This window comes from Ruegeria sp. O11, assembly GCF_056535285.1.
Window position 1 is genome coordinate 57,672 of sequence record NZ_JBQERS010000005.1, and the last position, 55,829, is coordinate 113,500.

The window sequence follows — 55,829 nt, forward strand, 5'->3', positions numbered from 1 at the left end:
CGTTGCCCAGAACGTATCGAAAGAACACCTGAATCAGGATTGCGATCACCATAACTGCAATCGCAACGACGCCAACCGCGCGGCCCAATCGCAGCACGGTTTCGTTCACGAATGCGATCGGCGCTAACGCCGATGCCAGTCCGCCCATGCGGGTCCTCCCTTGGTCAGCCGCGGGTTTGCCCCGCAATCGTCATATCACGCTTAGTTCTGCGCGAATTGGCCGAGTTTTCCGGCAAAGAAGGTCAGCGCGTCTCCATCCGCCATGCTGACCTTCAGAACTTTGCCCACCACGATCACATGATCGCCCGCATCGTGATAAGCGTGCTGCTCGCATTCGAACCGGGCAAGACTGCCCGGCAACAACGGGGTGCCGTTTTCACACCGGTCATGTTCGATATCACGCAGCGCATGGGCGTCTTTTGAACAGCCAAAGCACAGCTCGGCCTGTTCAGCAGACAGGACATGCACGCTAAAATGGCGTGCCGCGTAAAAATACCGGAACCGGCGCGAATTACGATCGCCCGCCCACATCACCAGTGGTGGGTCCAGCGACAGTGACGAAAAGCTGTTGGCCGTAATGCAGATCGGGCCATCCTCACTGTCGCAGGTCACGATCGTAACACCGGTGGCAAAGCGACCAAAGGCATCGCGCAGGGTGCGCGTGTCGTCTTTATGCGGGACGAATGTATGGTTCATATCGCGCGAGATTGCATTCATCATGGCACCTCATGTCCCAGCGCCGCCTCATACAGGCGGTACCAGCTTTCACGATCCAGCTTGACCTTCAAAGCATCCGAGACGCGCTTGATGCGGCCCAGATTATTTGTGCCCAGAACCGGCAGGATGTTTGCCGGATGCGCGAGCAGGAAGGCAACGGCCACTGCGGCTCGGTCCACACCGAATTCTGCGGCGATCTCATCCGCTACAACACCGACCGGAGGGTTCCCAGCCATCAAAAGGCCCCCGCCAAGCGGGGACCACGCCATCAGCGGATGTCCATGCTGTTGATGGAACGCCAGATCGCCATTGGTAAACGGGCTGATCTCCCCAAGCGAGATTTCAATCTGATTTGTGACCAACTGGGTTTTCATTGCCGACTGCAGCAGAGACCAATCCCATGGGCGGAAGTTTGACACGCCTACAGCCCCGACCTTGCCACTTGCAACCACCTCGTCCAGCACTGCACCGGTTTCAGTGTGGTCCATCATTGGATCAGGGCGGTGGATCAATAGCAGGTCGATGTGGTCAATCGCCATTTCCGACAGAGATGTATCCACCGATTTCAGAATATGCGCGCGCGACGTGTCGTAGTATTTGACCTTGGCCTCCGCATAGCGACCCATTGGCGCGACGATGTCACATTTGGTGACGATCTCCATCTTCTGACGCAGGTTGGGATTGGCGCGCAAAGCGTTGCCCAGAACAGCTTCGGCTGCGTACCCACCGTAGATATCTGCCTGGTCGAAGGTGGTGATCCCTTGATCCAGACAAGCCTGTATCTTGGCCTCGACATGCGCTGTCGAGGTGTCACTGTCATCACCCAAGCGCCACATGCCATAGACAAGGCGGCTCATTTCCAGCGTGTCAGATAGTTTCACACGTTGCATTAGCGACGAACTCCGTTGCCCAGCGGGGTCGCCGGGGTGGTTGCTGGCACGCGTCCGTAGGCTTCGGGAAGCGAGCAGGTTTTCAGGTTGGGCATCACGCGGGCGCCAAAATGCCTGGCCTCGTCCATGTGCGGATAGCCCGAGAAGATGAAGGCGCGGATGCCCATCTTCTGATACTCTTCAATCTTAGACATAACTTGATCGGTCGAACCGACCAGCGCAGCACCACAGCCCGAACGCGCGCGACCGACGCCGGTCCACAGGCCGGGTTCGACATAGCCATATTCATCCGCCAGATCACGGTTCTTGGATTGATGCGCCACACCCAACGATGTCGCGTCCAACGCCCTCTCGCGGATCGCGCGACCGTATTCGTCATCCAGTTTCGAAACGATGTAGTCGGCGTATTCCTGTGCCTCAGCCTCGGTATCGCGAACAATCATGTGGACGCGCAGACCGTAATCCAGAGTACGATTGTAATTCTCGGCAACCGCATGAACGGCTTTCATCCTCTCGGCCAACTGATCCTTGGTTTCTGGCCACATCAGATAGACATCGCAATGCTCGCCGCACAGGTCCAAAGCAGACGGGGAGTAGCCGCCAAAATACAGAAGTGGGCCACCAGCCTGGTAAGGCCGGGCCGGGTCCGTAGTCAGGCTCGAAAAATTGTAGACCTCGCCCGCATGGTTGATCTCATCCTGTGTCCAGGCTTGTTTCAGAATCTCGACCACTTCGCGCGAGCGTTGATAGCGGTACGCGCTGTCGGCTTTCTCACCCGGGAAATCGGATGAGATGATGTTGACCGTCAACCGCCCCTTTAGCATGTGGTCCAGCGTCGCGATGGTGCGGGCCAGCATGATGGGTTGCATCTCACCACAGCGCACGGCGGCCAGCAGGTTGATTTTTTCGGTGATCGGCGCGCACCCTGCGACAAAGCTCAGGGTGTCCTGTCCGACCTGATATGACGATGGGCAAAGGATGTTGCGGAAACCTTGCGCCTCGGCCTCTTTCACGATGCCCGAGCAATGCTCCCAACTGGATCGCAGATCACCATCGGGCACACCCAGAAACTGGTAGTCATCCGAGCAGAGCGCTGCAAACCACGAAACCTCGGCCGCATCCAGGTCGGGGGATGTGATGGGGACGATGGTCATTTGATTCACGCTCCGTACATCTTTGACTTTCCTCTTGCGTAGCAAGCGCATTGATGTAGATCAATAGTGTATCAATTTTTCCTGCGACCGAGTGAAGCGTCCTCAATGTCCTCCAACAGCCGCAACCCAAATGCCCTGCCGATCTATGTCCAGATCTCAGAGCTGCTGATCCGCGATATCGCGGCGGGTCGCCTGATTGATGGTGAGCGTCTTCCGCCCGAACGAGACATGGCTTCGAACCTGAATGTCTCGGTCGGGACCTTGCGAAAATCCCTCGCCGAGCTTGAGAAAAAAGGCATGTTGGAGCGTATTCAGGGTTCGGGCAACTACATCCGCGAGACTGGAACGCAGAACAGCGTCTATGCGATGTTCCGGCTGGAATTACCCGAAGGCGGCGGGTTGCCGCGCGCTGATATCCTATCGGTTGATCATCTGCAAAAGCCCGCAGTACTGCCGGAATTCGGCCTGTCTGATCACGGTTCGCGGGTGCGCCGGATGCGCTATTTGAATGACACAATCATCGCGGTCGAGGAAATCTGGCTGGACGAATCGGCTGGGACCATCGACCAGAACCTGCTGTCCGACTCACTTTATCGCTATTACCAGCAACAGCTTGGCTTCTGGATTACACGGGCTGAGGATCGCGTTTCCATCGGTTCATTGCCCGACTGGACACCTGAAGGCTTCACCAAATCTGCCGGACACACGGTCGGTTACATCGAACGGTTCAGCTGGTCTGAGAAAGCCGAACCTGTCGAGTTTTCAAAAACATGGTTCGATCCGGATCGGGCCAAATACGTTCAACGCCTGAAGTAAAAGGAACTGCGCATGACCCGGACCACCAACTACGGGCTGATCGGATGCGGCATGATGGGGCAGGAACACCTGCACAACATTGCTCTGCTTGAGGGCACACGCGTCGCCGCAATCTTCGAACCTGACCCGGAGATGGCACAAAAGACGCAGGCGATTGCGCCCAATGCGAAGATGGTGTCTTCCATTCAGGACCTTCTGGCGGTCAGTGATTTGGACTGTCTGGTCATCGCCAGCCCCAACCACCTGCATGTCGATCAACTGGCCGAGATTGCGGAAACCCGCCCTCTGCCCCTGTTGATCGAGAAACCGTTATTCACCGACCCCGCCGATCTTGCCCGGCTTGAGGAACTGGAACGCATTTACCCTCACCCGATCTGGGTAGCGATGGAATATCGCTATATGCCCCCTATCGCAGCGCTGATCGAGGAAGCAGCGACCGCCAGTGGTGGGATCAAAATGCTCTCGATCCGCGAACACCGTTTCCCGTTTCTTGAAAAGGTCGACAACTGGAACCGGTTCAACCGCAACACCGGCGGTACGTTCGTTGAAAAGTGTTGCCACTTCTTCGATCTCATGCGCCTGATCCTGCAATCGGACGCAGTTCGGGTTTCGGCGAGTGGCGGCCAAGCCGTCAATCATTTGGACGAGGACTATGACGGCAATACGCCGGATATTCTGGACCACGGCTATGTCATAGTCGATTTCGCCTCCGGCGCGCGCGCGATGCTCGAGCTTTGCATGTTCGCCGAGGGGTCGCGGTATCAGGAAGAAATCTCGGCCATTGGGCCCAATGCTAAGATCGAAGCGCTTGTGCCCGGCCCGGCCCGGTTCTGGCCCGAACATCTGGGCGACGCGCCGGTATCACAGCTGATCATCAGCCCCCGCGCACCTAAAGGTCCAATCCAGAGAGAGATCCCGGTTGATCCCGAGTTATTGGCGGCTGGCGACCACAATGGCTCCACTTATTATCAGCACAAAGGTTTTCTGGAGTTGATCCGGGGTGAGCGCGCCAAACCCGAGGTCTCTCTGGGTGATGGGATTTGGGCCGTACGCATCGGTCTTGCGGCGCAGCAAGCATCCGAACAAGGCCAAACAATCAACCTGTCTGGATAGTCATCAGGGTTAGAAGATCACGTTCAGCATCAACAGCGAGACGATCAGAAATATGATCGTCATGACGCCGCCGGAACGCACGAAATCCATAACCTTGTACCCTGCGGGCCCCATGATCAGCGCGTTGACCTGGTGGGTCGGGATAATGAAACTGTTCGAGGTCGAAATCGCGACGGTTAACGCAAAGACAGCGGGGTTGCCACCGGCGGCAACCGCGATTGAAACCGCGAGGGGCACCAGCAGAACTGTGGCCCCGACATTCGACATAACCAGCGAAAACGCTGTCGCCAGAATGGCAACTCCAGCCTGAAGCGCCCAGATTGGCCATCCGTCCAGGATGATCATGATCTGTTGCGCAATCCATGCCGCAGTTCCCGTATTCTGCACCGCTTGCCCCAATGGGATCAGGCAGGCCAAGAGAAAGACCGTGTTCCACCCGACCGCGCGGTAGGCCTCGTCCACGCTCAACACGCGGGTCAGCATCATACCCGCAGCACCCGTCAGCAGGCAAAGTGACAACCGGACATCTGTGAATAGAATTAGCGACAAAGAAATCACGAAAAACAAAAGCGCCCAGCCAACCTTTTGCGGGCGCAATTCGTCCTGCGGGAAGTCTGATGTGACCACAACAAAATCCGGGTCACGCTTGATCCGCATCAGGTTGTCCCAACGGGTATGGGCAACCAACATGTCACCGGCCTTGAACTTCTCAAGACCGATTTGCGTGGATTCGTGTGTCTCTGTTTCGACATGGCTTAGCGTTTCCTCCCCCCGATGGATGGCGAGCAGAGACATTCCGTAAGTTTTTCGAAACAGCAACTCCCTCGGGCATTTGCCGATCAGCTTGCTCTCGGGCGTCACGACCACCTCTGCGACTCCGGCGTTCGTGGGTGCAAACTCTTCGACAAACACATCCAGATCGGGCAGAACGGTCAGCCCGTACTTTTCAGCAAATTCTTCGACAACCCAACGCCGCCCCACAATCGCCAATCGGCATGGCGCGGCGATCTCGGCTGTCAGCACCTGAACCATCGAGGTCTTGCCGCGATAAAAGGTCGAGATGATATAGAGGTGATTTTCAAAGTTGATGTCGGCCAGAATTTGCCCAACCAGAGGGCTGTCGGCCGGTACAACAACCTCAAACACGTCGGCTTTCAGCCCATAAACCCGCTGAAGATATTCCTGCGTCCCGCGCCCGGTACCGGTGCTTTCAGAACCTGAATCACCCGGCAAAACCCATCGCCCAAGCAACAGGAAATACGCAATACCTGTCAAAATCAGCACCGCACCTATGGGCGTGACCGAGAACAACCCAAAAGGCTCCATACGCTGTGCTTCAGGCAAACCTTCATTCGCAGTTTGAATCAGATCATTCAGAAGGATCAGCGGAGAAGAGCCCACCATAGTCATTGTGCCACCCAATATGGCGCAAAACCCCATCGGCATTAGCAATCGCGACAGCGGGATCCCTGATCGAGATGAGATCCGGCTAACCACAGGAAGGAACAAAGCCGCGGCACCGACATTCTGCATGAATGACGAGATGACACCGACGGTGCCTGAAATGATGGGTAGAACCCGTCCTTCCGACTTGCCACCATATTTCAGGATAACAGAGGCGACTTTGTTCATCAGCCCTGTCTTGTCCAGCCCCGCACCAACGATCATTACTGCAATGATCGAAATGACCGCATTCGACGCAAATCCGTCAAACAGATGCGGTACATCTGCCAGATTCTCAAGGCCGGGCGCATAACTCAGCAGACCAACAATGACCAAAACGAGAATAGCGGAAAGATCGATCCGGACGATTTCAGACACAAACAGGAAAACCGTGAACGCCAAAAGCCCCGACACCACGGCCATCTCATAGGTAAATGCCAATTGCTCCACAGGGGTCACCGGGCTTCAATCGTAAACTTAATTAGCATTTCTAGGCAATTGCCCGGTGTCTGTCATGGTTTTTGTGATCGTGGTGCAAAATCAAAACCATTATCAGGTTGTACCCGCCTCCATATCGAAAGATCTGAACATAACAAACATCCCGCAATTAGCGCCAAAGACAGATCGCCATTTCGTAGAATAGCGTGGATGGTCGCTAATCGTTCCGTCAAACAGCTGGCTCCAGTATGTCGCGGGCGGCGCACTGTTGAACATTTGGATCAAGCTCGGCCAAAGCAGAGCGGAAATCTCGACCCCACAAATGGAACCCAAATGTGGTGGGTGTCACAAAATCTGAAAGCCGGGTTCCTGCTTGAAACAACGCAGGTATTTCTCGACTGGAAATATGGTAAAATGCGGTGCTGTCATGAGCGTATTTGCGTTCGCCAGACATATTCAATGCAGTTGTCAAAGCTCTTGGGCCAGTTGACCCCCAACGCAAGCGCCCAAAAGGTTTCTCGCGTTGCGCCTCAACCGCCGCGTTCAATCCCAAAAGTGCAGGCGAATCCTTCCAGGCCTCAGAGACCAACTGGTCCTCCTCAAACACCTCTCCCAATAGGGCGAGCGATTTACTATGCGCCGGAAGCCCTAAAACCGCATTATTCACGAGTGAATGATACGTTTGATGCCGTGGAAGATCCGGCAAAACACAGCCAACACAAAAACCTGCACGAGATTCAGCCGAAGCCATGAGCCTCTCGGCCGAAGCGACCATGTACATATCGGTATCTAGCCAGATCATGCCGGTCTTACTAATCAAATGATACCTGAATATGTCTGCGTGTATCGCCGGGCTTTTGTGCCTTACATGCCGAATGACCCTGCCTGGCTCATATATTTCTCTCGCATCAAAATACTCCACCCCTTCTGGCAGGTTTCGGATCGGCTCGTAAGAAAAGACAATAGGATTATAACCAAAGTCCTTCATGGAATTGAGGCAAGCACGTTCCAGTTTTCCCGGCTCTCCCCCCATCCAGAGTGTCCCAAATTTTTGGTCCTTCTTTTGCTCGCTTCGCTTCTTGGGCAACGCGGCATTCTTTGGTTCTCTCTTTGGCTTTAAGTGCAGCCAACGCATTGGGTATCTACGTCCCTCGGATGCAAGCACCCAAGTCAAATCGTCTGGCATTTGCAACTCATTCCGAAGCTGCAAAAGATCGCGTTTTGTATCGTCAACCAATTCGACATCAAATAAGACCTGTGCGTCGCGAATTAGCCTTTCTTCTTTTTCGTTGCCCAACCAAACGCCACTGGAGTGCAACTCGATCAGAAACTCTGAAGACTTGAATTCACTAAGAAATTCGAAGGATAAAAGTTCGAACTCACCGCCTTCGATATCAATCAAGAAAAACAAATCCTGAGGCTGATACCTAGTAGACACCAGCTCGCGAATTGAAGTGTCCGTAGCGGTGGCAGCAATCTCGACCCTGTCGCGAACACCATTCGCGTGCAGGGTCTTTCGGATGATCTGTCGAGCTTTGCGTCTTTGTTCGAAACATAGGCTTCGCTCGAAATGGCCCGCTTGCACCAAACCAACGCCCCAATAGCCATCTGCCGCCCCAAGATCGACGAGTATCGGCTTTGTGCTTTCCACGAAAATAGGTTGATTTTGTTGTTCGTAGATCCCCAGTAATTTCGTGAACAAATCTGCTTGCCCCCAACTGCTTTCTTCAAGCAACCGGAAATCGCGAAGGCAGCCGCCCATGACGTATCCACCACGTTCCTTAAATAGTTGGTTACCTATGTCCCTCCGATACTGGACGATCTGACGCTTTAACTGCCGCAATTCTTTTGGAGATTTGCTCGGACGCATGGAACGCTCTTGATAGAACCGAAATTTGGACCTTTTCTAGCGCAAATGTCTAATAGCGAAACCATCTCCCAACTTGTCGGCATTATTTGTGACATCAATGCAGCGGCAACGCGGAACAAAAAAACCCGACCAACACCTGTTGGCCGGGTTTTCTGAGAGTATTTCGAAGAACTTATTCGCCCGCAGCAGCCGACACGTCCAAAGTTACACCCGGGCCCATCGTCGAGCTCAGTGCGATTTTCTTCATGTATGTACCTTTAGCGCCCGACGGCTTGGCTTTGGCCACAGCCGAGATGAAGGCACGAACGTTTTCGACCAGCTTGGCTTCGTCGAACGACGCTTTGCCAACACCAGCATGCACAACGCCGCCTTTTTCCGCCTTGAACTGAACTTCACCACCTTTGGCTGCTTCCACTGCCGCTTTCACGTCCATGGTCACGGTGCCAACTTTGGGGTTGGGCATCAGGTTGCGGGGGCCCAGCACTTTACCCAGACGGCCGACGATCGGCATCATGTCCGGGGTTGCGATGCAGCGATCGAATTCGATGGTGCCGCCCTGAATGGTTTCCATTAGGTCCTCTGCGCCGACGATATCTGCGCCAGCTTCTTTTGCTTCGTCAGCCTTGGGGCCACGTGCAAATACAGCAACGCGCATCGCTTTGCCTGTGCCGTTCGGCAGGCCGACAACGCCGCGAACCATCTGGTCTGCGTGACGGGTGTCAACGCCCAGGTTCAGAGCGATTTCGATGGTTTCGTCGAATTTCGAGGTCGCGTTGCCTTTGACCAGGGAAACAGCTTCTTCGACCGACAGGTTTTCCTTGCCAGCGACAGCTTCGCGCGCAGCGCGGGTACGTTTACCGAGTTTTGCCATCTTACTTCACCTCGATGCCCATAGAGCGGGCCGAGCCCAGGATGATCTGCATTGCGCCTTCGACGTCGTTGGCGTTCAGATCTTTCATTTTGGCTTCGGCGATTTCGCGAACCTGCTTCGAGGTCACGGTTGCCACGGTCTCGCGACCTGGGTTTTCCGCACCACGAGGACGGTTGCGCTTACCAACCGGCTTCAGACCAGCCGCTTTTTTCAGGTAATAAGACGCAGGCGGCGTCTTGATGTCCATGGTGAAGGACTTGTCCTGATAGTAGGTGATCACGGTCGGGCACGGAGCGCCGGGCTCCATGTCTGCGGTCTTGGCGTTGAACGCCTTGCAGAATTCCATGATGTTGATGCCGCGCTGACCCAACGCCGGACCAACTGGCGGCGACGGGTTCGCCTGACCTGCAGGAACCTGCAGTTTCATTGTACCAGCAAGCTTCTTGGCCATTTGGTTTTCCTTTCAACTTAGGCAGGACGCGTCCCACCCAGATTATGTTGCGTGGTCCGGTCCAAGATCGCGATCTCAGTAACCTCCCACGAGAGAATCTCGCCCGAAGACGATAGTGGCGGCGTTTACAGTGGAACGAAGACGTTGGCAAGTGGCCGACGACCAATTGGGCCATATCGAATCGCGCTTCGCAACATCGAGAGTGAGTTCCATGGATGAGCGGCCTCGCCACCAACGTCGCGTGAACAGCTAACTATCCCATAGCTCGACAGAAATTCCAGATACTCCGCGCACAATCAGCCAATTGTCGCCGGTTTCACCCGCGCGTGCTTAGCTGTGATATACTCAGCGAAATTAGTGATTTTTGAGTGGAGGTTAATTATGATCGTTCGTTTTATTCTATCGTTGGGTATCGCTATATCTATTGCAGCAATAGCCCCTCAGAATGCGCGCGCTGACGCTGGGGATTTCATCGGCGGTGCTGTCGTCGGAGGGGTCGCTGGATATCTTATTGGCAAAGATCAGCAAAAAAAGAAGACACAGTCATCGACAGCGACCCGAACCTACCGGCAAGGTATCCCATCCACCACTCAAGGGGCGCAAACCCAAACGGCACTGAATTACTTTGGCTACAATGCCGGTCGTGTTGACGGTCAGGTCGGGCGTGGCACGCGCTCCGCCATCGAACGTTATCAGGCCTCAATGGGTTATCCCGTAAATGGGCATGACTTTCAGCCTTATCAATATGACTTCCTGCAGCAGGCTTATTACTGGGCGACAAGCGGTGGACAGGCGGCCACCCAGCTCTCGGGTCAACCGCTGTTGATGGAGTACCGTCGACAGGTTCAATCAGGATCTTCTCTGGCTGCGGCGCCTCAGTCTCCGGCTCAAGCTATTCCGGTTATCAAGCCCCAAGATACCGAACCCGCAGCGAACACCACTGAAACAACGTCTGCGAGCCTGCCGAGCCTGTTTTCGGGCGGCACCGGGGGTCCGTCGCTGGCAAATCGCTGCAGCGGAGTGATGCTGCAAACCTCGACCAATGGCGGCTATACGACCCTGTCGAACATGTCTGATCCTGATTTTGCGCTCAGCGAGCAATTTTGCCTTGCCCGCAGCTATGCGATGGCGCGCGGTGAGGATCTGATGCAGGATATCCAGGGTCTGACACCCGATCAGGTATCTGCCCAATGTGCCTCGTATGGTGAAATGTTGGCGCCACAAGTCGACGCCCTGTCCATCAGTTCGAAAACAGAATCTGAAACCCAGGTTCGCAAAATGGCGCTGGATTCTGGATTGAGCCCCGCAGATCTCGCTGCGACGAGCAAGGTCTGTCTGGCGATGGGCTACCGTCAGGACAACATGGATACTGCCGTTGGCTCTGCGCTCATGCTGGTTGCGATGGGTGAACCCGCCTATGGAGAGCTGGTGGGCCACCACTTGCGCGAAGGATTTGGCGTACAGGAGCGTCGCGATCTTGCGATGCAGTGGTATGATGCGAGCCTTTCGGCACTGGATGCCGGTTCACAAGCTGTATTCCTGCCCTCCCAGACCGACCGTCCACAGCTATTGCGGGCGGCTATGATCCAGTCGCAATAAGGCGAACGCAATTCGGTATCGGCCCCTTTAGGGTTCAAAACGCGCCGCATCGCTAGCTGCGTTGCGGCGTTTATTCCGTTCGCGTAGCATGGCTCATCCCGTGATCGCGCACCATTCAATCTGGGACGAAAGCCTCTCCCCAATTATTGTGACCGCAACTACGCTTAACGCGGAATACCTTGGGGCGGAGTTTTGATACGTTCACCCGCTTTTCAAATAGCCAAGCGTCTTTTGTGGAATATTGTGCTATCGATTGTCCATCCAAAGTGCTGAACCGACAACAGCCCGAAAAGGGGAAATCAATGATGAATACGACAGGCAGAGCAATGGCAATTGCCGTACTGGCAGCCTCGGTCGGCACCGCGCACGGAGAAACCGCCGAGATCAATGGGTCTGATATCTATTATGAAACCGTCGGAGACGGGCCGCCAATTCTGATGATGCACGGCGGCCTCGGTCTGAGCCATGATTACCTGAGACCCTATTTCGATACCTTGTCCGATACGCATACGGTTATTTACTATGACCATTTTGGCAATGGTCGCTCGGGCAGGCCCGACGATTATTCTGAAATGACCTTTGACCGCCTGGTATCAGATGCCGCTGGGCTGATGGATCACCTGGGGCATGATAAATTCACGCTGATCGGCCATTCCTACGGCGGCTTTATCGCCCAGGACTTTGCCACTCAAAATGCGGATCGGCTGGAGGGGCTTGTATTGATCGATACGGTCCCCGCGTTTGACTATGCGCCAACGATATCCGGGCCAGACGAGCAAATGGCGGCTTTTGGGAAGTTGTTCAGCCAGCCCATGGCCGACAACGACGATTGGCGGTCAACTTGGGGCGAAGTTGTGAAGCTCTACTTCAAGCAATACCCTGAAGATACTGGCGCGGATGTGGATGATCGAACCGTCTATGAATATCAGGCTTGGAATGCCGCTGGCCCTCTTCTGGGCACATTCAACATGCTGGATAAACTGCCTGATGTCGCTGTGCCTACTCTTGCGATGGCTGGTCAGCATGATGGCATTACGCCTCCCGGTCCTGGGGCCGAAAGAATTGGCGCATTGATGCCCAACGCCACTGTCGTGGTTTTCGAAGAATCTGCCCATTACCCATTCATAGAAGAGCAGGATGCCTTTTTTGCCAGTCTGAACGAATGGCTGAACCGATAGCAGATACAGGCGGCGCCCTCGGGCACCGCTTTTGATTTTCTCAGGCAGAGCCCGAACAGGCGCGGCAGCCTAAGGAGACCCCAATATGTTTGGGTTATTTGGTCAAAGATCGATTTTGAGACCCGTTCGATCACGCACCAGTCCCTGATAGTCGATTCCGTAAGTCACAGCGCAATTTTCGCGTGTTACTTGCGATCTCGGACTAAGACCGCCACAATTTTATCTAACGCGGAACGAACCTGACCCAGCATTCTATCGCGAGAGGCTTATGTCGCCCCCAGCATCCGAAGCGAACCAGCAACAGAACAAAGTTGATGCACTGATCGAGTGGATGGTTGACGGAGCCCGACCAGCTGGAAATGCGGTCGAGATTATTGAGGGTATCTGCACGCGTTTGCTGGACGCTGATGTGGCCATTGATCGGTTCGGTTTGTTCATTTGGACGCTGCACCCCAATCTGATGGGCCGGCGTTTCCTGTGGAAAGCGGGCGCTGGTGTCGACAGAGTCGATGCGCCGTCACAACTGTTTACTACGGCTATTTATACCGATAACCCCTTGCCGCACGTGATCGAGCGCCAGCAATCCATCCGTCGCCATCTGGAAGATCCAAACTGCCCCCAGGACTACATTATCGTCAGCGAACTGCGCGAGCAGGGATTCACGGACTACCTGGCGCAGCCGCTGATCTACCTCAATGGCGATACCCATGTCTGCACTTGGTCAAGTGCTACACCCGGAGGGTTTTCAGAGCGAGATCTGGCAGTCCTGAACCGGGTTCGCGGTCCGCTCGCGCGCCTGACCGAGACATATATGCTGCGGCTCGACGCGACTTACCTGCTGTCGACCTATGTTGGCCGTAACAGCGGCGCGCAGATACTCGATGGCAAGGTGCATCGCGGTGATGGCAGCACAATCGATGCCGTTATTCTGTTTGCTGACCTCAAGGGATTCACACATCTTTCAAATTCTGTATCGGGCGATGCACTGGTTAGGCTGCTGAATGACAGCTTTGACTGCCTTGTTCCTTCGGTAATGGATCACGGAGGAGAGATTCTGAAATTCATGGGCGACGGCTTTTTTGCCATCTTCCCAACCAACTCGGACCTTACCCCGAGCACACAGATCACAGCCGCCATTACAGCAGTCCGCGAGGGTTTGGCGTCGCTGACCAATGCCGACTTCCAGCACAAGCTTGGCGTACGGACTGCAATCCATCACGGTCGTTTCCACTATGGCAATATAGGTGGCGGTGATCGGCTGGACTTCACGGCCATCGGCCCCGATGTCAATTTAACAGCCAGACTTGTGTCGGCGGCGACAGAACTGAATTGTGATCACGTCCTATCCGAAACCGCCGCAGCGTTTTTGCCGAAACTCTGCGAACCGGTCGGGACCGTGTCACTTAAGGGGTTTGGCGAAGATCAAACCGTTTGGCAGGTGAGTGGCCTGTAAACGCAAAAAAGGGTGCCGATAAGGCACCCCATCCAGTGGTTCAAAGAAACCAATCAGCTCTGCTTGGTAACCTGTGTGAAGTCCAGCTCGACCGGGGTTTCGCGGCCAAAGATCGAGACCGAGACTTTCAGCTTTTGGGCTTCGTCGTCCACACCTTCGACCATGCCGTCGAAATCCTCGAACGGGCCGTCGTTGACCTTAACCTTCTCGCCAACCTCAAAGGTGATCATCAGCTTGGGCGCTTCTTCGCCTTCCTGAACGCGGTTGAGGATCTGGTTCACCTCGGCATCGCGCATCGGCATCGGGCGGCCCTGCGGGCCCAGGAATCCGGTGACACGGTTAATCGAGTTGACCAGATGATAGCCCTGATCCGACATTTCCATATGCACCAACACGTAGCCGGGCATGAACCGGCGTTCGGTGGTAACCTTCTTGCCCCGGCGCACTTCGATCACCTCTTCGGTGGGCACCAGAACTTCGTCGATATCGTCCTCAAGGCCCTGTTCAGCCACCGACGTGCGGATCTGCTCTGCGATCTTCTTTTCGAAATTCGAAAGAACGCTGACCGAGTACCACCGTTTCGCCATGAACCTGTCGTCCTTGTTTGCCTTTGGCGCGTTCGAACCAGGCGAAGCACCGTCATTGAAATTCTATCACGTCACCCGGAATAAAAAGCGGCGCGCAGCTCGAATCGCCGCACGCCCATTCCGAATAGTTCCGTGTCACCTACTCTGACACGGCGCGCTGTGCAAGGGGCAATGGCGTTTCCAACCGCCCCGAACGGGCTTAGCTGAACGCGCCCAGGACCAGTTGCAGACCACCACGAATGCCCAGATCGACCAGTGCGAAAAACACAGCAGTCAGCGCTGCCATGATGAACACCATGACCGTGGTCAACAGCACCTCTCGACGGGTCGGCCAGACGACCTTTGCAACTTCGGCTCGGACCTGCTGAATGAACTGGATCGGGTTTGTGGTTGCCATGAGGCTACAATCTCTCTGCTTGCGGATGGGCCGGACATAGCCGGGCATTGCGGCAATTTCAAGGGCTGTTGGCACCGCGTCAGGGCTTGGGCTTGTCATCCCATTCGTCGCTGAGGATGCGACGCGCATCACCTTCGGGATCTTCATACTGGTTCGAGCGCACGGTGTAGACAAAGGCGATAAGACCAACTGCGCCCAAAAGCAGCGAAATCGGGATCAGATAAGCAAGCACTTCCATCGGGGTTACCTCAGACGCAAGGCGTTCAGTGACACCGTAATCGACGAGGTCGACATCGCCAAGGCCGCGATCAGAGGGGTTGCCAATCCGGCGACGGCCAGCGGGACAGCGATCACGTTATAGACAGTGGCAATGCGAAAGTTCTCGCGAATCCGGCGCGTCGACTTGACGGCAGTTTCGCAGGCCTCGGCAATCGGGGACAGATCGTTGCCCAGAAGCACGATATCCGACGCCACCCGCGCGGCATCCAAGGCGCAGGCAGGAGAGATCGATACATGCGCTGCCGCCAGTGCGCCCGTATCGTTCAAACCGTCGCCGACCATCAGAACATGTCGACCCTGATCACTCAGTTCCTGCACCTTGGTGGCTTTGTCCTGAGGCAAGGCTTGGGCAATCCAGTTCTGGATGCCAAGCTTGTCAGCCAAGGCCTGAACTGCGGGGTGCGTGTCGCCGGATATCAGGATGACGTCTTTTCCCGCCTTCCGAAACGCGGCGATGGCTTCGGCGGCACCCGCGCGCAGGCTGTCCGTAAATGTAAATCGTGAGGGGGTTTGCGACCCTATCGCCAGCCAAGCTGCGGTCTGCTCACAATCTTTGCCTCCGACCCAGGCTGCACGACCCAGCCGGACGCGCTGTTCATGATACATGCCTTCGGTGCCATAGCCCGGCAGCTCAACCACATCACGCAATGTCGCAGGCTTTATCCCGGCCCCACGCGCCGCCTTTGCAAGAGCAATCGACAGCGGATGGGAAGAGGCCTCAGCCAATGCCAGCGCGACTTCCAGATCAGCGCGGGAATGATCGCCGAGATTGGTCAGCTCGGGCGCCCCTGAAGTGAGCGTACCGGTCTTGTCGAACACCACCGTGTCCACCTCGGCAAGGCGTTCAAGGGCGGTGGCGTGTTTGATCAGCATCCCGTTGCGAAATAACCGGCCCGAGGCCGCTGTGGTTACTGCTGGCACCGCCAGCCCCAATGCGCAGGGGCACGTGATGATCAAAACCGCCGCTGCGATGTTCAGCGCGGTGCGAATATCGCCGGAATAGATATACCAGCCCAGAAAGCTGAGCGCCGACAAGATATGCACCCCCGGCGCATAAAGCTTGGCCGCCTTGTCCGCCAGCGAGGTATAGCGTGACCGGCCCGATTCAGCGATGGCCACCAGATCGGCCATACGGTGCAGCGAGGTATCCTCGCCCACTGCCGTCGCACGAATGGTCAGAGGGCCGGTCAGGTTAACCTCTCCAGCGCTGACGTTCAGCCCGACCTCGGCAAAGACCGGGAGGGTTTCCCCAGTCAGCAACGACCGGTCCAACTCGGACTGGCCCGAGATGATTTCGCCATCCACGGGCATACGCCCGCCGGGGCGCACCAAAATCAGATCGCCCACGCTTAGGCTGGCGACAGCCACTTCCTCTTCGGCCCCATCCGTAAGCCGGATGGCGCGCGGAACCTCAAGCGCGGTCAGTTCTTCGGCGGCCGAACGTGCCGCAGCACGGGTACGATAGTCCAGATACCGGCCCGCAAGCAGGAAGAACGTCAGGGTCAAAGCCGCATCGAAATAAGCGTGTTCACCGCTGAGCGCGGTTTCCCAGAGCGACGTGATCAGCGCCAGCAGGATCGCCAGAACAATCGGCACATCCATATTCAACCGGCGCACGCGCAGGGCGCTCCAGGCGTTGGCAAAGAAGGGTTGGGCCGAAAATGCAATTGCAGGCAGCGCAATCGCGGCAGAAATCCAGTGGAACATGTCGCGCGTCGCATCGGTGGCACCAGACCAGACCGAAACCGACAACAGCATCACATTCATCGAGGCAAAACCCGCAACCGCGAGCCGCATCAGAAGATCGCGCCCGGCTTTATCCGATTGCGTAGCCGACAGGGCACCCGGATCCAGTTCGTGTGCTTCAAAACCGGCACGTTCCAGCACTGGTATCAGATCAACCGCACGTGTATCGGGTTTCGCTTTAATCATCGCGCGTTTCAGCGTCAGATTGACCCTCGCACCCTCCACACCGGGATGAGCATTCAACTCGCGCTCGACAGTGGAGATACAGGCCGAGCAATGGATACCCGGCAGCGACAGCGCGATTTGCACGTCCTCGGGGACTGGCCGGGCCGGTTCCGCCGCGGTCGCGACACAACCGGGACAAGCTGCCCGAGCTGGGGTGACTTGCGCTGTCATCCCTCTAACCCTTCACATAAAGCGGCACGCGTTGCGCAAACTCGGCACCATCTTTCGCTTTGGCCACAAGGCGAATGTTCCAGTTACCTTTACCCAGCGCAGCTGGGGCGGCATAGGTGATGCCGTCAAAGGTGAAGTCAGGTGAGAAGTCATCTTTGACGTGGGTGGCGCGCCCGACGACGGCTTGCAATTCTGCCACCTCAACTGGTGAACCAGTCTGATCGGTGATGCGCAATACCAGCAAACCACCGGTCAACTCAGCCTTGATATCCCAGCCCAGCGCCTGCTGTTCCTGCAAGCGTTCGTTGAACTCCTGGCTGGCAACGTAGGAGTTCTTGACTTCCAAACCCGGGAACGTCTTTACCGCGCTATAGGCGAGGACGAGGTTTACCGCGATGATCACGCCAAAGGCCGCGACGAATATCGCAAGCGCGTGTTTGCCAGTGAATTGACGCTCTGCCATTGTCAGTTTCCTCGTCCGTTGAACGTGGTGTCTTTGTATGCGCGCTCACCGCTTTCCAGATCTTCGACCCAGATGCGAACCGATGTGCTGTCAACCGCTGCGGGCCCGGCGTCTTTCACTGCTGTAATATAAACGCGCGTTAATTGTGCCGTATCTGCCGTGACATTTACAGTGTCACCTTCGACGCCCTCAATTTCGATCTGCAGCGACGGATCACCGGCAAGCGACAATTTAAAAGCCCGTTCCTCGCCATGCTTGTTACGCAGGCGTACGTCATAGGTATTGCGGATCGTACCATCGGAAAGGGTTACGAAAGTCGGGTTCCGTACCGGAGCCACAGTCAAGTCGATGTCCGACCGGATGAACAGGGCGAAGAGCAAGGCAAAACCAACCAGCGACCACAAAGAGGTATAAAGGATCGTGCGCGGACGCAGGATGTGTTTCCACACATTCTTGGGCGGATGACCTTCGCGTTCACGCGTTTCGTCACTCAGCGCCATATAATCGATCAGGCCACGAGGCTTGCCGATCTTGGCCATCATATCGTCGCAGGCATCGATGCAAAGCGCGCAGGTGATGCATTCCAGCTGCTGACCGTCGCGGATATCGATCCCTACCGGACAGACATTGACGCAAGCCATACAATCGATGCAATCGCCCAGCTCGCTGTCAGCAGTGCGTTTGCCCTTGCCACGCGGTTCACCCCGCCATTCACGGTAGCCGACGACCAGGGTATCCTCGTCCATCATCGCGGCCTGAATGCGTGGCCATGGGCAGGCATAGATACAGATTTGTTCGCGCGCGAAGCCTCCAAAGAAGAAGGTTGTACCTGTCAGGATCAGCATTGTCGTGTAAGCGACGGGATGCGCATTGCCGGTGACCAGATCACGCGCCAGCGTTGGCGCATCCGCAAAATAGAACACCCACGCGCCACCGGTTGCCAGCCCGATAAAGAACCAAACTACCCATTTGGTCAGTCGCAGGCGCGCTTTGCGGAAATCCAGCTTCTTTTGGCGATGCAGGCGCAGACGCGCATTGCGGTCGCCTTCGATCCAACGTTCAACAAGAATATAGAGGTCGGTCCACACAGTCTGAGGGCAAGCATATCCGCACCAAACCCGGCCCAGCGCTGAGGTAAAAAGAAACAACCCCAATCCTGCCATGATCAAAAGCCCCGCAACGAAATAGAATTCGTGCGGCCAGATTTCGATCCAGAAGAAATAAAAACGTCGGTTCGCCAGATCCAGTAAAACAGCCTGATCAGGAAGGCTTGGCCCTCGATCCCATCTGATCCACGGCGTTACATAGTAGATGCCCAGTGTCACCGCCATAATGATCCACTTAAGGTTCCGGAATGGACCGGATACCCGTCTTGGGAAAATTGGTTCTCTGGCGGCGTAAAGGCTAGGGGTCGGGTTGGAATCGCTCACAGGCTGGCTCCGGGACTGGCTCTTCTGAGTGTGCGTTCTTCCAGATCACAAGCATAGGGACTTTGACATGGGTCAAAACGCGCATCGTACAGATACCTTTTATCACGTTTCACGTGCCTGACGTCTAAGCCAGCCAGCAAAAGTTCTGACAGCAGGCCTAAGTGCCGAATTTGCCGTCACAATATGGTATCCGCGCGCATCGGGCTCAGCGTAGAGTTCCACAATGCGCCCAGCTTTGATGTCTTGCTCGACGAAATGTCGCACGGTCACCGTGACCCCCTGCCCGGCGCGCAATCCTTCCAGAACCAGATTGCCAGGCAACTGAGTCCGACCTGCACCGCGTTCTGGACCGACGCCGTGCTCGGCAAGCCAAGACGTTGCCTCGGTGGTACCAACCTCTTCCAACCACGGCAGCTGGGCCAGCTCCGACGGGGTCAATGACGTCTTGCCCCCCAGAAGTTTCGGAGCGGCGACAATCACCACCGGCGATTGCAACAGCATTTCTGAATGAACCCCCGACCAGCCTCCGGGGCCGTAGCGGATCGCAATGTCCACTCCGCCTGGGCGCAATTCAACCACTTCGGCGGACGGGTCGAGGATCAGATTCACCTCGGGGTGGGATTCGCGAAACGCCGGAAGGCGTGGCATCAGCCATGAGGCCGCGAAAGAGGATGTCAGTGATACATGAACTGGGCGATCCAGGCCGGATCTTGCCAGATCGCCGACCGCAGCCTCGATCGCACCAAAACCAAGTTGCAAGGCGCGGGCAAGATGCTCTCCGTCCGCTGTCAGCGTCAAGGCTTTGCCGCTGCGATCCAACAGGGCTGCGCCAAGATACTTTTCCAGCACGCGCAACTGCTGGCTAATGGCGGCATGACTGACGTTCAGCGCGGCCCCGGCTTCGACAACATTGCGCTTCTCAGCAAAGGCAGCAAAAGCGCGCAGCGCGGCAAGTGGAGGAAGTTTGAGCCAATCCATATGTAATCCATACTTACATGTTGGAAAGGTTATTGAGTCGCATTTTCGGCGTCAAAGGTCAATCTATTCGGCAGAAACAACGCCACATAGGAGGCAAGCCATGCTGACTGTATTTGCCCGATCTTTCATGAACGCGACCCGCATCGACGCTCCGCACATTCGAGAGGTTCCTAAGCCGGGTCTCCGTAAGCGCCGGTGGCTGCCCGAGAGTCATTGGTGGAGAGAAAGCCCGCGCGGGGTGGATCTGAACAACCTCTGATGTCGTCTTAGATCCCCACACTAGACCGCAGCCTGACGCGGCCCTATTGTTTGGAAAATCGGCACCGGCTGTTCTGGAAACGCGCGAACAGATTGAACAGCCGGTGCCTCAGCCTTCGGGCGGAAAACCGCCCGGAGGTGTTCTTTTAGCCTCTACTGACCACCACCCAACTGGTGGACATAGGACGTAACGGCGCGGATTTGCGCGTCAGTTAAACGATTTTCCCATGGGGGCATCACACCAAAGCGGCTGTAGGTGACCGTTTCAGTCAGAGCCTCTTCACTGCCACCATAAAGCCAGATCGCATCCGTCAGGTTTGGTGCACCTTGCGTGACGTCGCCTTTGCCATCCTCGCCGTGGCACGATGCACAGTTGTCCTCGAACACAACCTTGCCTGCCTGCGCCGCCGCATCGTCGGCCTGCGCATTTGTCAGAGACATGACATATTGGACTACCTGAGTGATCTCGTCTTGCTCGAGGATCTCACCAAAGGCCGGCATCTCAGAATAGCGCGCATCGTCGCTTTCCTCGTTCCGGATACCATGGGCGATGGTGTACTCGATATCTTCGAGCGTACCACCCCACAGCCAGGCGTCATCCAGCAGGTTCGGGAAGCCCGGCGCGCCTTGCGCACCCGAGCCATGGCACTGTGCGCACCAGGTCCGGAACACGGCACCGCCAGAGTTCACAGCGTATTGCTGAAGCTCTGCATCCGCCGAAATCTGTTCCAGCGGTGTCTCCACCAGCTTGGCATTCCACGGCGCGTTCGCTTCTTCAAAAGCGACCATTTCCTGCTGCACCAGCTCGCGCGAAGACCAGCCCAATACACCGGCGGTTGCCGATTGAACCAGAGGCCACGCTGGATACATGATCGTATAGATCACGCCCCAGAGAATGGTCGCATAGAACGTCCACAGCCACCAACGCGGCATCGGGTTGTCGAACTCTTCGATACCGTCCCAGCTGTGACCTGTGGTATTCGGATCGCCCGGCTGTTTTTCAGGTGTTTTGCTCATTGCCGCGCCTCCTTGGATGTGGCGGGTTTGTCTTGCTGAGGTGCAGGGGCATCCACATGTCGGAACGGGATATTGGCCGTGTCCTTGTATTCCTTGCTGGCACCGGGGCGGAAAACCCAGATTACGATGCCCAGAAAGAACGTAAACAGCAGCAACAGCATCCAGCTATCCGCAAACTGTCTTAGGAGAGTGTATTCTTCCATCTTATCCCTCCTTAGCGGCTTGCATCTGGCGTAAACGTCGAGAAGTCGACCAATGTACCCAGCATCTGCAGATAGGCGACCAACGCGTCAGTTTCCGTCAGTTCGGGCTGACCATCAAAGTTGCGCACGTTCACCTTGTCACCATAGCGCTCCAAAAGACCGTCGTAGTCGCTGTCCGGATCCGCCTGAGCACGGAAGTCTGCCAGCGCGTTCTCCAGCATCTCATCAGTGTAAGGCGTGCCGACCATTGCGTTCGCGGCCATGACATCACCGATGTACTTACCGTCGATCTTGCGACGCTCGAGATAACCATACTTGGGCATCACCGATTCCGGGACCACCGACTGCGGATCACGCAGGTGATCGACTTGCCATTGATCCGAGTATCGGCCGCCGACACGTGCCAGATCAGGTCCGGTACGCTTCGATCCCCACTGGAACGGATGGTCATACATCGACTCGGCCGCCAGAGAATAGTGGCCATAGCGTTCGACCTCGTCCCGCATCGGGCGGATCATTTGGCTGTGGCAGACATAGCAACCTTCGCGGATGTAGATGTCACGCCCAGCCAATTCCAGAGGGGTGTAAGGGCGCATGCCCTCCACCTTCTCGATGGTGTTCTCAAGATAGAACAGAGGCGCGATTTGAACGATGCCACCGATGGTTACGACCAAGAAGCTGAAGATCAGCAGGAGGGTCGCGTTGGTCTCGAGGATCTTGTGTTTGTCGAGAATTGCCATTGCACCGGCCCTCCTTATTCAGCCGGGACCGCAACGGTCAGGCTGGCCTCTTTGGCCGGTGCCTTCCGCACAGTCATCCACAGGTTGTAGCACATGATCAGCGAGCCAGCGAGGAACATCACGCCACCCAAACCACGTACAACGTACATTGGGAACTTGGCAGCCACGGTGTCAGCAAACGAATTCACCAGGAAGCCGTTGGCATCCACTTCACGCCACATCAGACCTTCCATGATACCAGTGACCCACATCGACGCGGCGTAGAGCACGATACCGATTGTGGCGAGCCAGAAATGCCAGCTGACCATCTGCAGCGAATACAGGCGGTCCCGTTTCCACAGGACGGGCACCAGATAGTACAGCGCACCGAAGGTAATCATTCCGTTCCAGCCCAGCGCACCCGAGTGCACGTGACCAATAGTCCAGTCGGTGTAGTGAGACAGGCTGTTCACAGCGCGGATCGACATCATCGGACCTTCGAAAGTGGACATGCCGTAGAAGCCGACTGAGATGACCATCATCCGGATCACAGGGTCTGTACGCAGCTTGTCCCATGCGCCGGACAGGGTCATCAGACCGTTGATCATGCCACCCCAAGAAGGCATCCACAGGATCACCGAGAAAACCATGCCCAGCGTCGAGGCCCAATCCGGCAGCGCGGTATAGTGCAGGTGGTGCGGACCGGCCCAGATATACAGGAAGATCAGCGCCCAGAAGTGGATGATCGACAGTTTGTAGCTGAACACCGGACGCTCGGCTTGTTTCGGGATGAAGTAGTACATCATGCCCAGGAAGCCTGCGGTCAGGAAGAAGCCCACGGCGTTGTGGCCATACCACCATTGGATCATGGCGTCTTGGACACCTGACCAGACAATGACCGATTTCGAACCCCAGATGCTGACTGGAATGGTCATGTTATTGACCAGATGCAGCATGGCGACGGTCACGATGAATGCCAGATAGAACCAGTTGGCCACGTAGATGTGGGGTTCTTTCCGTTTGATGATCGTGCCCAGATAGACAGCCAGATAAGCAACCCAGACAACGGTCAGCCATAGGTCGACATACCATTCAGGTTCCGCATATTCTTTCGACTGGGTTCCACCCAGCAGGTAACCGGTCGCCGCCAGAACGATAAACAGCTGATAGCCCCAGAACACGAACCAGGCCAGGTTTCCGCCCCACAGACGAGCGGCACTTGTGCGCTGTACGACATAGAACGAGGTTGCGATCAGCGCGTTACCACCAAAGGCGAAGATAACCGCCGACGTGTGTAATGGCCGCAAACGTCCAAAGTTCATATACCCTTGCGCCCATTCGAAGTTCAGCGACGGAAAGGCCAGCTGGAACGCAATGAATGTCCCCGCAAGGAACCCGACCACACCCCAAAAGGCGGTTGCGATCACGCCATAGCGGATCACGCCATCCATATATTCCGCCGAGCGATCTACAAGAATATCTGGCTCATCGGTGTTTCTAAGCGTCCAAATGAACAATCCGGCAGCGATGATCATCACCAGAATTGCGTGCACCTGATACGCCAAATCCCGTGCATAATTGGACCCAATGGCTGCGAACAGCACAACCAGCCCAAGCACGATCAGCTTGATGTAATTTGACATATTGCGTCCCTTTGCCATGCCCCGCGCGATTCTTCATGCCACACGGAACCCTTTTGACTGCGTGTCGTAATGCAGTGATGCCAATTGTGCTGCTTTGATCTGTGTCAAGACAACCCCCTGTTTTCTGTGAGAGGTATTTTCCAGAGACAAACACACGTTCCGCATTAAGGAGCGTCGGAATAATGAGGTCGACATGGCATATAAATCCCTGCTTACGGTCATGACAGAAACCAAGATTTCCCAAACGGCTCTGGCACAGATGATCGCCTTGGCCGACGGGCAAGACGCCCATGCCGAAGCGCTGTGCCTTGGGGTCGACCGCAGTCAGACCGGATATTACTACGCCGGGGCCAATGCACTGATCCTGCAGGAAACCCTGAGTCGCGCAAACGCCGAGGCGGATGAAATCCTCAAATTTGCTCAGGACTATCTTGGCAAATCGGGGGTGCGTTGGTCGGCTGAAAATGGGGTAGCACAGATTGCCGATATTGGCCGACACGTCGCCCGCCGCGCGCGTTTTTCAGATCTAGTGATATTGCCGCGCCCATACGGAAAGGATCGCGACGCCGAGGCCGAACCGATTGTTGAGGCCGCCATGTTCGAGGGCCACGCTCCGGTATTACTGGTACCGGACGAAATTGAGCCGATCTCCTCACCCAAAACCATAATGGTAGGCTGGAATGAAAGCATCGAAGCGATGCGCGCCATCCGCTGCGCCCTTCCCTTCCTGAAGCAGGCCGAGCTTACACGGATTGTCGTCATTGACCCGCCACGTCATGGGCCCGATCGCTCGGACCCGGGTGGGCTGTTGTCTCAAATGTTGGCGCGGCACGGCGTGAAATGCGAGATTGATGTGCTGAGCAAAACCATGACACGCGTTTCGGATATTCTTAATCGTCACGCTGCCGATACCGAGGCCGACATGATCGTAATGGGCGCCTACGGGCACTCGCGCTTTCGCGAGGCCATTCTGGGCGGTGCGACTCGGAACATGCTTGAACAATCCGAAGTGCCAGTGTTCTTGGCCCACTGACCTCTTACATAAGCGAACAATAGCGCGCTCTATCTAGCATCAACCAGAACACATAGCGCCGGTATTGGGTTGAACATACCGCACCAGCATTCAACGCGCTTCCTTCTTTCTTAGCACACTAGGGTCAAGCCCCATTGATTCCCGTTTAACCTCGTAGTTGACGGCGTTCAAAACGAGCGGTCAACATGTCCGATCTTTTCTGGTTGAACAGCGCGCAGATGGGCCGACCTGAACCCTTTTCTCCCAAATCACTCGGTAAACTACTGGTTGGTGACCGGCGCGGATTGAGTGGGATTATGTGCATCAACCGCAATGACTTACACTGGCGCGACACACCCTCTGCCTACGGTCCACACGACGCTGTACAACCGCTGGAAACGGTAGAGCGAGAAGGGCGTCTTCGCCCGGATGATGGAGGGCCATGCTGAGCAGTCTGCCAGACGTCGATTGGCTGCTCTCAGATCGCAGCTATGACGCCCACTGGCTCCGAGAAGCATTGAAATACAAAGGGATACGCGCCTACATCCCAGGTCGAAAGCAACGCAAAAAAGCCGTCCGATACGACAAGCGACGATACAAACGCCGCAACCGCATTGAAATCATGTTCGGCAGGCTGAGGGCTCGGAGGCGCGTGCCAACTCGCTACGACAGATGTACGAAGGCCTTCCCCTAAGCGATCGCTCTGGCGGCAACCGTCATCTACTGGCTGTGAAATTCAATGAGGCCTGACCCTAGATCTTTCTGGCCGGCCAGGTCCTTCTAATACGCCTCAAAACGCTTTTGCGCGTTCGGACGCTGCAGAACTGCAGCACCCAAGCACGAAGATTCGGATCGGTTCCGTTACGCTCTAAATCTTCAACAAGTGATATGAATTCATCGGCATCAACATCTATTAAACTGCTCAAAGATTCGTTTCGCTTCAGTTCGACCAGATCGCCTTTCTCAAGCCGATCGTAGTCAAATTCAGGAAACTCAATCCCATGCTGATCCCGAAGCCAGAGCGGTTCAGTTGAACAATAGTCAACCATGTTAGAAACCTCTGGCTTTAGCTTAGGTCGAGTGAGTTCCAATCGCTCCTCTGCCCTAACAATATTCCGCCTCAAGGTTGTTACATCTAAACCATTCAGTTTTCCCTGAACCTCATGAATTCGATAGAGATCTAAGAGTTGCATGGCGGCCGCACTAACACTAGAGTTGTTGCGCTTTGGTTTTTCCATCTGCAGCGGATCGGCACCGTAGGCCCTAAGAAATCGCTCGACAAAATCGTGAACAATATCGCCCTTGAGTAACAGCGATCTGTCGAATGCGATCGGTGTAATAGTGTGCCGCCCGAAAATTGATTGCACCCTTGCATACGGCACTTTGAAATTGGGTTTACTGGGTTGTCGAAATCGAGCGAATTTTAATCCCTGTTGCAGACCCGAGAGGTATTTCGCTGAAGGACGTCTAAAGTAAATGACAGCGCTGGGTTGTGCCCCAATCAATTCTCCCAAATGCTCTCGGACTCTGGGCGCGGCATCATCTGCAATACGCCCCCACAAATTCTCGTATGAGAGGATTAAGCATGCAGGCGAGCATTCCGATACCTGATTGTGAATACTACTAGCAAGTTCCAGGAATTTTTCCCGCAGCTCCTTTTCATCGATACATTCTCTACGGACATCTCCGGCCAGTTTATTGAAATCGCAGAATGGTTGGGCCAGAAGCCTGTGGTTGTTAAGGAGGACTCCTTCAACATTCTTAGGGTAAAGTATACCACAACCCCGTAGATACTCACGCGAAAGAAGAAGAGATTCCTGTAAAGCAGTAGAGCCAGCTTTAGGCATACCTACATGGAATATTGTCTTCATGCATCAGCTCCCGATCACCCATATGGCATTACTTTTCATTCTGCGCCTCAACACGTCATGGCATCGTCCCCTCATATCTCTAAAAAACTAATTCTTGCGGATCAGACCGATCAGGAACAGTAGGATCACCGCACCGGCCGTCGCAAAGAAAATCGAAGAGAACAGCCCTCCACCAACGGCAAAACCCAAAGCCGGGAAGATCGTGCCGGCCATAAAAGCGCCGACGACTCCGACGATGATGTTGCCAATCAAGCCGAACCCGCGGCCTTCCATGATCTTTCCGGACAGCCACCCGGCAATCGCGCCGATAAACAACATGGCCAATACACCGCTGAATTCCATTGTTGGCTCCTGTTTGTTTTGGGACCTTAGTCAGAGCATTGGATATCAGACCAGAAATCCGCCATCCGAATCGTCACCCGCCTCTTCCATCAAACGCCCCATATCTGGGATCGTGACATGGCGTTTGCTTTCCAGCAAGATGACCTTATCCTTCTTCAGGGCCGAGATTTGTCTGCTGACAGTCTCAAGCGTCAGGCCTAGGTAGTCTGCCATCGCCTCTCGTGTCAGAGGAAGGTCGAATACAATCGGGCCGACAGTGCCGGACGAATGAAGTGACGCGTCCCTACGCGCAATGATCGAGAGAAGGCTGGCAATCTTTTCCCGCGCCGTTTTGCGCCCAAGCACCAGCATCCATTCACGCGCGGCATCCAACTCGTCGAGAGTCATCTGCAACAGACGCTGCGCGATATGCGGTGTCGTCACCATCAGTTCTTCAAAAGGTTTTTTCCGAAAACAGCACATCACCAGATCGGTCGTCGCAACCACGTCATACGGCGCGTTTTCACGCCCGGGTCGCCCAACGAAATCACTAGGCAAGAGCAAGCCCACCATCTGTGTGCGACCGTCTTCCATCGTCTGTGTCAGAGACGCAATTCCGGATACGACAGAACCGACAAAGTTCATCGGATCTCCGGACCAAATGACTGTCTGCCCGGCCTCGAAGCTGCGGTAGTACTTGATGCTCTCAAGTTCCTCCAGCTCATCCTTTTCACAATGCGCGCACACCGCGCGATGCCGTATCGGGCATTCTGCGCAATTTGTGTGGTCGAATTGGGCCTTGAGTGTCATTCGCGTTTCCATTTGATTTCGGTCAAAGTACCCTGGGCCCTCCCGCTATAGTCATATCGCCATGACACTGAAACCTCAATTGGCACGGCTTGGACTTTTTGACGCGAAAGTACCGCGTTATACAAGCTATCCCACCGCCCCCCACTTTAGCAATGACGTGGGGGCTGACTTGTTTGCCGACTGGATTTCCGGGATTGCCCCCGGCAGTTCGATCTCGCTTTATATCCACGTACCCTTCTGCCGCAGGCTGTGCTGGTTTTGCGCCTGCCGGACCCAGGGCACCCAGACGGATAACCCTGTTATTGCCTATGTGGACGTTCTAAAAGCCGAACTGGACCTGCTGGCCGCGCGTTTGCCCGAGGGTGTTACGCTGTCTCGGCTACATTGGGGTGGCGGCACGCCGACCCTGTTGAATGCGGACCTGATGCGCGAGTTGGCAGGACGGATTCTTGAGGTCGTCCCGCTGGGTCCAGATGCGGAATTCTCGGTTGAAATTGATCCGAATGAGATCGACGAAGCCAGATTGGATGCGCTGGCCGAGGCCGGGATGAACCGCGCCTCGATCGGCGTGCAGGATTTCGATGATGAAATCCAGAAAACCATCGGCCGCATTCAAAGCTACGATACCACTCGCAAAGCGGCCGAGATGATCCGCGCACGTGGAATTGCCAGCCTGAACGCGGATATCCTATATGGTCTGCCCCACCAGACCAAAGCGCGCATGACCGAAAGCGTGCAAAAGCTACTTTCCCTGAACCCGGATCGAGTCGCACTTTATGGCTATGCGCACGTGCCCTGGATGGCCAAGCGCCAGCAACTGATTCCATCAGATGCGCTCCCCACGCCAGAGCAGCGACTGGAATTGTTCGAAACTGCCCGGCGACTGTTTCTGTGGGACAATTACGCTGAAATTGGGATCGACCACTTTGCGACACAGGATGATGGTCTGACCCATGCGCTGCGCGCTGGCCGCCTGAAACGGAATTTTCAGGGTTACACGGACGATCAAGCCCCGATCCTGATTGGCTTGGGTGCCAGCTCAATCTCGCGGTTCCCGCAAGGATATGCACAGAATGCTCCGGCAACCTCAGCCCACACGAAGGCCATTCGCGAAGGGCGGTTCTCGACGTCGCGTGGGCACCTATTCAAAGGTCAGGATATCCTGCGGTCGCGCCTGATCGAGGCACTGATGTGTGATTTCCAGATCAATTCGAACGAGATCCTGCGCGACTACGACATCTCGGCCGCTGAGCTGCAACAGATGTACGCCAAGGCGAATGCTGCCTTTGACGGACTGCTGCGCGTTGATGAAAACGGCTTGTTCATCCCGCTCGAAGCGCGCGCACTTACCCGCATGATCGCGCGCAGCTTTGATGCCTACGACCTGAGCAAAGCTGGGCACAGTTCTGCGATCTGAACTCTCTTCGGTAGGTCGATTTTCGCGACCTGCCCCTCGAATCCGGCACGGGGGCTTGACGCATGCCTTCGGTATTCTCCACACTCAAGGGGTGGAGAGGACCGCCTCTTCACAGCCTGAGGCAGGCAAACGCAGACAGTTCTTGCCGACGCACATGCGTTCGACAGCCCTTTTCGTGCAGCCAAGTTGCAACTGAAACAGGGACAGCACTCATGCGCGTTTTCACCGTCCTCGGCCCCAGTCAATCGGGCAAATCCACCTTGGTCGAAGCGATCAGCCGCCTCGACGGGCGGCCTACAACATTCGATGTTTCCGGAACCGTGCATTTGCACGGTTTTTCTTATTTAGACGAACCGTGGTGCGCGGTGGACGTGGACGGTGGCGGCGATGCGCTGGCCTATGTCGGCCCGGCGATGGCCATTTCAGACGCAGCAGTGGTTGTGGTCCCCCCCGATCCGGACGCCGCAGTCCTTTGTGCCCCTTATCTAAGACTGGTTGAGGAAGCAGGTATTCCCAGTTTCCTCTTCATCAATCGCATGGACAGCCCCAATGGCCGCATACGCGACATCGTAGCAGCGCTTCAGACCTATTGCAGTCACCACATCGCTTTGCGTCAAGTTCCGATTCGCGAAGGAGAAGACATCATCGGGGCCGTCGACCTGATTTCGGAACGCGCGTGGAAGTATCAAGAAGGCCAGCCCTCAGCCTTGATCGAACTACCGCAATCGGTGGAGGATCGCGAACAGGAAGCGCGCACCGAGTTGCTCGAGACCCTGTCAGATTTTGATGACCATTTGCTGGAACAACTGATCGAAGACAAGCAGCCACCCAGCGAGGAAGTCTACGAGTTGGCCGCGCAGGTTTTGCAGAACCACCAGCTGATCCCCGCCTGCCTGGGTGCTGCCAGCCATGGCAATGGCCTGACGCGCCTGATGAAAGCACTGCGCCATGAGGCGCCGGAATTCAACATAGCAGCAGACAGGGACGAGGCCGAAGATTCAGCGCGCGCCATCGCAGGCTTTGCGGATGTGAAGAAGCATATTGGTAAGATCACCGTATTGCGCGGACTGGGCGATGGCGTCAAAGCGCACGAGCCTCTGGGCGGTGAAACTGTTGGGAACCTGACCACACTCGACGCCAAAACCCAGATCGGAGCGCTTGAGGCTGGACAGATTGGTCTGGCCGTTAAATCCGATCATCTCAACCCTGGTTTCATATATGATAGCGCTGCTGCTACGCCGCTGCCGGAATGGGCCTCTTCGCATCCCGCTGCGCATCGTCAGGTTGTCTCACCCGCGCATGAACGCGACGATGTGCGTCTGTCGAACGCGCTGACCCGTTTGGTTGAAATCGATCCCGGACTGCATCTGGAACAGGACGAATTAAGCGGTCATTCCATTCTAAGTTCGCAAGGCCCACAACACATGCGCCGCGTGACAGCTAAACTAGACGAAGATTTTGGGATCGAGATTGAAGCCGAGGCCGCCGGAACAGCCTATCGCGAAACCATCCGCACCAAAGTCGATCATCGTCACCGCCACCGCAAGCAATCCGGTGGCGCAGGTCAATTTGCTGATGTGGTGATCTCAATCGCGCCACTACCGCGCGGCTCCGGGTTCCAGTTCGAAGAAATCGTCAAAGGCGGGGCCGTACCCCGGAACTACATTCCTTCGGTTGAGCACGGGGCCAAGGACGCACTGGTCGAAGGCCCTGAAGGTTTCCCTGTCGTGGACGTCAAGGTGACGCTCAGCGACGGCAAGCACCATAACGTGGACAGTTCGGACTATGCCTTCCGCACCGCTGGCAAGAACGCCGTGCGTGAAGCGCTACCCGAGGCCAAACCCGTCGTCCTGCAACCGATCCTGAATGCCGAGATCCATCTGCCGTCAACCTTCGTCGGTGATCTAGTCCCCACGATCAGTTCTTTGCAGGGTCAGGTGCTAGGTTTCGAGGGTAATCCGAACGCTTCGGGTTGGGAGATATTCAACGCGCAGCTTCCGGCCGTTGCCGAGGATGAACTGCACCGAACCCTTGCCAGCGCCACCCGTGGCACCGGTTGGGTCAAACTGCAGTTCGATCATTATGAAGAACTGCGCGGCCCTGTTCCTGCCTCTGCAAAGAACAAGGAAATGGCCTGAGGCTAGGGGGGCGGGCTGCTCGTCAGCCCGCTGCCGCGATCAATTCACGCGTGTAGTCGGTTTGGGCGTGTTCGAACAAATCCTCAGCTGCGCCCATCTCGACCACATCCCCGTTGCGCATGACGATGACGTTATGGGACATCGCGCGCACGACCTTCAGGTCGTGGCTGATGAACAGATAAGCCAGCCCGTACTTCCTTTGCAGGTCCCGCAACAGATCAACAATCTGCACCTGCACGGTCATGTCCAGCGCACTGGTCGGTTCATCCAGAACCAGCAGCTTGGGCCGCAACACCATGGCGCGCGCGATGGCGATCCGCTGGCGTTGCCCACCTGAAAACTCATGTGGATAACGGTCCATCGCGGCGGGGTCCAGCCCAACCTCGGTCATCACTTCGGCCACCAATTCACGCGGGGCACGATGGGGGTCGACATTGTGGATAGCCAACCCTTCGGCGATGATCTGCATACAGGTCATACGGGGGCTGAGGCTGCCAAACGGGTCCTGAAACACGATCTGCATATCTTTGCGCAGCCGTCTGAGTTCACGTGTTGACCAGCGGCGAACGTCCTGATCGCGGAAAGTGATCCCGCCCTCGGAGGCGATCAAACGCATCATGGCCAGGGCCAGTGTCGTTTTGCCCGATCCACTCTCGCCTACGATTCCAAGCGTTTCCCCGGCACGGACGCTGAGCGTCGCGTCATTGACGGCTTTTACATGCCCGACTGTACGTTTCAGAAACCCCCGTTGGATCGGAAACCAGACCTTCAGGTGATCGGTGCGCGCGACCTCTTCGGCATCAGCTGCCACCGGATCGGGGTGTCCTGACGGCTCAGCCGCCAGCAGCTTGCGCGTATAAGGATGCTGCGGGTTGTCGAAAATCTCGGAGGTCACGCCGGTTTCGACGATCTCACCATCCTTCATTACGCAGACCCGGTCGGCGATGCGCCGGACGATGCCAAGGTCATGGGTGATGAACAGCATTCCCATGTTTTCAGACTTTTGCAGTTCAGCCAGCAGTTCCAGAATTTGCGCCTGAATGGTCACATCCAGCGCGGTCGTTGGTTCATCTGCGATCAAAATATCCGGCTTGTTGGCCAATGCCATGGCGATCATCACGCGCTGACGCTGACCACCCGACAGCTGATGCGGATAACTGTCCAAACGCTCTTCCGGGTCGCGGATGCCAACTTTGTTCAGCAGTTCAATAATCCGATTTCGCGCCGCATCACCAGCCAACCCCTGGTGCAATGCTAGAGACTCGGCCATCTGCTTCTGGATCGTATGAAGCGGGTTTAGCGAGGTCATCGGCTCTTGGAAAATAAAGCTGATGTCGTTGCCGCGCACTTCCATCAGCTTGTTCTCGGACGCGCCAATCATCTCTTGGCCGTCATAGGTGACCGAGCCTTCAACGATCGCACTATCGCCCAGCAGTGATACGGTGCTGAGAGCGGTCACGGACTTGCCTGAGCCCGATTCCCCTACCAGAGCAACCGTTTCACCCCGGTCCACGGTAAAGGACACACCTTTCACCGCCGCAGAAACCTGCCCGTCCTGCCGGAAGGAGACTTTGAGGTTGTTCACATCCAGCAGGCTCATGAAAAGGTCTTTCTGGGATCAAACGCATCACGCACGCCTTCGAAAATGAAGACCAGCAGCGACAGCATGATGGCAAAGGTGAAAAAGGCGGTGAAGGCCAGCCAAGGAGCCTGCAGGTTTTGTTTTGCCTGTAATGTGAGCTCTCCGAGCGATGGGGCCGAGGACGGAAGGCCGAAACCAAGGAAGTCTAGCGACGCCAGTCCGCCAATCGTGCCGGTCACGATGAACGGCATGAAGGTCAGCGTGGCAACCATCGCATTGGGCAGCATGTGGCGGAACATGATCGTCATGTTACCCACACCTAGTGCGCGCGCGGCACGAACATATTCCAGATTTCGAGCCCGCAGGAACTCAGCCCGTACAACGCCAACCAACCCGGTCCAACCGAACAGAATCATCAGAGCCACCAACAACCAAAAACTTCGGCCGAGAATGGCAAACATGATGATAATCACATAGAGCGAGGGAGTTGATGACCAGATTTCGATAATCCGTTGAAAGATCAGATCGAGCCAGCCGCCAAAAAAGCCCTGAATGGCCCCTGCGAAGATGCCGATCAAACTGGCTGCCCCGGTCACAATTAGCGTGAACAGGATCGACAGGCGAAAGCCATAGATCACGCGGGCCAGCACATCTCGCTTGGTGTCATCCGTGCCCAGAAGGTTTTGACTATTGGGCGGCAGCGGTGCAGCACCCGGTCGGTCCACGCTGGTGTTGAAGGAATAAGGGATCAGTGGCCAGATAGCCCAGCCGCGCTCGAAGCCGTCGGCCTCGAATGTACCAGCCTGAATCTCTTCGATAATCCCTTCAGGATCATCGAAACACTGATCTAGCCCTCCGCTGTCGATCAGGCACATGACCTCGGGGTCGCGATAAATCGCCTCGGTCTGGAAATCGCCACCGAATTCGGTCTCGGCGTAGAAGTTGAAGACCGGCGTGTAGAATTCGCCCCGGTACTTCACCAGGATCGGCTTGTCGTTGGCGATGAACTCGGCAAACAGCGACAGGCCAAACAGGATCGAGAAGATGATCAGCGACCAGAAGGCACGGCCGTTACGCCGGAAATTACGCCAGCGGCGCTGGTTTAGAGGGGAAAGTGCCAATTATCCCTCCCGCTTTTCAAAGTCGATGCGCGGGTCGACCAGAACGTACATCAGGTCGCTGATGATGCCGACAACCAGGCCCATGAGGCCAAAGATGAAGAGCGTGCCGAAAATCACCGGATAGTCGCGCGCCACTGCGGCCTCAAAGCCCAGTCGCCCAAGACCATCGAGCGAGAAAATGGTCTCGATGATGATCGAGCCACCAAAGAAAACGCCGATGAACACTGCCGGAAACCCTGCAATCACGATCAGCATCGCGTTGCGGAAGACATGGCCGTACAGCACTTTGCGCTCACTCAGCCCTTTGGCACGAGCGGTCATGACATATTGCTTTTTGATCTCATCCAGGAACGAGTTCTTGGTCAGCAGTGTCAGCGTCGCAAAGGCCGAGATCGTCAGTGCGATGATCGGAAGCGCGATGTGCCAGAAATAGTCGGCGATCTTGCCAAACAGGCTGAGGCTTTCCCAGTTGTCCGAGGTCAGGCCGCGCAGCGGGAATATCTGCCAATACGACCCACCGGCGAAGAGCACCAGAAGCAGAATGGCAAACAGGAACCCGGGGATCGCATACGCCACGATGATCGCACCACTGGTCCAAGTGTCGAAACTTGAACCGTCCTTGATCGCCTTGCGGATTCCCAGTGGGATCGAAACCAGATAGGCGATCAGGGTCGACCAAAGACCCAGTGATATCGACACGGGCATTTTTTCGAGCACCAGATCGATCACGCTGATCGAGCGGAAGTAGCTCTCACCAAAATCCAACGTCAGGTAATTGCCCATCATGCCTAGAAAACGTTCGAGTGGCGGTTTGTCGAATCCAAACTCTTTTTCCAGTTCAGCGATGAACTCAGGTGGCAACCCACGCGCACCGACGTATTTGTCGTCAAAGGCACCTCCAGCAGGTTCGGCGCCTGCCCCGGCATCGCCACCACCGGCGAATCCTGCAAAGACATCGCCCTGACCTTCGATCTGCGCAATGATCTGTTCGATCGGTCCGCCCGGCACAAATTGCACCAGCGTGAAATTGACGATCATGATGCCCAGAAGGGTCGGTATGACCAGCAATAGGCGTCTTAGAATATAGGCGCCCATTTTACCGCAGTGCGCCTTTGGCTTTCAGGTCAGCCTCTTTCTCAGGGTTGATCCACCAAAAATCGAGATACCCCAGCGAGAATGGAGGTAGATTTTCAGGGTATTCATACATGTCGTAGTAAGCCGTCCAGTAGTCCGCCACATACCCATCGGGTATGACAAAGAACTCATAGCGCAGCACACGGTCCAACGCCATCAATGCGGCATCCTGCTCTGCCTGATTTGTTGTATCAAAGGACGCTTCGATCACCGCGTCCACAAGAGGGCTGGCAAGACCCGCCGGATTGAACAGGCTGAATGCAGCCTCTTCCGATCCATACATCTGGCTTAGGCCGCCACCGGTGGATAGGAACGAGCCATATCGGTTCGAATACACCATGTCGTAATCCCGCTCACGACGCCGCAGCGTGAACTGAGAGGGGTCAACTTTCTCTGCAGAAGCATCCACACCAATTGACTGAAGGTTCTGGACGTAGGTCTCGATCATCGTCGAAGTCGAGGTGGGAATACTGGACGCGTAAGGAATATTCACTTTCAGCGTCTGCCCTTCGGAATTGCGGCGCAGATTGCCTTCACCGACCGGCCATCCGGCTTCATCCAGCAGTTTCGACGCTTTCCGCAGATTGCGACGATCGTTCAGGCGGGCCGGGTTGGATTCATGAACAACAAGCGCGGGCTCGCTTAAGACATCGGCCGGGACGATATCGCCCAGTGTTTCCAAGAACGCCAGTTCCGCGCCTTCTGGCGCACCTGTTGCCTCAAGATGAGTGCCTTGCACAAACGAATTGCGCGGCGTGTTCAGTCCGAACATCAGCGACTCATTTGCCCATTCGAAATTAAACGCCAGCGCTAGTGCTTTGCGCACATTCTTGTCGGCAAACTGCGGTTTTCCCAGATTGAATACAAACCCAGATGGTGTCGGAGGACTTCCATCAACGATCTCATCCTGCACAACATACCCTTCGTCGAGCTTCGGGAAATCGTAACTCGAGGCCCACTGCTTCGGATCACTTTCAACACGCATGGTGTACTCACCAGCCTTGAAACCCTCAAATGCGGCAGTTTGATCAGCGAAATACTCGATCCGAATGATGTCGTAATTGTTGCGACCCACATTGATCGGCAAGTCCTTGCCCCAATAGTCATCACGACGCTTGTAAACGATGCGGCGATTGATGTCGTAGCTGTCCAGCTTGTACGGGCCGGACCCTACGGCGACCTCAAGGCGAGGTTCATCAAGGCGGCGGTTTTCATCAGCTTCAAACCAAGCCTTCGAGAAGACCGGAGTTGAACCAACTGTTTCGATTAGCCCACGACGTGTTACATCCGGGCTGAAGGTAAATTTGACGGTGTGATCATCCAGCGCTTCGGCACCCGTGACCATCCGGCCGACTGCCTGTGCATAAGATGGCAAGCCCTGCTCGATAAACAGGCGGTGGCTATAGACTACATCCTCGGCCGTCACTGGGGTTCCATCCCAGAACATCGCCTCGGGGCGCAAATGGAATATCACGTAGTTGCGGCCTTCGTCATACTCCATGCTTTCGGCGACAACACCGTAGTATTGGCCAACACTGTCTGATGTGCTTTCGATCAGCGGGTCATATTGAATCGTCGTCAACGCGCCCGCGCGACCTTTTCGCGAGTAGGGGTTCAGGGAATCAAACGTACCTGATCCCGCCAGCGACAGCTCTCCACCTTTTGGCGCATCGGGATTGACATAATTCAGGTGCGGATAATCCGCCGGGTAATCCAGGTTTCCAAAGTAAGAATAGCCGTGGGTTCGAGTGATACCATCCTCGCTCGCGCTGGCTTGAATACCTCCGAAAACAACCGCTGCCGAAATTCCTAACGCCGCAGTCCAAGAATGAATTCCAGTAAAGCGCATCGCAGGCAGAAGGGGTTTCATTGGGCTCGTCCTCTGAATATCTGTCATCTTCATTGTTGTGCCAGCCAGCTAAAGGTCCAGCACTGTCAGTTGCAAGTTTAGAATGCGTGAGCGCTTTGTGAAGTTTTTCTCACGTAAAAAATAAAAGCCGCTGCTTGGCGCAGCGGCTTTGAATTCTTGCGTAATGATCAAAAGATCAGTTGCCGATGGTCTGCAGGTAAGCAATCAAGTCGGCGCGATCCTGTGGTTTTTTCAGGCCCGCAAAGCTCATCGAGGTGCCCGAGATATAGCTGCTGGGTCGGGTCAGGAAGGCATCAAGCGCTTCAGGCGTCCAGTTGCCGCCATGTGCCTGCATAGCTGCAGAATAGCCGGTAAACCCTTTTGCCGAAGCTACAGGGCGATCTACGATGGCATAAAGGTACGGGCCAGTGCCGTTCGCGCCGTCTTCCAATTTGTGGCAAGCGGTGCATTTACGGAACACCCTTGCTCCTTTTTCAGGATCGGCTGCTGCCAGAATCTCTTCGAAGACCACCTCTTCACCGTCGGCACTTTCGCCCGAGCTTTCGGATTCGATAACGTAGGCAGCCTCGGCATGATGGCTATCACTGCTATAGAGGACATCCGCCCCCCATTTTGCCAGAAGCAGCACCAGGAAGGTGCCAAACAGGCCTGCTGCGGCCTTGGTAACTGTCATCGTGTCGAACATTGATCGCGAGTCCACTTTAGCTGTCTTCCGGGTGTCTAAGGCTTCCCCTGACAAGAGGCAAGGTATAGACACCGCGACTAAACGCCCAATTCAAGAACTTGTTGCACGGAAACGACCAAATGACCAATCGCATAGCATTTCAGGGAGAACCTGGCGCCTATAGCCACGAGGCTTGCCGCAACGCGCGCCCGGATATGGACGCACTGCCCTGCCGTACATTCGAAGATGTGATCGAATCGGTGCGTTCGGGCGAAGCTGATCTGGCAATGTTGCCGGTTGAAAACACCACCTATGGCCGCGTCGCGGATATCCACCGCCTGCTTCCCCATAGCGGGCTGCATATTATCGATGAGGCATTTGTGAGGGTGCATATCAATTTGCTTTCCGTACCCGGCGCCAAGTTGGAAGACATCACCGAAGCGCATTCACACCTTGTTTTGCTGCCACAATGCGCAGGATTTCTGCGAGAGCACGGAATTCGCGGACGGGTCAGCCCAGATAATGCCCGCGCCGCGCGAGAAGTTGCTGAGGCTGGTAACAAGCATTCCGCAGCTTTGGCCAGTGAACTTGCAGGCGAAATCTACGGCCTCAACGTATTGGCGCGACATATTGAAGATCAGGGAGATAATACGACCCGGTTTCTAGTGATGTCACGAGAGGTCGACGATTCGCGTCGTGGCGAACATGGGATGATCACCAGTTTCGTCTTTCAGGTCCGAAACATCCCGGCCGCGCTATACAAGGCAATGGGTGGATTTGCCACCAATGGCATCAACATGACCAAGCTGGAAAGCTACATGGTCGACGGCTCATTCACTGCGACGCAGTTCTATGCGGATATCGTAGGCCACCCGGATGATCGCAATGTAAAATTGGCGATGGATGAACTAGAGCATTTCACCACCAATGTTGAGGTGCTTGGCGTCTACCCGGCGGCGCAGCCCCGCGGGTAACATTTCGCTGTCGCTACACCTCCTGCGAGGCAAACTCAGAGCTCCGTGTCCCATTGCGCCATGCATCGAGGATGAGATCGACATTTCCATCGATGTCATCCATCGAATTGACTTCCAGATCATAGACCCTGCCTATGTGAATGACCTGTTGGTCACTCACCGCGCTGCCTTGTTCGCGGTCACCGTGCGCCATTTCTCTTTCGATTAGGAGGTCGGTGGGGCAATGCACAGCCACAAACAATACATCATGACCTGCCAGATGCCGCTTTAGCATTTCTGCCCATTCAGGCGTATCCAGAATATGTTCGATGATCAGATTGTTTCCTGCATTTGCATAGGCCGCCAAAGTCGCATGGAAACCATCAAAGAACTTGCCACGCTCGATCGACCAATCGAATTCTCTGCTTTGAAAGCGCCGCATGGGCAGAACGCCAGAGTCCCGAAGATGATCAATCGAGATGTGCCAGAATGGCACCTCTGCCGCCCTTTGCAATGCCCGTGCCAGTGTCGTTTTCCCACTGCTGGATGCACCGTGAAGAAAGATGATCTGCGACATGTTTTAGGGCGTGCTTATCATTTGGGTGTTGCCAGGCTCAGACTTTGGGAACATGAAAGATCTTGCATACTGCACCTTCCATCCGGCGATATTCTCGAAATCCCATGGCTTCATAGTACCCAAGCCCCTCGGGATTGGCGGCCCCAATCGTCGCGTCGATAGCAGGTAAACCCTTATGTCGAGCGGCCTCAAGCGTCGATTCAAATAGTGCCCGCCCCACACCGCGTCGCGCAGCAGACGGCCGAATATGTGTGCCGATGATACCCAAGCCGACCGCAACCTCATAGGGGTTGTTTTCGGTGGCAAGTTTCAGCGATTGGAAACCCAAAATTTCTCCGTTTGGCGTGACAGCAACACTACACCGAATACGTTCGGGATCGCTGATGTAATGCCCCAAAGCAAAAGTAGCGTTGCTGTCTTTGCTTCGCTTACCGGCAGCCACGAGCTCGGTCAGCACCTTGGCAATTCCATCAGCATCAGCCTCAACAGCTTCGCGGATGATCGGTAGATCCAATCTACTCATCTACTCCCTCATATTCAGGCACCATGCAGGTGCCGTTCTTCCATGTCCCGCGCAAATTCGCTGAGCCGCGTCTGAAACTGTCGGCGGAACCTGGATTGCCCGAGCTTCAAAGACTGTAGCAATAGCCGTGCGGGAAGGGTTTTTGCGCCCAGCGATGTCTCAATCCGCAAACGTGTCCGACGTTGAGACAGTGCCAAAAGCTCGACAACCGTATCACCGTTCATTCCCTTACTACTGGATTGAAAGCGCATCAGAGACGGGCTGTCATATTCCGTCATCTCTATGGCAATCTGACGTGGTTTACCGCGTATCTTGAACTCGGTCTCCCATGCGGTTCTGGTCTGTGGCACCGCAGAATCGGCGATTCTCCTCACTTCAATCCCGCGCCGCAAGGCCATGCGTTCAAAGCGCTCAAAATCAGAAATCATGGTGAAGACCGTATCAATCGGAACTTCGATATCTTCCTGCGCTGAAAACTGCATGTTCGTTTTACTCTGCCCTTGATTGAGTCCAGTTTCTCGTCAGTCCAGTGTGTCTGCAAGCCAGTGTTGCAACAAAAAATGTGCAATCGCGCCCTTTCGGGCTGGCAGGAGCTTGGGGTGGTCCCCGGCAAAGGCCTGCATCATCTCGGTCCGGGTGACCCACATCGCATCTTCGATTTCAACTGGGTCGATCTGAATATCGCGCGAAAGGGCTTCGCCTGCACAGCCAAACATCAGGGATGCAGGAAAGGGCCAAGGCTGGCTGGAAAGATAGCGCACTTCGCCCACGGGTACTCCGGCTTCTTCCATCACCTCGCGCCGTACTGCGGCTTCGAGCGTTTCGCCGGGTTCAACGAAGCCCGCCAAAAGTGAATACATCCCCTCGGGCCAGCCAGGAGAACGGCCCATCAGAACTGAATTTCCGTTCGTTATCAGCATGATAACAACCGGATCTGTGCGCGGGAAATGCTGCCCGCCACAGGCTGGGCAGCTGCGTTGCCATCCAGCTTGAACCATCTCACTATGTGCACCGCACTGGGCGCAAAACTGATGCGTTTCATGCCAGCCGATCACCGCCTTGGCGGTTGCTGCCAACTCTGCATCACGTGGATTCAGCCGTGCCATGATCCGGCGTAGCTCGACAAACACATGCCCTTTGGGCAAGTCGGGGTGTTGTTGTTCGCTACCATCCACAAACTTCCCGACAGCAGAGAGGTCTAGCCCCTCGGCCGCCCAATCAGATATATCCAAGGCAAACATAGGCGATCCGTCGTCCATACACCCGAGCAGGACGGGCACCTCGATCACACCACCTGGACCATTTTTGAGAATATCGTGGGACATGGGAAGCAGCGCCAACTGATCCACAGCGTCACCCTTAGCCAAAATTTTGCCGCGCCACAGCAGAACACATGCTGCTGACGGGTCAGCATGGGCCTGCGCCAATTTGTCCGCATCGCCTCGCAGCAATCCTGCCCGGTCCAGCCCAGAGCCGCCAAAAGTTACCTGTTCTGCGCGTTTCATGCCTGTCATTCCTGTATTTGCGCAAAGGGCTGCCATGTCTTGACCACCGGTGCAACGGGGTATTCACAGATCAATATTTCTTGCGCCGTCGAAAGACCGCAGCAATGCCTCGGAATTTGCACTAAATACAACTCATAGTGAAGTTTACGTTACACAATCATCCAGAAGTAAGAATATTGAAAGCCGAAGTTTTTCCGCCTCAAAATCGATATTCCAAAGGTCGCGCGCACATTCAGATCTTGGCGACCTCTGATCTTCATATGCACATGACGTCATACGACTATTATGCCGATCGCCCCGATCCTGATGTCGGCCTCGCCCGCACCGCAAGCATGATCCGGGTCGCCCAAGAACAGGCGGAACGCAGCGGGGCGCTGGTTTTGCTATTCGACAATGGCGATAGCCTGCAAGGTACCCCGTTTGGCGACTGGGCGGCCGAAGCCATGCCAGCCCAACACCCTTTGCCCAAGGCGTTCAATATCCTGGGGTATGATGCAGTCGGATTGGGCAACCACGATTTTGGATTTGGACTAAAGTTCATCAATCGCATCACAGGTCAGTTCGAGTGTCCGGTTGTTTGCAGCAACATGAAAAGCAACACTCCCGAACAGGGCTGGGTGTCCCAAGCAATTCTGCAGCGCACAATCAGTATCGGAGGAGAAGATGTTCCTATTAGCATAGGTGTTCTTTCTGTCCTGCCACCTCAGACCGCCCGGTGGGAGGCGCATATGCTGCGGGATGACGTGCAAATTGCCGATATCCTAACCGCAGCACAACGTACAGCAGCAGAACTGCGCAAAGATGGATGCGATTTGGTCGTCGCGCTGGCTCATTCAGGCCTCGGTTCGGCAGAGGCACAGCCAGAACTGGAAAATGCCGTTATTCCGCTTGCGGCTCTGACAGGCATTGATGCAATCGTTGCTGGCCATACACACCTGACTCTGCCGGGCGCGGCGCATGTCGGTTTGAAACATGTCGACAGCAATCGCGGACTTGTAAATGGCAAACCGGTGGTGATGCCGGGTTGGGGAGGCTCACACCTCGGCCTCATTGATTTGACACTGGGTCGAGATATTGACGGCTGGCACATCGTCAAGAGCGAAGCCGAATTACGCGCAGTCAATCCCGCAAAATCGCCGGTGACCGATTGTCCCGAGTTGGCACAGTTGTTTGCCCAAGGCCACACAGCAACACGCGCCCGCGCGGCCAAGCCCGTCGGCAATGTCCCACACCCATTACACAGCTATTTTTCGTTCTGCGCCCCTGACCGTGGGTTGGCGCTTATCGCAACCGCTCAAGCTGCAGCGCTTCGGCCATACCTTATGAATACCGAATGGGCAGACCATCCCGTCCTGTCAGCCGCCGCCCCCACCAAATTCGGAGGCCGCGCAGGAACTCGGTTTTATACCGATGTCCCGGCGGGAAGTATCTCGGTACGCAATGTGGCTGATCTGTGCGTGTTTCCAAACGAGTTGCGTGCCACTTTGATCACCGGAGAACAGGTTCGTGATTGGCTTGAGATGTCCGCCGGACTGTTCAATCAGCTTTCGCTGAATGATCCAGTCAACCTCATCGATCCTCTGCGGGCGGGGTATTATTTTGATGTACTGCATGGCGTGACCTGCCGGTTCGACCTGTCTCAACCCGCTCGTTTCGATGCAACCGGACGGATCACAGATCCCGGCCATAGCCGCGTTCGCGATCTTACATTTCAAGGGTTGCCTGTCGCCCCCGATCAAAGGTTTGTTGTTGCACTCAACAATTATCGCGCCAGCGGGGGCGGTCATTTTCCTGTCGACTTTCAAGCAGATCAGATAAACCTGCCGTCGCTGCGCATTCACGAAATCCTGTGCGATTCCATCGCGGGAAGATCGCCCGTAGACCCATTGGAACAAGCTCCTCAGCCGTTCTCGTTTGTGCCGACCCAAAGCCGCGGAGCAATTCTGACCACCGGTCCCGGCGCGGACAAATACCTGGAAGAATTGGCGGATTATGATCCCCAGATACTGCCCCGTGATACCGATGGGTTTATGCGCATTCATCTGACCTTCTGACGGGTTGCCATTTTACAGCCGGAGGCCTATATCGATGTTCGAGAGGTTGGCGCGGGCGAGCGCCTCGCCAACCTGGTCAGGTCCGGAAGGAAGCAGCCACAACGAGCCCCGCTTGGGTCGATGTCCAACCTCTCACTTTGAACCCATTAGCCGTAGGAGGGCGTTTATGATTGTAGCAATGACCCTTCGGGCAGACCGGTTCTGATTCTTTTTTCCAGCTGACTGCCTGAATACCTCACCTGCGAATGCGCGTTCGCCGTTCGACAGGATTGTTGTTTCTGATTACAGGCAGACACATGTCACTTTCCTTATCGGACCTCGGATGGTCCTCTCACTTTGCAGCTCAGCATGCGGCTGAGCCGTCTCTTCTCCCCTTTCGCATCGCAGCCGTTCACCGGGATCGGTTGATCGGGTTGAGTCCAGAAGGCGAGACTCCCCTACTCTCCCCAGACCAACCAACTGGTGCTTTTGCCGTCGGAGATTGGGTGCTGACCGATGAAAACAAACGCATACGCAGTGTTCTGGAACGGCGCAGCCTGCTGCAGCGCCGGGCTGCGGGCACAGGCGTCGCAGCACAGTTAATCGCGGCCAATGTGGATGTGCTGTTCATCGTCAGTTCCTGCAATGCCGACTTCAACCTGCCCCGACTAGAGCGCTATCTTGCGCTGGCCCATCAGGCAGGCAGCTATCCGGTGATCGTTCTGACCAAGTCGGACACCTGCGACAACGCAATTGCTTATGTCGAACAGGCCCAGTCACTGGCCCCGTTTCTGACAGTTTTGGCCGTAAATGCCTTGGATCAGTCCGATATCGAACAGGTCCTGTCGTGGTGCCCGAAGGGACAGACCAGCGCCCTGGTCGGATCGTCTGGCGTTGGCAAGACGACACTCGCCAACGGGATGACTGGACAGGATCAAGCCACCGCAGGCATTCGCGAAGATGATGCGCGTGGCAGGCACACAACAACAGCACGTGCGTTACATCGAATGAGCAACGGAGGTTGGTTGATCGATACACCCGGTATGCGTGCGTTGCGCCTGTTGGACGCGCAAGAGGGTGTGGACGAGGTATTCTCGGACATCTCTGACCTGAGCCTGAACTGCCGATTCTCTGATTGTCAGCACGACACCGAGCCCGGCTGTGCGATACAGGCTGCAATCGAAACCGGGGCACTTGATCCCGCACGGCTGGACCGATGGCACAAGCTGTGTCGCGAAGATCAGCACAATTCGGCTTCGGTGGCACAGGCACGCGCACGCGACAAAGCGTTTGGGAAAATGGTGCGCAGCGTGATGCACGAGAAAAAATCCCGCAAGGGACTGTGACCTTTCTGGGCACCGGTTACCGGTGCCCAGCATTTCAGGCGATCAACCGGGGCCAGACGGCAGCGTTTCGCCGGGCAAACGCGCCGATATGGCCGACTTCGGATAACCCGAATTCATTTGCCGAAAGCAGATGGCGCCGCGCGCCAGAACCATAGAGGTCGGCAAGCCGCCAAACCGCCTGGGGGGGGGCACAACCTGATCATCCTCAAAGGCGAATATGTCAACTTGCCTGCCCATGTCGGCCCAGCGGTTTGCCGGCAAGGTGTCTCCGATTTCGGGTACATAACTTTGGGGCGCTGTGCACCATTTGCGCCATTGCCAGTAAACTTGGGATGGCAGATCTGTTCCAAAACCCAAAGCCTTTCCAGGCAAATACCCGAGCGAATGTACCGCCAGGGGCGCATGACCGTACCAGAACAACGTCGCCAAAGCACGGTAAGGCCAAGGATGATCCCTCAGCGTAACCAGACCGGAACAGACACAGATCATCCTGTCGATCTGATTGATATCGGGTTGGACCGGACCAAACATCCCGCCCAAAGAATGCCCGATACTCCAAAGCTTGGCCTGTGGAAACCTCCGCCGCATTTCGGTCCGTGCAGCCGGAATGTCGATCAGCGCCCAATCCGCCATGGTGACACGCGATTGCTTTTGTGAGCCTGTCAGAGAGTGACCAAAATCCCTGTAGTCATAGGTAAGGCAGGCCATGCCGTGCGCTTTTGCAAGCCAACTTGCGAAATGCTGGTAGTAATCTCTGGGCACACCGGTTGCGCCGTTGATCACAACAACTTTGTCTGGTTCTGCGACAGGGTGATAGAGCCGTGCCGACAGTATTGCCGGGCCGGACTGAAACTGAATGTCCTCGGTGACAACCGCTTGCTGTGTGTCCAACATGGTGCCCTCTGAAATCAACTGAACCGATCAGTTCACCCAAGGCGCGCCGAGTCAAGGTTGACGTGGCTGGACCGTGCGTCACATGCCATCATCAATCTTCTTGACTCCCGAACGATTGTACCGCTAGCGATGACGTGATGGTTCTCGCGCCCAACTGGGCCGGGATGAAAAGGGAACACGGTGCGGTTCTGCCCGGATAAAACCGGAACGAACCCAGTCCGAGACTGCCCCCGCAACTGTAAGCGGAGAGCGATGTCGAAATGCCACTGGCCTTGAAGGTCGGGAAGGTCGGCAAAGCAATGACCCGCAAGTCAGGAGACCTGCCATCAAATCGAAACTGAAACTCGGGCGGGGTGTCCGGGCAGGGCAAGACCGCATGCATGCTGTCCCTCCTGATTGATGCCCCTGCCCTGCGCGGAGGGCGCATGAATGATCTGGAAGACCAACACGCATAAATTCTCGGCAACAATTTGCCAACGGACCGGGAAAAACTGCCCCGCTTTGGCACGACTGGCACGGGCACTGGCCACTTCGGTTGGAAAAGCTGGCCCCACGACCACCGCAGGATTCGGAATCGAAGGAAGCTGCGATTTGACTCATTGCGCCAGTGGGTGCACCGCCCGATTTCGCTCCGGTCCCGAAGAAACCCGAGTGTTCTGTGATGCCGATTCAGACGTCGCGATCGACCATCTGGACAGCTATGCAGACCTGATGTTTGGCACGGACTCGCACCCCATCCCTGGAGGCACCTTGTCCCGACCGCCTTGCGCGATGCTGGAAGTGTTAACCCTGGGCGGAAGTACTCGGGCGCAGGCTGAATACCGTCCGTCGGCTTGATCGCTATTCGGCTACCAAGACACTGGCAGGCGCAGTCGCCCAGCGCAGCTGCGCGTCGGTTTCAACTGCACATGGGCGTAACGCTCGCAATCTATTCAATGCCTCGTCCGGGTGCTCTCCACACTCGACCATTAAGCGTAATACAGCCATACCAGAACGGCCACATCCGCCTTTGCAGTGGATTAGTACTCGGCCTCCACCCGATAATGCGTGGCGAGCGGACTCGCTGGCATCCACCCAGCGCATATCAATGTCGTCGGAAGGTATACCGTAATCCTCGACTGGCAGATGAACCCAGCGACAAGCGCGGCTGCGAACATCGGCCCCAAAATCCCTGGCGCCATCAAGGATCATCTCGACCTCGGTAGTCATTGACAGAATAAGGCCGGGCTTCCATCCGGTAACCGCATCAAGATCACCGGAATAGTCTCCTCCTCGCCCTGGCATTGAAGTTAACGCAAGCGTGCCCCCGCCCACTTGAAGTGCATGGATAACAATCTGAGCCATTCTACGCTCCCCCCGAAACGCTGATCAGAAAATCTTTCTGGCTGGTCTTAGACTGTACGATATTAACCGCGTCGGCCAGCAATCCAAAATGAAAATCCTCGCGGCTTGCTGTGGACGCGGGCAGCGGGGGCCTCTACGCTGCGGCGTAACTCGAATCCGACAGAGCAGACATGACCGATACGCCAAGCCCCGCCTACCAGGTTCTTGCCCGCAAATACCGTCCTGAAACCTTTGCCGATCTGGTCGGTCAGGACGCGATGGTACGCACACTGAAAAACGCGTTCGAGGCGGACCGGATCGCTCAGGCCTTTATCATGACCGGCATCCGTGGCACCGGTAAAACAACCACAGCCCGGATCATCGCGAAGGGGATGAATTGCATCGGGCCTGATGGCGAAGGTAAACCCACCACCGAACCCTGCGGTCAGTGCGAGCATTGCGTCGCCATCATGGAAGGCCGCCACGTCGATGTGATGGAGATGGACGCCGCCAGCCGGACTGGTGTGAACGACATCCGTGAAATCATCGACAGTGTCCGCTACCGTGCCGCCAGCGCACGCTACAAGATTTACATTATCGACGAGGTCCACATGCTATCGACCAGCGCTTTCAACGCGCTGCTCAAGACGCTTGAGGAACCACCCGAGCATGTGAAATTCATCTTCGCCACGACCGAGATCCGCAAGGTCCCGGTCACGGTTTTGTCGCGCTGCCAACGTTTCGATCTGAGGCGGATCGAACCCGAAGATATGATCGGCCTGTTGCGCAAGATCGCTGAATCCGAGAATGCGCAGATCGCCGATGACGCATTGGCGCTAATCACCCGAGCCGCCGAAGGATCCGCCCGTGACGCAACCTCGCTGTTGGATCAGGCGATTTCGCACGGTGCGGGTGAAACCAGCGCAAATCAGGTGCGCGCCATGCTGGGGCTAGCGGATCGGGGTCGGGTGCTGGATCTGATGGACATGATCCTGCGCGGTGATGCGGCCGGTGCTTTGACCGAACTTAGCGGACAATATGCAGAAGGTGCTGATCCTCTGGCTGTGCTCCGCGATCTGGCTGAGATCACCCATTGGGTTTCAGTGGTCAAAATCACCCCTGATGCCGCCGAAGATCCAACCGTTTCACCCGACGAACGTGCCCGAGGCCAACAGATGGCCGAAGCGCTGCCAATGCGTGTTCTGACCCGCATGTGGCAAATGCTGCTCAAAGCTCTGGAAGAGGTCTCGGCTGCACCCAACGCCATGATGGCTGCAGAAATGGCTGTGATCCGCCTGACCCATGTGGCCGACCTGCCAAGTCCGGAAGAACTGATCAAGCGCTTAAAGGATGCACCTCCACCCCCCAATGGCGGGCCAGGATCGGGCATCGGAGTGCCAGGCCAGGCGAGCCCTGCGCCACAGGCCACTGCCCGACCGGCCTATACCTCTTCGGCCATCGGTGGGAATGCAGGCGGACCGAGTGCTGCTCTGGCTCAGGACGTACAGGCAGCACTAGCGCGGTATCCCACTTTTGAACATGTGGTTGAATTAATCCGTGCCAACCGGGATGTGAAACTGTTGGTCGAGGTCGAAAACGGGGTACGCCTCGTGTCGTACCAACCGGGACGGATTGAATTTACCCCGACCGACAATGCCCCGACCGATCTATCTCAACGGTTGGGTGCATCGCTGCAGCGCTGGACGGGTAACCGTTGGGCAGTATCGATTGTCTCAGAAGGCGACGCTCCGACAATTGCGGAAGTTCGGGATGCCGCTGATCTGGCTCTCAAAGCCGAAGCGGAAAAGCATCCACTGGTGCAAGCGGTTCTGAGTCATTTCCCGAAAGCGCGGATCAGAAGCATCGAAACAGCCGAGCAACGCGCTGCTCAGGTCGAAACTGAAGCCCTGCCCGAAGTAGATGACGAATGGGATCCGTTCGAGGAAGACTGATCCTGTAAGCGATCTCCTCAATTCAGCCAGGTGCTCCCGTGCCGCCACGGCTCCTCGGCTGACGCCGACGATCCTGCCCGGGCCAAACCGAGGAAAGGTCTTGTCAAAGGTCTTGACGACGGGCGGGAGTGTCCTGACCTCTTGTGTCGCGCGGTTACGCTTCGTATCTAGGCCTCAAATCGAGTGACAGGAGATTACCGATGCTTAAAGGACTCGGCGGCCTGGGTGACATGGCCAAAATGATGAAATCTGCGCAGGACTTGCAGACCAAGATGACCGAGATGCAGGAAGAACTGAACAACCTGATGGTTGTCGGTGAATCGGGCGCCGGGCTGGTCAAAGCCACCGCGACTGCCAAGGGTGAGTTAAAAGGTCTGGATATCGACCCGTCGATCTTCAACGGCGATGACAAGGAAGTGGTCGAGGACCTCATCCTCGCTGCGATCAAGGATGCCCAAACTAAGGCACAGGAGCGCTCGCAGGCTGAAATGGCCAAGCTGACAGAAAGCATGGGTCTGCCCGCAGACATCAAGCTGCCGTTCTGATACACCCTCCTGACGGATCAATGGCCGGGGCTTACCTACCCGGCCTCTTTGCAGGAGCTTCGCGGTGAGTTCGAACAGCGACATCGACAATCTGATCGACCTTATGGCCAAGCTGCCCGGCCTCGGCCCTCGCTCGGCCCGACGCGCCGTCCTGCACCTGATCCGCAAACGCGCCCTGCTTCTAACGCCGCTTTCAGATGCCATGCAGCAGGTGGCTGTCACGGCCCGTGAATGCCTAAACTGCGGCAATGTGAGCACGACCGATATCTGCGACATCTGCAATAGCGAAGACCGTGCAACCGGGGAACTGTGCGTCGTAGAAGACGTCGCCGACCTCTGGGCGATGGAGCGCGCCGGGGTTTTCAAGGGTCGCTACCATGTTTTGGGCGGCACTTTGTCAGCACTGGACGGTGTCGGCCCGGATGAATTACGTATTCCTCGGCTAAAGGATCGGGTTCTGGCCGAGGGTATCACCGAGATCATCCTCGCCCTAAACGCCACCGTTGATGGCCAAACCACCGCACATTACATCGCCGACCAACTCGATGGACAGGCCCGCCTGACTTCCCTAGCGCAGGGCGTCCCGATTGGAGGCGAGTTGGATTATCTGGATGATGGGACGATCACAGCGGCGCTTAGGGCAAGGAAGGAACTTTAGACCGTCAGATCAAGGCCGAAGCATCATCTTTCCTTGAGAACAGCATCCAGCTTCTCGAATGCTTGCTTCCATCCGCCTTCGCCTGCACTTCCGGCAGGCACGCCCCGATGGATCATGGTCATGCGTGTCCTACCATCCTGTTCGAGAAGATCAATAATCACCTCGGTTATGTCTGGGCTTCCCTCGGGCATCCCCATATCTTTTGGCGAAAGAATATTTCCATCCTCGTCACACATGCTCTCGGTATAGACTAACCGGGACGGTTCTGAGATTTCTTTATATACGCCAGTAAACCACATCCTCATGGTGGTTTCCGGCGTTTTCATTTCCATACAAACCTTTCGTATACCTCCGACACGCAAATCGATCTCTGCAGTTGGAACTGAGAACCCTTTGGGCCCGTACCATTTCTGAAAAAGCGCCGGATCGGTCCACATACGCCAGACCCGGTTCGCCGGAGCCTGGAATTCCTGCACAATTCGCACCCAGTTTTCTGAGTCACTCATCATTCAAATCCTTTATTTCGCTAAGTAGTTTTTCCATCGCTTCAAACCGAACCTCCCAAATATGACGATATTGGTCAGTCCAGTTTGCAATCGATTCCAAAGGCTCCGGGTTTAGTCTGCAGGGTCGGAACTGAGCGTTTCTTGAACGCTCAATCAGCCCGGCCTCTTCCAAAACACGAAGATGTTTAGAGATTGCCGGCATGCTTACATCGAACGGCTCGGCCAGTTCTTTTACTGTTGCTTCTCCTTGCGCCAATCGCGCCAGCATGGCGCGGCGCGCAGGGTGTGCAAGAGCGGCAAATGCAAAATCCAATTTTTTGTCGTCAGTCATAATCCCATTAATAAACCACTAGGTTAATTAATCAACTGGTAAAATAAAAGGACAGATCACCCTGCAGTTTGAATCTCTCGAATTCTCTTTGGAAGAGAATGGTTTGCGGTTACTAAGGGTCAGTGCCACTTACGATTTGGAATGATCTGATGTCCCGACTTTTTGCCTTGACCCTAGCCGCCTTCACCGCCACCGCCGCCCTGTCGCAGGAACTCATCGACAAGGGCTTTGTCGAAGGCTGGAACATCATGATGGACCCCAACCTCGGCAATGGGTGCCTGATCCAGACGGTGTATCAGGATCTTTCGGTGGTGCGGCTGGGCTATGACGCGCTGGACGATCGTGGATATTTCACCGTTTACAACAAGGCTTGGGGCGACATCAAACCAGGGCAGAGCTACCCGATCCGGTTCGAGTTGGACGGCAAAAGCTTTGACGCCACCGCCATCGGGTTCAAACAGGATCGTGTGCCCGGCGCTACGGTGTTCTTTACCGACCGGAGTTTCGTCACCTCGATTGCGCAGAACAAGACCATGACCGTTTACAACCCAGAGGGTCAGACTGTCATGGCAATTGATCTGAAAGGCACGGCCAAAGCACTGGAATATGCGCGCGATTGCCAGAACAAAAAGCTTTAACGAATCGGATCAAACACGGCGTCTTTAGCGGTGCAATCACGGATCACGTCTCGCCCACAGGGCACCGGGCCAAGATCGCGGGACAGGCACAGGCGGACCTCTTCGATATATCCCTGCTTGCAGGTGATCGTGATCATGTCTGGTTCCAGATTGGCGTTGGCCTTGAGAAATGCTTCTTCCACCACCGAAGCAGGCAATTTGACCGACGCATCGAGTTTACGAAACACGTCGGGTCGCGTGACGCCTTCATAGGCCTTTCGTGACAGCGCAAAATAGTCTGGCGCACTCAGACCCGAGCAGGTTCCGTGCTTTTTCCATTGATGCCATGCCAGCCCGGATGAGCCCTGAATGTCCTCCATTTCCCGCGTCATACGGCGTGATGGCGGAGTCTCGACCGTGCGGCAGTAAGAGGGCCAGCCCTGGTGATATTGCGGCCATAGCCCGTGCAGGATCCATCCGTGATCGTGCCGGGCATCGCATTGATCCGATCCGCGCGCATCCCCCTCGCGGGCGCACCAGTTGGGTGACCAGCTGAGCGACAGGACATAGTAGTCGAATTCTCCCGCTTGCTCGCCATCGGCCAGCGCTGCCATCGCGCTGAAGAACCACAATACCAGCCCCAGAATACCTTGGCGCATTCGCCTCTTCCCTTCTTTAGCTGTCGCGACTATATAGGCCCCAAGTTCCCCGACAACGGAAACCTGCCCCAAAGCCTCGGGGCCGCCGCATTCCGGCGACGGGACAGATGTATTTATAGGAGACGGGCTGATGGCAAAACCGCTTATGGCCAAGGCAACCGCCGTATGGCTGGTGGACAACACCACGATCAGCTTCAAGCAGATCGCGGATTTCGTAGGAATGCACGAGCTGGAGGTGCAGGGCATCGCGGATGGTGATGTGGCTGCTGGTGTCAAAGGATTTGACCCGATTGCCAACAACCAGCTGACCCAGGAAGAGATTGATACCGCGCAGAACAATCCGCTGCACAAGCTGAAACTTAAGTTCAACCCAGCCGCTTCGGGCGAAGAAAAGCGCCGCGGCCCGCGGTATACCCCATTGTCCAAGCGGCAGGACCGTCCGAACTCGATCCTGTGGCTGGTCAAGTTCCACCCGGAACTCAGCGATGGTCAGATCGCCAAGCTGGTTGGCACCACCAAGCCGACCATCCAGTCGATCCGCGAGCGGACGCACTGGAACATCTCGAACATGCAGCCGATCGATCCGGTTGCTCTGGGCTTATGCAAACAGTCCGAACTGGATGCCATCGTGCAGAAGGCGGCGGCCAAGAAATCTGCTGAAGGCGGCGTTATGAGCGATGATGAGCGTCGCAAGCTGGTGTCGACCGAGCAATCGCTGGAAATGGATTCTGCACCAAAGATCCCGACCGCGATTGAAGGCCTAGAGACGTTCTCGCTGTCCGACGAGCCTGAAGACAAAGAAGACGATGAGCCAATCGTTGATGCCGATAGCTTCTTCAACCTGCCCAAAGGTGGCGGCGACGAAGAAGACGAAGACGATCTGCGCCCCTGAGACGCTAACGGCCCCGATACCCAATAATCGGGGTCACATTTCCAAGGGAAACTGATGCTTAGCATTCTGTCAGCAGTTTTTGGACCGCACCGCGCCGTATCGATTTATGTGTTCCTGAAATCCTGGTGGTTGGCGATCACCGGCGCCATCGCAATGATTGCCATCGTTGCAGGCTTATTGTTGCTGAATGACGACGGCAAGCACGAGCACGAAGCGTTTTTAACCGTTGCGGTTTTGTCAGCAACGCCGATCAATGGAGATCTCAAAAACGGGGTTATTGCATCGGTGCGCCTGCCTGATGGTTCGGCAACTTCGATTACGTCTACAGAAAGCCCTATTGCGCGTTCAGTGGGCACTGAGGCCTGCATCGAAAAACGTGTGTACGTGGCGAGTGGTGAGCCGCGATACAGGTTCAAGCTGCCGCGGTACTGCGAAGCAGGTTAGTAAAGCAAAACCGCCCGGTGTCTGCACCGGGCGGTTTTACATTCAGATCATCTGGAATGCGATGCCTGCGATGATGGCCCCGCTGATGCCAAGCGCCAGATAGGTTGCGAAAACGCGAGGTTTGACCAGCGACCACACCGCCGCCATTGCAGGGATTGAGCTGACGGCTCCAGCCACCATGAATGACATCGCAGCACCAGCGCTCATACCTTGTTCCATAAGGCCTGCCAGCAGCGGTGGCGCGACGTAAGAGTTCAGATAGGCCGGCATTCCGACCAATGCTGCGACAACGATGGGAACAACGCCTTCACCGCCGACAACTCTGGCAATCAGGTCCGCTGGAACATAGCTGACCAGCAGTGCTTCGAGTACGTAAGCAAATGCCAGCCATTTCAGCAGGAATAGACCGTTGTGAACAAACTCAGCCCGAAAACGCGAGCGGCGTTCAGGCTCCTTCCAGAACTGCCATACGGGCTTGTCATCCTTCTTTGGTCCGCATCCACAGCATCCCGCTGGTTTGTATTCGCGCAACGGCTGTGCGAACGCGCCGCCCTTCTTCAGGGCGCGTACTGCGAATCCGCCGAACAGCCCCAAGGCAACGGCGGCTACGGCTTTGCCGATCGCAAATGGCCAGCCCAACGCACCAGCTGTGATAAGCAATGTCGGCGGGTCGATAAGCGGGGAACTGAGCCAGAATGCCATGACTGCCGATAAGGGCGCACCCAGGGCCAACAATCCCGCGATGAACGGGATGACTTCGCAGGAACAAAAGGGCGCCAGTCCGCCAAACAAGGCAGCAAGAAAGATCATCCGCGTCTCACGCCCTTCAAACGCGCGGGCTACCATCACTTCAGCTCCGGTTGCCTTGAGGTAGGACAGCAGCAAAACGGCAAACAGGATGTATTGCCCTGTATGCGCAAGTGCCTTACCGGAAAATGTCACGATTTCGGCCCAGTTACTTGGGTCAAGAACGGCCACCAGCACCAGGATGACCACGATCAGCGCCCACGGCGTTTTGATCAGACTGACCAGATTTCTCGCCGAGGGTTTGGGGTTTTGGGTCAACTCAGCCATCGTTCGCGGCCTTTTCTACCTCATCTGCACAGCATTCGCTGAGGATGAACTGCGCAAGATTTCTCAACTCATCAAAGCACGCCCGATTGATTGTAGTGCGCCCGATCTTTTCTTGTTCAACAACACCACCAGCAGCGAGAAACCGCAGATGATGCGCCAATGTCGACGGCGCGATGCCCGTACGAGACTGGATTTCTCCGACAGTCAGCCCGGTCTCGCCGGCGCGCACCAACGTTTTCAGAACTTTCAGCCGGGCTTCGGACCCCATGGCCGAAAAACCGGCAGCGGCTTCTTCCCACACAAGCTTTCTCCATATAACTAGTTTTATAGTTATATAGCTCAATAACCAACCAACGTCAACCAAACAGATGCGAACGGCTATAAGTCCAGATTGCTTCCATCTTAAGTCCAGCCTATAACGACGCTATGGGCATTTCGGTCGACACGTTCTTTCTTGAGCGCAACGGGCAAGGCACGTTGCAGGCGCAGCTTCAGCAGCTGATCGCCGAAGGCATTCTTTCAGGGCGTTTTCATGTTGGCGAGAAACTGCCCTCGTCTCGCAAACTTGCGGCTCATCTGGGTGTCAGCCGGATTACCGTTACCCTTGCCTACACTGAGCTTCTGGCAAACGATTATCTGACCGCCAAAGGCCGGTCGGGATACTATGTGTCGGAAAACGCTCCGGTGCCGCCAACCTATGCCCCGGTTCGGCGTGATAACGAGAATGTAGACTGGGACCGTGCCTTTGCCCGCCGTTTTTCGGATGGCGATGTATTGACCAAGCCTAGCAACTGGCGCGATTACCGCTATCCGTTCATCTATGGTCAGGTCGACAGAAAACTGTTCGACCACGCAAACTGGCGCCTCTGTGCAGTAAGGGCGCTTGGACACAAAGATTTCCATTCATTGACCGGGGACTATGTCGACCAGGATGATCCTCTGCTGCTT

At 55.9% G+C, this 55,829-nt stretch carries 58 protein-coding genes, 1 other RNA gene, 1 pseudogene and 1 riboswitch (2 of these 61 cut by a window edge); of the genes and pseudogenes, 22 read left to right on the top strand and 38 right to left on the bottom strand.

The genetic code is table 11. From position 1 onward, the window contains the following. The 4 genes in view from ACRZ91_RS11840 to ACRZ91_RS11855 are tightly spaced (at most 53 nt apart) and all read right to left on the bottom strand, a layout consistent with a single transcriptional unit that may run on beyond the window. A protein-coding gene (locus ACRZ91_RS11840) for a TRAP transporter small permease (RefSeq protein ID WP_480905546.1) crosses the window boundary here: on the bottom strand, positions 1–148 show its 5' end (the start). The gene continues 440 nt to the left of window position 1, outside the view; 148 of the gene's 588 nt are visible here — the first part of the coding sequence; the start codon lies at positions 146–148; the stop codon falls past the left edge of the window. A 53-nt stretch (positions 149–201) separates the two neighbouring features. Next, a complete protein-coding gene (locus ACRZ91_RS11845) occupies positions 202–717 on the bottom strand; it encodes a flavin reductase family protein (RefSeq protein ID WP_480905900.1) in 516 nt (171 codons plus the stop codon). Further along, entirely contained in the window at positions 717–1,607 is an 891-nt protein-coding gene (locus ACRZ91_RS11850; protein ID WP_480905549.1) for an aldo/keto reductase, read from the bottom strand. Before ACRZ91_RS11850 ends, ACRZ91_RS11845 begins: the two co-directional genes overlap by 1 nt. Further along, complete coding sequence (locus tag ACRZ91_RS11855; RefSeq protein WP_480905552.1) at positions 1,607–2,761, bottom strand: LLM class flavin-dependent oxidoreductase; 1,155 nt, start codon at positions 2,759–2,761, stop codon at positions 1,607–1,609. Before ACRZ91_RS11855 ends, ACRZ91_RS11850 begins: the two co-directional genes overlap by 1 nt. Before the next feature lie 105 nt (positions 2,762–2,866). On the opposite strand from ACRZ91_RS11855, the gene ACRZ91_RS11860 reads away from it, so the two are divergent. Then, positions 2,867–3,577, top strand: a complete 711-nt coding sequence (locus tag ACRZ91_RS11860) for a GntR family transcriptional regulator (RefSeq protein ID WP_480905555.1) — start codon at positions 2,867–2,869, stop codon at positions 3,575–3,577. 12 nt (positions 3,578–3,589) lie between these two features. Further along, positions 3,590–4,690 carry a Gfo/Idh/MocA family protein gene (locus ACRZ91_RS11865; RefSeq protein WP_480905557.1) on the top strand — a complete coding sequence of 367 codons (1,101 nt, stop codon included), beginning with the start codon at positions 3,590–3,592 and terminating at the stop codon, positions 4,688–4,690. A 9-nt stretch (positions 4,691–4,699) separates the two neighbouring features. Here the strand turns inward: ACRZ91_RS11865 and ACRZ91_RS11870 are convergent, their stop codons facing one another. From ACRZ91_RS11870 to rplK, 4 genes are all read right to left on the bottom strand, one after another. Beyond that, complete coding sequence (locus tag ACRZ91_RS11870) at positions 4,700–6,556, bottom strand: SLC13 family permease (RefSeq protein ID WP_037321196.1); 1,857 nt, start codon at positions 6,554–6,556, stop codon at positions 4,700–4,702. A gap of 244 nt (positions 6,557–6,800) precedes the next feature. Then, entirely contained in the window at positions 6,801–8,306 is a 1,506-nt protein-coding gene (locus ACRZ91_RS11875) for a glycosyltransferase family 32 protein (RefSeq protein ID WP_480905559.1), read from the bottom strand. A 307-nt stretch (positions 8,307–8,613) separates the two neighbouring features. Beyond that, positions 8,614–9,312 carry a 50S ribosomal protein L1 gene (rplA, locus tag ACRZ91_RS11880; protein WP_480905562.1) on the bottom strand — a complete coding sequence of 233 codons (699 nt, stop codon included), beginning with the start codon at positions 9,310–9,312 and terminating at the stop codon, positions 8,614–8,616. Between the two features lies 1 nt (position 9,313). After that, entirely contained in the window at positions 9,314–9,763 is a 450-nt protein-coding gene (gene rplK / locus ACRZ91_RS11885) for a 50S ribosomal protein L11 (protein ID WP_010440985.1), read from the bottom strand. Between the two features lie 381 nt (positions 9,764–10,144). Here rplK and ACRZ91_RS11890 point away from each other — a divergent pair, with 381 nt between their 5' ends. From ACRZ91_RS11890 to ACRZ91_RS11900, 3 genes are all read left to right on the top strand, one after another. Beyond that, a complete protein-coding gene (locus tag ACRZ91_RS11890) occupies positions 10,145–11,362 on the top strand; it encodes a peptidoglycan-binding domain-containing protein (RefSeq protein WP_480905565.1) in 1,218 nt (405 codons plus the stop codon). A gap of 302 nt (positions 11,363–11,664) precedes the next feature. Continuing rightward, positions 11,665–12,540 carry an alpha/beta fold hydrolase gene (locus tag ACRZ91_RS11895; RefSeq protein ID WP_480654157.1) on the top strand — a complete coding sequence of 292 codons (876 nt, stop codon included), beginning with the start codon at positions 11,665–11,667 and terminating at the stop codon, positions 12,538–12,540. A 268-nt stretch (positions 12,541–12,808) separates the two neighbouring features. After that, positions 12,809–13,993: an adenylate/guanylate cyclase domain-containing protein gene (locus ACRZ91_RS11900; RefSeq protein WP_480654155.1), complete on the top strand. Its 1,185-nt coding sequence runs from the start codon at positions 12,809–12,811 to the stop codon at positions 13,991–13,993. Positions 13,994–14,046: 53 nt separating this feature from the next. Here ACRZ91_RS11900 and nusG read toward each other — a convergent pair whose 3' ends face one another. The 7 genes from nusG to ACRZ91_RS11935 all read right to left on the bottom strand — a co-directional run bounded on the left by nusG (position 14,047) and on the right by ACRZ91_RS11935 (position 20,269). Continuing rightward, positions 14,047–14,580 (bottom strand): transcription termination/antitermination protein NusG, encoded by a 534-nt coding sequence (gene nusG, locus ACRZ91_RS11905; RefSeq protein WP_010440977.1) that lies wholly within the window; start codon positions 14,578–14,580, stop codon positions 14,047–14,049. Between the two features lie 199 nt (positions 14,581–14,779). Next, on the bottom strand, positions 14,780–14,977 hold the full coding sequence (secE, locus tag ACRZ91_RS11910) for a preprotein translocase subunit SecE (protein ID WP_010440974.1): 198 nt from the start codon (positions 14,975–14,977) through the stop codon (positions 14,780–14,782). A 79-nt stretch (positions 14,978–15,056) separates the two neighbouring features. Then, the gene (ccoS, locus tag ACRZ91_RS11915; protein WP_170476097.1) at positions 15,057–15,215 is read right to left on the bottom strand and encodes a cbb3-type cytochrome oxidase assembly protein CcoS; all 159 of its coding nucleotides are present in this window, start codon (positions 15,213–15,215) and stop codon (positions 15,057–15,059) included. Between the two features lie 5 nt (positions 15,216–15,220). After that, complete coding sequence (locus ACRZ91_RS11920; protein ID WP_480905570.1) at positions 15,221–17,398, bottom strand: heavy metal translocating P-type ATPase; 2,178 nt, start codon at positions 17,396–17,398, stop codon at positions 15,221–15,223. 4 nt (positions 17,399–17,402) lie between these two features. Beyond that, positions 17,403–17,861, bottom strand: coding sequence for a FixH family protein (locus tag ACRZ91_RS11925; RefSeq protein ID WP_260023223.1), 459 nt, complete (start codon positions 17,859–17,861; stop codon positions 17,403–17,405). Positions 17,862–17,863: 2 nt separating this feature from the next. Continuing rightward, complete coding sequence (gene ccoG, locus ACRZ91_RS11930) at positions 17,864–19,291, bottom strand: cytochrome c oxidase accessory protein CcoG (protein ID WP_480905573.1); 1,428 nt, start codon at positions 19,289–19,291, stop codon at positions 17,864–17,866. Between the two features lie 102 nt (positions 19,292–19,393). Then, entirely contained in the window at positions 19,394–20,269 is an 876-nt protein-coding gene (locus tag ACRZ91_RS11935; protein ID WP_480905576.1) for a LysR family transcriptional regulator, read from the bottom strand. A 100-nt stretch (positions 20,270–20,369) separates the two neighbouring features. On the opposite strand from ACRZ91_RS11935, the gene ACRZ91_RS11940 reads away from it, so the two are divergent. Further along, complete coding sequence (locus ACRZ91_RS11940) at positions 20,370–20,528, top strand: hypothetical protein (protein ID WP_170476108.1); 159 nt, start codon at positions 20,370–20,372, stop codon at positions 20,526–20,528. Between the two features lie 152 nt (positions 20,529–20,680). On the opposite strand, the gene ccoP is transcribed toward ACRZ91_RS11940, so the two are convergent. From ccoP to ccoN, 4 genes are read right to left on the bottom strand one after another with little or no spacing between them, the layout of a single operon-like run. Next, a complete protein-coding gene (gene ccoP / locus ACRZ91_RS11945; protein WP_480905580.1) occupies positions 20,681–21,544 on the bottom strand; it encodes a cytochrome-c oxidase, cbb3-type subunit III in 864 nt (287 codons plus the stop codon). Beyond that, positions 21,541–21,747: a CcoQ/FixQ family Cbb3-type cytochrome c oxidase assembly chaperone gene (locus tag ACRZ91_RS11950; protein ID WP_010440962.1), complete on the bottom strand. Its 207-nt coding sequence runs from the start codon at positions 21,745–21,747 to the stop codon at positions 21,541–21,543. The genes ccoP and ACRZ91_RS11950 overlap by 4 nt, the downstream gene beginning before the upstream one ends. 11 nt (positions 21,748–21,758) lie before the next feature. Continuing rightward, positions 21,759–22,487 carry a cytochrome-c oxidase, cbb3-type subunit II gene (ccoO, locus tag ACRZ91_RS11955; RefSeq protein ID WP_170476112.1) on the bottom strand — a complete coding sequence of 243 codons (729 nt, stop codon included), beginning with the start codon at positions 22,485–22,487 and terminating at the stop codon, positions 21,759–21,761. Between the two features lie 14 nt (positions 22,488–22,501). After that, positions 22,502–24,109, bottom strand: coding sequence for a cytochrome-c oxidase, cbb3-type subunit I (gene ccoN / locus ACRZ91_RS11960; RefSeq protein ID WP_010440957.1), 1,608 nt, complete (start codon positions 24,107–24,109; stop codon positions 22,502–22,504). A 193-nt stretch (positions 24,110–24,302) separates the two neighbouring features. Here ccoN and ACRZ91_RS11965 point away from each other — a divergent pair, with 193 nt between their 5' ends. Then, entirely contained in the window at positions 24,303–25,142 is an 840-nt protein-coding gene (locus ACRZ91_RS11965; RefSeq protein ID WP_170545068.1) for a universal stress protein, read from the top strand. Between the two features lie 185 nt (positions 25,143–25,327). Beyond that, positions 25,328–25,815: pseudogene (locus ACRZ91_RS11970) on the top strand (transposase). A gap of 58 nt (positions 25,816–25,873) precedes the next feature. Here ACRZ91_RS11970 and ACRZ91_RS11975 read toward each other — a convergent pair. The 3 genes from ACRZ91_RS11975 to fnrL all read right to left on the bottom strand — a co-directional run bounded on the left by ACRZ91_RS11975 (position 25,874) and on the right by fnrL (position 28,123). Beyond that, a complete protein-coding gene (locus tag ACRZ91_RS11975; protein ID WP_480905585.1) occupies positions 25,874–26,992 on the bottom strand; it encodes a hypothetical protein in 1,119 nt (372 codons plus the stop codon). Positions 26,993–27,079: 87 nt separating this feature from the next. Further along, entirely contained in the window at positions 27,080–27,334 is a 255-nt protein-coding gene (locus ACRZ91_RS11980) for a GlsB/YeaQ/YmgE family stress response membrane protein (protein ID WP_480905588.1), read from the bottom strand. A 45-nt stretch (positions 27,335–27,379) separates the two neighbouring features. Next, positions 27,380–28,123, bottom strand: coding sequence for a transcriptional regulator FnrL (fnrL, locus tag ACRZ91_RS11985; RefSeq protein WP_010440951.1), 744 nt, complete (start codon positions 28,121–28,123; stop codon positions 27,380–27,382). 61 nt (positions 28,124–28,184) lie between these two features. Between fnrL and hemN the strand changes: the two genes are divergently transcribed. Next, on the top strand, positions 28,185–29,540 hold the full coding sequence (gene hemN, locus ACRZ91_RS11990) for an oxygen-independent coproporphyrinogen III oxidase (protein ID WP_170545074.1): 1,356 nt from the start codon (positions 28,185–28,187) through the stop codon (positions 29,538–29,540). A gap of 212 nt (positions 29,541–29,752) precedes the next feature. Further along, on the top strand, positions 29,753–31,678 hold the full coding sequence (locus tag ACRZ91_RS11995) for an elongation factor G (RefSeq protein ID WP_480905592.1): 1,926 nt from the start codon (positions 29,753–29,755) through the stop codon (positions 31,676–31,678). Positions 31,679–31,700: 22 nt separating this feature from the next. On the opposite strand, the gene ACRZ91_RS12000 is transcribed toward ACRZ91_RS11995, so the two are convergent. The 5 genes from ACRZ91_RS12000 to ACRZ91_RS12020 form a co-directional block, all read right to left on the bottom strand. Then, the gene (locus tag ACRZ91_RS12000) at positions 31,701–33,278 is read right to left on the bottom strand and encodes an ABC transporter ATP-binding protein (RefSeq protein WP_170545080.1); all 1,578 of its coding nucleotides are present in this window, start codon (positions 33,276–33,278) and stop codon (positions 31,701–31,703) included. Continuing rightward, the gene (locus tag ACRZ91_RS12005; RefSeq protein WP_170476125.1) at positions 33,275–34,381 is read right to left on the bottom strand and encodes an ABC transporter permease; all 1,107 of its coding nucleotides are present in this window, start codon (positions 34,379–34,381) and stop codon (positions 33,275–33,277) included. The genes ACRZ91_RS12000 and ACRZ91_RS12005 overlap by 4 nt, the downstream gene beginning before the upstream one ends. Then, positions 34,382–35,476: a microcin C ABC transporter permease YejB gene (locus ACRZ91_RS12010; RefSeq protein ID WP_170476127.1), complete on the bottom strand. Its 1,095-nt coding sequence runs from the start codon at positions 35,474–35,476 to the stop codon at positions 34,382–34,384. It abuts the gene before it with no gap. A 1-nt stretch (position 35,477) separates the two neighbouring features. Continuing rightward, the gene (locus ACRZ91_RS12015) at positions 35,478–37,385 is read right to left on the bottom strand and encodes an extracellular solute-binding protein (protein ID WP_480654133.1); all 1,908 of its coding nucleotides are present in this window, start codon (positions 37,383–37,385) and stop codon (positions 35,478–35,480) included. A gap of 175 nt (positions 37,386–37,560) precedes the next feature. Further along, complete coding sequence (locus ACRZ91_RS12020) at positions 37,561–38,070, bottom strand: c-type cytochrome (RefSeq protein ID WP_029621890.1); 510 nt, start codon at positions 38,068–38,070, stop codon at positions 37,561–37,563. A 119-nt stretch (positions 38,071–38,189) separates the two neighbouring features. Here ACRZ91_RS12020 and ACRZ91_RS12025 point away from each other — a divergent pair, with 119 nt between their 5' ends. Continuing rightward, complete coding sequence (locus ACRZ91_RS12025; RefSeq protein ID WP_170476131.1) at positions 38,190–39,023, top strand: prephenate dehydratase; 834 nt, start codon at positions 38,190–38,192, stop codon at positions 39,021–39,023. A 13-nt stretch (positions 39,024–39,036) separates the two neighbouring features. Here the strand turns inward: ACRZ91_RS12025 and ACRZ91_RS12030 are convergent, their stop codons facing one another. From ACRZ91_RS12030 to nudC, 4 genes are read right to left on the bottom strand one after another with little or no spacing between them, the layout of a single operon-like run. Next, a complete protein-coding gene (locus ACRZ91_RS12030; protein WP_480905596.1) occupies positions 39,037–39,579 on the bottom strand; it encodes a chloramphenicol phosphotransferase CPT family protein in 543 nt (180 codons plus the stop codon). 37 nt (positions 39,580–39,616) lie between these two features. Further along, positions 39,617–40,102, bottom strand: a complete 486-nt coding sequence (locus tag ACRZ91_RS12035) for an N-acetyltransferase family protein (protein ID WP_480905598.1) — start codon at positions 40,100–40,102, stop codon at positions 39,617–39,619. 14 nt (positions 40,103–40,116) lie between these two features. Further along, the gene (locus ACRZ91_RS12040; RefSeq protein ID WP_480905601.1) at positions 40,117–40,584 is read right to left on the bottom strand and encodes an SRPBCC family protein; all 468 of its coding nucleotides are present in this window, start codon (positions 40,582–40,584) and stop codon (positions 40,117–40,119) included. A gap of 39 nt (positions 40,585–40,623) precedes the next feature. Then, positions 40,624–41,607 carry an NAD(+) diphosphatase gene (nudC, locus tag ACRZ91_RS12045; RefSeq protein ID WP_480905604.1) on the bottom strand — a complete coding sequence of 328 codons (984 nt, stop codon included), beginning with the start codon at positions 41,605–41,607 and terminating at the stop codon, positions 40,624–40,626. A gap of 137 nt (positions 41,608–41,744) precedes the next feature. On the opposite strand from nudC, the gene ACRZ91_RS12050 reads away from it, so the two are divergent. The 3 genes from ACRZ91_RS12050 (at position 41,745) to rsgA (ending at position 44,986) form a co-directional block, all read left to right on the top strand. Next, entirely contained in the window at positions 41,745–43,661 is a 1,917-nt protein-coding gene (locus ACRZ91_RS12050; protein ID WP_480905607.1) for a bifunctional 2',3'-cyclic-nucleotide 2'-phosphodiesterase/3'-nucleotidase, read from the top strand. Between the two features lie 39 nt (positions 43,662–43,700). Further along, positions 43,701–43,799, top strand: an RNA gene (gene ffs, locus ACRZ91_RS12055) — signal recognition particle sRNA small type. Between the two features lie 158 nt (positions 43,800–43,957). After that, complete coding sequence (gene rsgA, locus ACRZ91_RS12060) at positions 43,958–44,986, top strand: ribosome small subunit-dependent GTPase A (protein ID WP_480905609.1); 1,029 nt, start codon at positions 43,958–43,960, stop codon at positions 44,984–44,986. A gap of 42 nt (positions 44,987–45,028) precedes the next feature. Here the strand turns inward: rsgA and ACRZ91_RS12065 are convergent, their stop codons facing one another. Further along, positions 45,029–45,880, bottom strand: a complete 852-nt coding sequence (locus ACRZ91_RS12065) for an alpha/beta hydrolase family protein (RefSeq protein ID WP_480905612.1) — start codon at positions 45,878–45,880, stop codon at positions 45,029–45,031. Between the two features lie 121 nt (positions 45,881–46,001). Then, positions 46,002–46,222, top strand: a riboswitch (cobalamin riboswitch). Between the two features lie 87 nt (positions 46,223–46,309). On the opposite strand from ACRZ91_RS12065, the gene ACRZ91_RS12070 reads away from it, so the two are divergent. After that, positions 46,310–46,717, top strand: coding sequence for a hypothetical protein (locus tag ACRZ91_RS12070; protein WP_480716224.1), 408 nt, complete (start codon positions 46,310–46,312; stop codon positions 46,715–46,717). Positions 46,718–46,720: 3 nt separating this feature from the next. Here ACRZ91_RS12070 and ACRZ91_RS12075 read toward each other — a convergent pair whose 3' ends face one another. Further along, positions 46,721–47,224, bottom strand: a complete 504-nt coding sequence (locus tag ACRZ91_RS12075) for a protein-tyrosine phosphatase family protein (RefSeq protein ID WP_480654115.1) — start codon at positions 47,222–47,224, stop codon at positions 46,721–46,723. Positions 47,225–47,394: 170 nt separating this feature from the next. Here ACRZ91_RS12075 and ACRZ91_RS12080 point away from each other — a divergent pair, with 170 nt between their 5' ends. The 3 genes from ACRZ91_RS12080 (at position 47,395) to recR (ending at position 50,358) form a co-directional block, all read left to right on the top strand. Next, entirely contained in the window at positions 47,395–49,155 is a 1,761-nt protein-coding gene (locus ACRZ91_RS12080; RefSeq protein WP_480905616.1) for a DNA polymerase III subunit gamma/tau, read from the top strand. 200 nt (positions 49,156–49,355) lie between these two features. Beyond that, positions 49,356–49,700, top strand: coding sequence for a YbaB/EbfC family nucleoid-associated protein (locus ACRZ91_RS12085; RefSeq protein WP_039539825.1), 345 nt, complete (start codon positions 49,356–49,358; stop codon positions 49,698–49,700). A gap of 64 nt (positions 49,701–49,764) precedes the next feature. After that, complete coding sequence (gene recR, locus ACRZ91_RS12090; RefSeq protein WP_480905619.1) at positions 49,765–50,358, top strand: recombination mediator RecR; 594 nt, start codon at positions 49,765–49,767, stop codon at positions 50,356–50,358. A gap of 23 nt (positions 50,359–50,381) precedes the next feature. Here the strand turns inward: recR and ACRZ91_RS12095 are convergent, their stop codons facing one another. Further along, on the bottom strand, positions 50,382–50,864 hold the full coding sequence (locus tag ACRZ91_RS12095) for an SRPBCC family protein (protein ID WP_480905622.1): 483 nt from the start codon (positions 50,862–50,864) through the stop codon (positions 50,382–50,384). Continuing rightward, positions 50,857–51,195, bottom strand: a complete 339-nt coding sequence (locus ACRZ91_RS12100; RefSeq protein WP_260023239.1) for an ArsR/SmtB family transcription factor — start codon at positions 51,193–51,195, stop codon at positions 50,857–50,859. The genes ACRZ91_RS12095 and ACRZ91_RS12100 overlap by 8 nt, the downstream gene beginning before the upstream one ends. A gap of 149 nt (positions 51,196–51,344) precedes the next feature. Between ACRZ91_RS12100 and ACRZ91_RS12105 the strand changes: the two genes are divergently transcribed. Next, positions 51,345–51,833: a hypothetical protein gene (locus ACRZ91_RS12105; RefSeq protein WP_480905625.1), complete on the top strand. Its 489-nt coding sequence runs from the start codon at positions 51,345–51,347 to the stop codon at positions 51,831–51,833. Here ACRZ91_RS12105 and ACRZ91_RS12110 read toward each other — a convergent pair. Further along, positions 51,830–52,471 (bottom strand): ribonuclease T2 family protein, encoded by a 642-nt coding sequence (locus ACRZ91_RS12110; protein WP_480905628.1) that lies wholly within the window; start codon positions 52,469–52,471, stop codon positions 51,830–51,832. The two genes, ACRZ91_RS12105 and ACRZ91_RS12110, sit on opposite strands and share 4 nt — an antisense overlap. A 130-nt stretch (positions 52,472–52,601) precedes the next feature. On the opposite strand from ACRZ91_RS12110, the gene ACRZ91_RS12115 reads away from it, so the two are divergent. Together ACRZ91_RS12115 and ACRZ91_RS12120 are read left to right on the top strand one after the other, a co-directional pair. Continuing rightward, entirely contained in the window at positions 52,602–53,363 is a 762-nt protein-coding gene (locus ACRZ91_RS12115) for a DUF1013 domain-containing protein (protein WP_480905631.1), read from the top strand. 54 nt (positions 53,364–53,417) lie between these two features. Next, positions 53,418–53,807, top strand: a complete 390-nt coding sequence (locus ACRZ91_RS12120) for a hypothetical protein (RefSeq protein ID WP_319545389.1) — start codon at positions 53,418–53,420, stop codon at positions 53,805–53,807. A 42-nt stretch (positions 53,808–53,849) separates the two neighbouring features. Here ACRZ91_RS12120 and ACRZ91_RS12125 read toward each other — a convergent pair whose 3' ends face one another. Further along, the gene (locus ACRZ91_RS12125) at positions 53,850–54,881 is read right to left on the bottom strand and encodes a permease (protein ID WP_480905634.1); all 1,032 of its coding nucleotides are present in this window, start codon (positions 54,879–54,881) and stop codon (positions 53,850–53,852) included. Then, the gene (locus ACRZ91_RS12130; RefSeq protein WP_170476167.1) at positions 54,874–55,182 is read right to left on the bottom strand and encodes an ArsR/SmtB family transcription factor; all 309 of its coding nucleotides are present in this window, start codon (positions 55,180–55,182) and stop codon (positions 54,874–54,876) included. Before ACRZ91_RS12130 ends, ACRZ91_RS12125 begins: the two co-directional genes overlap by 8 nt. A gap of 125 nt (positions 55,183–55,307) precedes the next feature. On the opposite strand from ACRZ91_RS12130, the gene pdxR reads away from it, so the two are divergent. After that, positions 55,308–55,829 carry the 5' end (the start) of a MocR-like pyridoxine biosynthesis transcription factor PdxR gene (gene pdxR, locus ACRZ91_RS12135; protein ID WP_480905637.1) on the top strand. The gene runs 939 nt beyond the window's last position, so the window shows 522 of its 1,461 coding nt (coding positions 1–522); the start codon lies at positions 55,308–55,310; its stop codon lies beyond the right edge, outside the window.

Excerpts from the sequence above, each read along its gene's own strand:
- ACRZ91_RS11845 (WP_480905900.1), bottom strand. The coding sequence starts at position 717 with ATGAATGCAATCTCGCGCGATATGAACCATACATTCGTCCCGCATAAA.
- ACRZ91_RS11850 (WP_480905549.1), bottom strand. The coding sequence starts at position 1,607 with ATGCAACGTGTGAAACTATCTGACACGCTGGAAATGAGCCGCCTTGTC.
- ACRZ91_RS11855 (WP_480905552.1), bottom strand. The coding sequence starts at position 2,761 with ATGACCATCGTCCCCATCACATCCCCCGACCTGGATGCGGCCGAGGTT.
- ACRZ91_RS11860 (WP_480905555.1), top strand. The coding sequence starts at position 2,867 with ATGTCCTCCAACAGCCGCAACCCAAATGCCCTGCCGATCTATGTCCAG.
- ACRZ91_RS11865 (WP_480905557.1), top strand. The coding sequence starts at position 3,590 with ATGACCCGGACCACCAACTACGGGCTGATCGGATGCGGCATGATGGGG.
- ACRZ91_RS11870 (WP_037321196.1), bottom strand. The coding sequence starts at position 6,556 with ATGGCCGTGGTGTCGGGGCTTTTGGCGTTCACGGTTTTCCTGTTTGTG.
- rplA (WP_480905562.1), bottom strand. The coding sequence starts at position 9,312 with ATGGCAAAACTCGGTAAACGTACCCGCGCTGCGCGCGAAGCTGTCGCT.
- rplK (WP_010440985.1), bottom strand. The coding sequence starts at position 9,763 with ATGGCCAAGAAGCTTGCTGGTACAATGAAACTGCAGGTTCCTGCAGGT.
- ACRZ91_RS11890 (WP_480905565.1), top strand. The coding sequence starts at position 10,145 with ATGATCGTTCGTTTTATTCTATCGTTGGGTATCGCTATATCTATTGCA.
- ACRZ91_RS11895 (WP_480654157.1), top strand. The coding sequence starts at position 11,665 with ATGATGAATACGACAGGCAGAGCAATGGCAATTGCCGTACTGGCAGCC.
- ACRZ91_RS11900 (WP_480654155.1), top strand. The coding sequence starts at position 12,809 with ATGTCGCCCCCAGCATCCGAAGCGAACCAGCAACAGAACAAAGTTGAT.
- nusG (WP_010440977.1), bottom strand. The coding sequence starts at position 14,580 with ATGGCGAAACGGTGGTACTCGGTCAGCGTTCTTTCGAATTTCGAAAAG.
- secE (WP_010440974.1), bottom strand. The coding sequence starts at position 14,977 with ATGGCAACCACAAACCCGATCCAGTTCATTCAGCAGGTCCGAGCCGAA.
- ccoS (WP_170476097.1), bottom strand. The coding sequence starts at position 15,215 with ATGGAAGTGCTTGCTTATCTGATCCCGATTTCGCTGCTTTTGGGCGCA.
- ACRZ91_RS11920 (WP_480905570.1), bottom strand. The coding sequence starts at position 17,398 with ATGACAGCGCAAGTCACCCCAGCTCGGGCAGCTTGTCCCGGTTGTGTC.
- ACRZ91_RS11925 (WP_260023223.1), bottom strand. The coding sequence starts at position 17,861 with ATGGCAGAGCGTCAATTCACTGGCAAACACGCGCTTGCGATATTCGTC.
- ACRZ91_RS11935 (WP_480905576.1), bottom strand. The coding sequence starts at position 20,269 with ATGGATTGGCTCAAACTTCCTCCACTTGCCGCGCTGCGCGCTTTTGCT.
- ACRZ91_RS11940 (WP_170476108.1), top strand. The coding sequence starts at position 20,370 with ATGCTGACTGTATTTGCCCGATCTTTCATGAACGCGACCCGCATCGAC.
- ccoP (WP_480905580.1), bottom strand. The coding sequence starts at position 21,544 with ATGAGCAAAACACCTGAAAAACAGCCGGGCGATCCGAATACCACAGGT.
- ACRZ91_RS11950 (WP_010440962.1), bottom strand. The coding sequence starts at position 21,747 with ATGGAAGAATACACTCTCCTAAGACAGTTTGCGGATAGCTGGATGCTG.
- ccoO (WP_170476112.1), bottom strand. The coding sequence starts at position 22,487 with ATGGCAATTCTCGACAAACACAAGATCCTCGAGACCAACGCGACCCTC.
- ccoN (WP_010440957.1), bottom strand. The coding sequence starts at position 24,109 with ATGTCAAATTACATCAAGCTGATCGTGCTTGGGCTGGTTGTGCTGTTC.
- ACRZ91_RS11965 (WP_170545068.1), top strand. The coding sequence starts at position 24,303 with ATGGCATATAAATCCCTGCTTACGGTCATGACAGAAACCAAGATTTCC.
- ACRZ91_RS11975 (WP_480905585.1), bottom strand. The coding sequence starts at position 26,992 with ATGAAGACAATATTCCATGTAGGTATGCCTAAAGCTGGCTCTACTGCT.
- ACRZ91_RS11980 (WP_480905588.1), bottom strand. The coding sequence starts at position 27,334 with ATGGAATTCAGCGGTGTATTGGCCATGTTGTTTATCGGCGCGATTGCC.
- fnrL (WP_010440951.1), bottom strand. The coding sequence starts at position 28,123 with ATGACACTCAAGGCCCAATTCGACCACACAAATTGCGCAGAATGCCCG.
- hemN (WP_170545074.1), top strand. The coding sequence starts at position 28,185 with ATGACACTGAAACCTCAATTGGCACGGCTTGGACTTTTTGACGCGAAA.
- ACRZ91_RS11995 (WP_480905592.1), top strand. The coding sequence starts at position 29,753 with ATGCGCGTTTTCACCGTCCTCGGCCCCAGTCAATCGGGCAAATCCACC.
- ACRZ91_RS12000 (WP_170545080.1), bottom strand. The coding sequence starts at position 33,278 with ATGAGCCTGCTGGATGTGAACAACCTCAAAGTCTCCTTCCGGCAGGAC.
- ACRZ91_RS12010 (WP_170476127.1), bottom strand. The coding sequence starts at position 35,476 with ATGGGCGCCTATATTCTAAGACGCCTATTGCTGGTCATACCGACCCTT.
- ACRZ91_RS12015 (WP_480654133.1), bottom strand. The coding sequence starts at position 37,385 with ATGAAACCCCTTCTGCCTGCGATGCGCTTTACTGGAATTCATTCTTGG.
- ACRZ91_RS12020 (WP_029621890.1), bottom strand. The coding sequence starts at position 38,070 with ATGTTCGACACGATGACAGTTACCAAGGCCGCAGCAGGCCTGTTTGGC.
- ACRZ91_RS12025 (WP_170476131.1), top strand. The coding sequence starts at position 38,190 with ATGACCAATCGCATAGCATTTCAGGGAGAACCTGGCGCCTATAGCCAC.
- ACRZ91_RS12030 (WP_480905596.1), bottom strand. The coding sequence starts at position 39,579 with ATGTCGCAGATCATCTTTCTTCACGGTGCATCCAGCAGTGGGAAAACG.
- ACRZ91_RS12035 (WP_480905598.1), bottom strand. The coding sequence starts at position 40,102 with ATGAGTAGATTGGATCTACCGATCATCCGCGAAGCTGTTGAGGCTGAT.
- ACRZ91_RS12040 (WP_480905601.1), bottom strand. The coding sequence starts at position 40,584 with ATGCAGTTTTCAGCGCAGGAAGATATCGAAGTTCCGATTGATACGGTC.
- nudC (WP_480905604.1), bottom strand. The coding sequence starts at position 41,607 with ATGAAACGCGCAGAACAGGTAACTTTTGGCGGCTCTGGGCTGGACCGG.
- rsgA (WP_480905609.1), top strand. The coding sequence starts at position 43,958 with ATGTCACTTTCCTTATCGGACCTCGGATGGTCCTCTCACTTTGCAGCT.
- ACRZ91_RS12065 (WP_480905612.1), bottom strand. The coding sequence starts at position 45,880 with ATGTTGGACACACAGCAAGCGGTTGTCACCGAGGACATTCAGTTTCAG.
- ACRZ91_RS12070 (WP_480716224.1), top strand. The coding sequence starts at position 46,310 with ATGATCTGGAAGACCAACACGCATAAATTCTCGGCAACAATTTGCCAA.
- ACRZ91_RS12075 (WP_480654115.1), bottom strand. The coding sequence starts at position 47,224 with ATGGCTCAGATTGTTATCCATGCACTTCAAGTGGGCGGGGGCACGCTT.
- ACRZ91_RS12080 (WP_480905616.1), top strand. The coding sequence starts at position 47,395 with ATGACCGATACGCCAAGCCCCGCCTACCAGGTTCTTGCCCGCAAATAC.
- ACRZ91_RS12085 (WP_039539825.1), top strand. The coding sequence starts at position 49,356 with ATGCTTAAAGGACTCGGCGGCCTGGGTGACATGGCCAAAATGATGAAA.
- ACRZ91_RS12095 (WP_480905622.1), bottom strand. The coding sequence starts at position 50,864 with ATGAGTGACTCAGAAAACTGGGTGCGAATTGTGCAGGAATTCCAGGCT.
- ACRZ91_RS12100 (WP_260023239.1), bottom strand. The coding sequence starts at position 51,195 with ATGACTGACGACAAAAAATTGGATTTTGCATTTGCCGCTCTTGCACAC.
- ACRZ91_RS12105 (WP_480905625.1), top strand. The coding sequence starts at position 51,345 with ATGTCCCGACTTTTTGCCTTGACCCTAGCCGCCTTCACCGCCACCGCC.
- ACRZ91_RS12110 (WP_480905628.1), bottom strand. The coding sequence starts at position 52,471 with ATGCGCCAAGGTATTCTGGGGCTGGTATTGTGGTTCTTCAGCGCGATG.
- ACRZ91_RS12115 (WP_480905631.1), top strand. The coding sequence starts at position 52,602 with ATGGCAAAACCGCTTATGGCCAAGGCAACCGCCGTATGGCTGGTGGAC.
- ACRZ91_RS12120 (WP_319545389.1), top strand. The coding sequence starts at position 53,418 with ATGCTTAGCATTCTGTCAGCAGTTTTTGGACCGCACCGCGCCGTATCG.
- ACRZ91_RS12125 (WP_480905634.1), bottom strand. The coding sequence starts at position 54,881 with ATGGCTGAGTTGACCCAAAACCCCAAACCCTCGGCGAGAAATCTGGTC.